Source organism: Kurthia gibsonii, assembly GCF_006539985.1.
GTDB classification, from domain to species: Bacteria; Bacillota; Bacilli; order Bacillales_A; family Planococcaceae; genus Kurthia; species Kurthia gibsonii.
Genome location: NZ_BJOB01000013.1, coordinates 1 through 57,671, shown reverse-complemented (window position 1 = coordinate 57,671; position 57,671 = coordinate 1). Strand labels below are relative to the sequence as shown.

The 57,671-nt window shown below is 36.3% G+C and carries 53 protein-coding genes and 1 pseudogene (1 of these 54 running past the window's edge); 20 read left to right on the top strand and 34 right to left on the bottom strand.

Translation table 11 applies throughout. The features are described from left to right. The 8 genes from KGI01_RS06155 to KGI01_RS06125 form a co-directional block, all read right to left on the bottom strand. Positions 1 to 404 carry the beginning of a glycine C-acetyltransferase gene (locus KGI01_RS06155; RefSeq protein WP_174795796.1) on the bottom strand. The gene continues 799 nt to the left of window position 1, outside the view, so the window shows 404 of its 1,203 coding nt (coding positions 1–404); the start codon lies at positions 402 to 404; the stop codon falls past the left edge of the window. Between the two features lie 160 nt (positions 405 to 564). Then, the gene (locus KGI01_RS06150) at positions 565 to 1,215 is read right to left on the bottom strand and encodes a YczE/YyaS/YitT family protein (protein ID WP_141273959.1); all 651 of its coding nucleotides are present in this window, start codon (positions 1,213 to 1,215) and stop codon (positions 565 to 567) included. A gap of 134 nt (positions 1,216 to 1,349) precedes the next feature. Then, positions 1,350 to 1,832 (bottom strand): Cys-tRNA(Pro) deacylase, encoded by a 483-nt coding sequence (ybaK, locus tag KGI01_RS06145; protein ID WP_141273958.1) that lies wholly within the window; start codon positions 1,830 to 1,832, stop codon positions 1,350 to 1,352. Between the two features lie 12 nt (positions 1,833 to 1,844). After that, a complete protein-coding gene (locus tag KGI01_RS06140; RefSeq protein WP_141273957.1) occupies positions 1,845 to 2,312 on the bottom strand; it encodes a hypothetical protein in 468 nt (155 codons plus the stop codon). A gap of 419 nt (positions 2,313 to 2,731) precedes the next feature. Continuing rightward, positions 2,732 to 4,915: a DNA topoisomerase III gene (locus tag KGI01_RS06135; protein WP_141273956.1), complete on the bottom strand. Its 2,184-nt coding sequence runs from the start codon at positions 4,913 to 4,915 to the stop codon at positions 2,732 to 2,734. Between the two features lie 61 nt (positions 4,916 to 4,976). Then, positions 4,977 to 6,599 (bottom strand): ribosomal protection-like ABC-F family protein, encoded by a 1,623-nt coding sequence (abc-f, locus tag KGI01_RS06130; RefSeq protein ID WP_141273955.1) that lies wholly within the window; start codon positions 6,597 to 6,599, stop codon positions 4,977 to 4,979. A 93-nt stretch (positions 6,600 to 6,692) separates the two neighbouring features. Beyond that, positions 6,693 to 6,830, bottom strand: a complete 138-nt coding sequence (locus KGI01_RS13830; protein ID WP_170214745.1) for an RAxF-45 family protein — start codon at positions 6,828 to 6,830, stop codon at positions 6,693 to 6,695. Positions 6,831 to 7,445: 615 nt separating this feature from the next. After that, positions 7,446 to 8,003 (bottom strand): NADPH-dependent FMN reductase, encoded by a 558-nt coding sequence (locus KGI01_RS06125; RefSeq protein WP_141273954.1) that lies wholly within the window; start codon positions 8,001 to 8,003, stop codon positions 7,446 to 7,448. 214 nt (positions 8,004 to 8,217) lie between these two features. Between KGI01_RS06125 and KGI01_RS06120 the strand changes: the two genes are divergently transcribed. Then, entirely contained in the window at positions 8,218 to 8,403 is a 186-nt protein-coding gene (locus tag KGI01_RS06120; protein ID WP_141273953.1) for an SE1832 family protein, read from the top strand. A gap of 60 nt (positions 8,404 to 8,463) precedes the next feature. Further along, positions 8,464 to 10,020, top strand: coding sequence for an ABC-F family ATP-binding cassette domain-containing protein (locus KGI01_RS06115; protein ID WP_141273952.1), 1,557 nt, complete (start codon positions 8,464 to 8,466; stop codon positions 10,018 to 10,020). A 43-nt stretch (positions 10,021 to 10,063) separates the two neighbouring features. On the opposite strand, the gene KGI01_RS06110 is transcribed toward KGI01_RS06115, so the two are convergent. From KGI01_RS06110 to amaP, 3 genes are read right to left on the bottom strand one after another with little or no spacing between them, the layout of a single operon-like run. Beyond that, complete coding sequence (locus KGI01_RS06110; RefSeq protein ID WP_068456169.1) at positions 10,064 to 10,537, bottom strand: Asp23/Gls24 family envelope stress response protein; 474 nt, start codon at positions 10,535 to 10,537, stop codon at positions 10,064 to 10,066. 17 nt (positions 10,538 to 10,554) lie between these two features. Next, complete coding sequence (locus KGI01_RS06105) at positions 10,555 to 10,767, bottom strand: DUF2273 domain-containing protein (RefSeq protein WP_141273951.1); 213 nt, start codon at positions 10,765 to 10,767, stop codon at positions 10,555 to 10,557. Positions 10,768 to 10,778: 11 nt separating this feature from the next. Then, a complete protein-coding gene (gene amaP / locus KGI01_RS06100; protein WP_141273950.1) occupies positions 10,779 to 11,330 on the bottom strand; it encodes an alkaline shock response membrane anchor protein AmaP in 552 nt (183 codons plus the stop codon). Positions 11,331 to 11,699: 369 nt separating this feature from the next. On the opposite strand from amaP, the gene spx reads away from it, so the two are divergent. Together spx and KGI01_RS06090 are read left to right on the top strand one after the other, a co-directional pair. Continuing rightward, positions 11,700 to 12,104 (top strand): transcriptional regulator Spx, encoded by a 405-nt coding sequence (gene spx, locus KGI01_RS06095; protein WP_141273949.1) that lies wholly within the window; start codon positions 11,700 to 11,702, stop codon positions 12,102 to 12,104. A gap of 31 nt (positions 12,105 to 12,135) precedes the next feature. Then, the gene (locus KGI01_RS06090) at positions 12,136 to 12,564 is read left to right on the top strand and encodes a MarR family winged helix-turn-helix transcriptional regulator (RefSeq protein ID WP_141273961.1); all 429 of its coding nucleotides are present in this window, start codon (positions 12,136 to 12,138) and stop codon (positions 12,562 to 12,564) included. Between the two features lie 198 nt (positions 12,565 to 12,762). Here the strand turns inward: KGI01_RS06090 and KGI01_RS06085 are convergent, their stop codons facing one another. The 3 genes from KGI01_RS06085 to KGI01_RS06075 form a co-directional block, all read right to left on the bottom strand. Continuing rightward, positions 12,763 to 13,311, bottom strand: coding sequence for an RNA polymerase sigma factor (locus KGI01_RS06085; protein ID WP_068456179.1), 549 nt, complete (start codon positions 13,309 to 13,311; stop codon positions 12,763 to 12,765). 326 nt (positions 13,312 to 13,637) lie between these two features. Further along, positions 13,638 to 14,531 (bottom strand): DMT family transporter, encoded by an 894-nt coding sequence (locus KGI01_RS06080; RefSeq protein ID WP_141273948.1) that lies wholly within the window; start codon positions 14,529 to 14,531, stop codon positions 13,638 to 13,640. A 95-nt stretch (positions 14,532 to 14,626) separates the two neighbouring features. Continuing rightward, entirely contained in the window at positions 14,627 to 15,763 is a 1,137-nt protein-coding gene (locus KGI01_RS06075) for a PucR family transcriptional regulator (RefSeq protein ID WP_170214744.1), read from the bottom strand. A gap of 154 nt (positions 15,764 to 15,917) precedes the next feature. Between KGI01_RS06075 and KGI01_RS06070 the strand changes: the two genes are divergently transcribed. Then, the gene (locus KGI01_RS06070) at positions 15,918 to 17,300 is read left to right on the top strand and encodes a dipeptidase (RefSeq protein WP_141273946.1); all 1,383 of its coding nucleotides are present in this window, start codon (positions 15,918 to 15,920) and stop codon (positions 17,298 to 17,300) included. Between the two features lie 49 nt (positions 17,301 to 17,349). Here KGI01_RS06070 and KGI01_RS06065 read toward each other — a convergent pair whose 3' ends face one another. The 3 genes from KGI01_RS06065 to KGI01_RS06055 form a co-directional block, all read right to left on the bottom strand. Continuing rightward, a complete protein-coding gene (locus KGI01_RS06065; RefSeq protein WP_141273945.1) occupies positions 17,350 to 17,751 on the bottom strand; it encodes an AraC family transcriptional regulator in 402 nt (133 codons plus the stop codon). A 178-nt stretch (positions 17,752 to 17,929) separates the two neighbouring features. Beyond that, positions 17,930 to 18,487, bottom strand: coding sequence for a nitroreductase family protein (locus KGI01_RS06060; protein WP_255314747.1), 558 nt, complete (start codon positions 18,485 to 18,487; stop codon positions 17,930 to 17,932). A gap of 147 nt (positions 18,488 to 18,634) precedes the next feature. Next, complete coding sequence (locus KGI01_RS06055; RefSeq protein WP_141273943.1) at positions 18,635 to 20,836, bottom strand: MMPL family transporter; 2,202 nt, start codon at positions 20,834 to 20,836, stop codon at positions 18,635 to 18,637. A 120-nt stretch (positions 20,837 to 20,956) separates the two neighbouring features. On the opposite strand from KGI01_RS06055, the gene KGI01_RS06050 reads away from it, so the two are divergent. Then, the gene (locus KGI01_RS06050; protein ID WP_068456209.1) at positions 20,957 to 21,580 is read left to right on the top strand and encodes a TetR/AcrR family transcriptional regulator; all 624 of its coding nucleotides are present in this window, start codon (positions 20,957 to 20,959) and stop codon (positions 21,578 to 21,580) included. 115 nt (positions 21,581 to 21,695) lie between these two features. Continuing rightward, positions 21,696 to 22,724, top strand: a complete 1,029-nt coding sequence (locus KGI01_RS06045; RefSeq protein ID WP_068456213.1) for a DUF2804 domain-containing protein — start codon at positions 21,696 to 21,698, stop codon at positions 22,722 to 22,724. A 48-nt stretch (positions 22,725 to 22,772) separates the two neighbouring features. On the opposite strand, the gene KGI01_RS06040 is transcribed toward KGI01_RS06045, so the two are convergent. After that, positions 22,773 to 23,498 (bottom strand): glycerophosphodiester phosphodiesterase family protein, encoded by a 726-nt coding sequence (locus tag KGI01_RS06040; RefSeq protein WP_068456216.1) that lies wholly within the window; start codon positions 23,496 to 23,498, stop codon positions 22,773 to 22,775. Between the two features lie 204 nt (positions 23,499 to 23,702). On the opposite strand from KGI01_RS06040, the gene helD reads away from it, so the two are divergent. After that, positions 23,703 to 25,925 carry an RNA polymerase recycling motor HelD gene (helD, locus tag KGI01_RS06035; protein ID WP_141273942.1) on the top strand — a complete coding sequence of 741 codons (2,223 nt, stop codon included), beginning with the start codon at positions 23,703 to 23,705 and terminating at the stop codon, positions 25,923 to 25,925. 60 nt (positions 25,926 to 25,985) lie between these two features. Here helD and KGI01_RS06030 read toward each other — a convergent pair whose 3' ends face one another. From KGI01_RS06030 to KGI01_RS06010, 5 genes are all read right to left on the bottom strand, one after another. After that, a complete protein-coding gene (locus tag KGI01_RS06030) occupies positions 25,986 to 26,591 on the bottom strand; it encodes a GDSL-type esterase/lipase family protein (protein ID WP_068456222.1) in 606 nt (201 codons plus the stop codon). Between the two features lie 20 nt (positions 26,592 to 26,611). After that, positions 26,612 to 27,475 (bottom strand): GNAT family N-acetyltransferase, encoded by an 864-nt coding sequence (locus KGI01_RS06025; RefSeq protein WP_087680897.1) that lies wholly within the window; start codon positions 27,473 to 27,475, stop codon positions 26,612 to 26,614. Between the two features lie 115 nt (positions 27,476 to 27,590). Then, positions 27,591 to 29,408, bottom strand: coding sequence for an ABC transporter ATP-binding protein (locus KGI01_RS06020; RefSeq protein WP_174795794.1), 1,818 nt, complete (start codon positions 29,406 to 29,408; stop codon positions 27,591 to 27,593). Continuing rightward, positions 29,401 to 31,116: an ABC transporter ATP-binding protein gene (locus KGI01_RS06015; protein ID WP_141273940.1), complete on the bottom strand. Its 1,716-nt coding sequence runs from the start codon at positions 31,114 to 31,116 to the stop codon at positions 29,401 to 29,403. The genes KGI01_RS06020 and KGI01_RS06015 overlap by 8 nt, the downstream gene beginning before the upstream one ends. Before the next feature lie 173 nt (positions 31,117 to 31,289). After that, on the bottom strand, positions 31,290 to 32,216 hold the full coding sequence (locus KGI01_RS06010) for a DMT family transporter (protein ID WP_141273939.1): 927 nt from the start codon (positions 32,214 to 32,216) through the stop codon (positions 31,290 to 31,292). Positions 32,217 to 32,420: 204 nt separating this feature from the next. Between KGI01_RS06010 and KGI01_RS06005 the strand changes: the two genes are divergently transcribed. The 3 genes from KGI01_RS06005 (at position 32,421) to bioB (ending at position 36,228) form a co-directional block, all read left to right on the top strand. Then, entirely contained in the window at positions 32,421 to 34,451 is a 2,031-nt protein-coding gene (locus tag KGI01_RS06005) for a bifunctional diguanylate cyclase/phosphodiesterase (RefSeq protein ID WP_141273938.1), read from the top strand. A 161-nt stretch (positions 34,452 to 34,612) separates the two neighbouring features. Further along, positions 34,613 to 35,218 carry a biotin transporter BioY gene (locus KGI01_RS06000; protein WP_068456239.1) on the top strand — a complete coding sequence of 202 codons (606 nt, stop codon included), beginning with the start codon at positions 34,613 to 34,615 and terminating at the stop codon, positions 35,216 to 35,218. Beyond that, positions 35,212 to 36,228: a biotin synthase BioB gene (bioB, locus tag KGI01_RS05995; protein ID WP_174795795.1), complete on the top strand. Its 1,017-nt coding sequence runs from the start codon at positions 35,212 to 35,214 to the stop codon at positions 36,226 to 36,228. Before KGI01_RS06000 ends, bioB begins: the two co-directional genes overlap by 7 nt. A gap of 208 nt (positions 36,229 to 36,436) precedes the next feature. Here the strand turns inward: bioB and KGI01_RS05990 are convergent, their stop codons facing one another. Beyond that, positions 36,437 to 36,889: a threonine/serine exporter family protein gene (locus KGI01_RS05990; protein WP_068456244.1), complete on the bottom strand. Its 453-nt coding sequence runs from the start codon at positions 36,887 to 36,889 to the stop codon at positions 36,437 to 36,439. A 13-nt stretch (positions 36,890 to 36,902) separates the two neighbouring features. Then, the gene (locus tag KGI01_RS05985) at positions 36,903 to 37,655 is read right to left on the bottom strand and encodes a threonine/serine exporter family protein (RefSeq protein WP_068456248.1); all 753 of its coding nucleotides are present in this window, start codon (positions 37,653 to 37,655) and stop codon (positions 36,903 to 36,905) included. A gap of 129 nt (positions 37,656 to 37,784) precedes the next feature. Between KGI01_RS05985 and KGI01_RS05980 the strand changes: the two genes are divergently transcribed. Further along, positions 37,785 to 39,155, top strand: coding sequence for a polysaccharide deacetylase family protein (locus KGI01_RS05980; RefSeq protein WP_068456251.1), 1,371 nt, complete (start codon positions 37,785 to 37,787; stop codon positions 39,153 to 39,155). Positions 39,156 to 39,255: 100 nt separating this feature from the next. Here the strand turns inward: KGI01_RS05980 and KGI01_RS05975 are convergent. From KGI01_RS05975 to KGI01_RS05965, 3 genes and pseudogenes are all read right to left on the bottom strand, one after another. Then, positions 39,256 to 40,452: pseudogene (locus KGI01_RS05975) on the bottom strand (acyl-CoA dehydrogenase family protein). An 11-nt stretch (positions 40,453 to 40,463) separates the two neighbouring features. Further along, positions 40,464 to 41,639, bottom strand: coding sequence for a saccharopine dehydrogenase family protein (locus KGI01_RS05970; protein ID WP_068456257.1), 1,176 nt, complete (start codon positions 41,637 to 41,639; stop codon positions 40,464 to 40,466). Positions 41,640 to 41,651: 12 nt separating this feature from the next. Further along, positions 41,652 to 43,118: an aldehyde dehydrogenase family protein gene (locus tag KGI01_RS05965; protein WP_141273936.1), complete on the bottom strand. Its 1,467-nt coding sequence runs from the start codon at positions 43,116 to 43,118 to the stop codon at positions 41,652 to 41,654. 177 nt (positions 43,119 to 43,295) lie between these two features. Here KGI01_RS05965 and KGI01_RS05960 point away from each other — a divergent pair, with 177 nt between their 5' ends. Continuing rightward, positions 43,296 to 44,267, top strand: coding sequence for a hypothetical protein (locus KGI01_RS05960; RefSeq protein ID WP_141273935.1), 972 nt, complete (start codon positions 43,296 to 43,298; stop codon positions 44,265 to 44,267). A gap of 46 nt (positions 44,268 to 44,313) precedes the next feature. Here KGI01_RS05960 and KGI01_RS05955 read toward each other — a convergent pair whose 3' ends face one another. From KGI01_RS05955 to KGI01_RS05940, 4 genes are all read right to left on the bottom strand, one after another. Next, positions 44,314 to 44,757, bottom strand: coding sequence for a hypothetical protein (locus tag KGI01_RS05955; RefSeq protein WP_141273934.1), 444 nt, complete (start codon positions 44,755 to 44,757; stop codon positions 44,314 to 44,316). Positions 44,758 to 44,769: 12 nt separating this feature from the next. Beyond that, on the bottom strand, positions 44,770 to 45,732 hold the full coding sequence (locus KGI01_RS05950) for a 2-hydroxyacid dehydrogenase (protein WP_141273933.1): 963 nt from the start codon (positions 45,730 to 45,732) through the stop codon (positions 44,770 to 44,772). 162 nt (positions 45,733 to 45,894) lie between these two features. Beyond that, complete coding sequence (locus KGI01_RS05945) at positions 45,895 to 46,935, bottom strand: ribonucleotide-diphosphate reductase subunit beta (protein ID WP_087680910.1); 1,041 nt, start codon at positions 46,933 to 46,935, stop codon at positions 45,895 to 45,897. A gap of 28 nt (positions 46,936 to 46,963) precedes the next feature. Continuing rightward, entirely contained in the window at positions 46,964 to 49,192 is a 2,229-nt protein-coding gene (locus tag KGI01_RS05940; RefSeq protein ID WP_141273932.1) for a ribonucleoside-diphosphate reductase subunit alpha, read from the bottom strand. 946 nt (positions 49,193 to 50,138) lie between these two features. Here KGI01_RS05940 and KGI01_RS05935 point away from each other — a divergent pair. Then, a complete protein-coding gene (locus tag KGI01_RS05935) occupies positions 50,139 to 50,327 on the top strand; it encodes a hypothetical protein (protein ID WP_068456277.1) in 189 nt (62 codons plus the stop codon). A 199-nt stretch (positions 50,328 to 50,526) separates the two neighbouring features. Here the strand turns inward: KGI01_RS05935 and KGI01_RS05930 are convergent, their stop codons facing one another. Next, positions 50,527 to 51,348: an undecaprenyl-diphosphate phosphatase gene (locus KGI01_RS05930; protein WP_141273931.1), complete on the bottom strand. Its 822-nt coding sequence runs from the start codon at positions 51,346 to 51,348 to the stop codon at positions 50,527 to 50,529. A gap of 83 nt (positions 51,349 to 51,431) precedes the next feature. After that, on the bottom strand, positions 51,432 to 52,517 hold the full coding sequence (locus KGI01_RS05925; protein WP_141273930.1) for a metallophosphoesterase: 1,086 nt from the start codon (positions 52,515 to 52,517) through the stop codon (positions 51,432 to 51,434). A gap of 178 nt (positions 52,518 to 52,695) precedes the next feature. On the opposite strand from KGI01_RS05925, the gene KGI01_RS05920 reads away from it, so the two are divergent. The 6 genes from KGI01_RS05920 to KGI01_RS05895 all read left to right on the top strand — a co-directional run bounded on the left by KGI01_RS05920 (position 52,696) and on the right by KGI01_RS05895 (position 57,566). After that, positions 52,696 to 53,046, top strand: a complete 351-nt coding sequence (locus tag KGI01_RS05920; protein WP_141273929.1) for a lmo0954 family membrane protein — start codon at positions 52,696 to 52,698, stop codon at positions 53,044 to 53,046. 25 nt (positions 53,047 to 53,071) lie between these two features. Then, positions 53,072 to 53,698, top strand: a complete 627-nt coding sequence (locus KGI01_RS05915; RefSeq protein WP_141273928.1) for a PspA/IM30 family protein — start codon at positions 53,072 to 53,074, stop codon at positions 53,696 to 53,698. Positions 53,699 to 53,816: 118 nt separating this feature from the next. Further along, positions 53,817 to 54,515: a cell wall-active antibiotics response protein LiaF gene (gene liaF / locus KGI01_RS05910; protein ID WP_141273927.1), complete on the top strand. Its 699-nt coding sequence runs from the start codon at positions 53,817 to 53,819 to the stop codon at positions 54,513 to 54,515. After that, a complete protein-coding gene (locus tag KGI01_RS05905; RefSeq protein WP_141273926.1) occupies positions 54,512 to 55,543 on the top strand; it encodes a sensor histidine kinase in 1,032 nt (343 codons plus the stop codon). Before liaF ends, KGI01_RS05905 begins: the two co-directional genes overlap by 4 nt. Further along, positions 55,540 to 56,175 carry a response regulator transcription factor gene (locus KGI01_RS05900; RefSeq protein WP_068456295.1) on the top strand — a complete coding sequence of 212 codons (636 nt, stop codon included), beginning with the start codon at positions 55,540 to 55,542 and terminating at the stop codon, positions 56,173 to 56,175. Before KGI01_RS05905 ends, KGI01_RS05900 begins: the two co-directional genes overlap by 4 nt. Before the next feature lie 92 nt (positions 56,176 to 56,267). Next, on the top strand, positions 56,268 to 57,566 hold the full coding sequence (locus KGI01_RS05895; RefSeq protein WP_141273925.1) for a helix-turn-helix domain-containing protein: 1,299 nt from the start codon (positions 56,268 to 56,270) through the stop codon (positions 57,564 to 57,566). Positions 57,567 to 57,671 lie beyond the last annotated feature (105 nt).

The following is a 57,671-nucleotide window of genomic DNA, read 5'->3' as shown; positions in this document are numbered from 1 at the left end:
TGGTCTGAAAGAATCGCATCATTTTTATCCATAACAGCTGAAATTGCCGCCATATTACAGTTAAAGCCAGATTGATATGAAATAGCAGCTTCCGTCCCTTTGAACTCAGCTAATTTCTCTTCTAACTTCACGTGCAAATCCAGTGTACCATTAATTGTACGCACAGCCCCTGCGCCAACACCGTATTTGTCGATTGCTTTTTTGGCTACTTCTTTTAATGTATCGTTCGTTGCTAAACCTAAATAGTTATTTGATGATAAATTAATCAGTTGTTGTCCTCTGATTGTAATGATTGGACCATTTGGACCTTCTACTGAGTCGATTTCATTATATAAACCTTGTGTACGAAGTTGTTGTAAATTCTCATCTACAAATGCATTTAAAACTTTAGACAATTGAATCATCCCCTCTATTGATGTTACTGTCATTGTACCATAAGTCGTTTCATATTGTGCATTGGAAAAGAACGCAAACCGTTGATTTAGAAGGATTTAGAAGTGTTTCAAACATACTGTACAACTCAAAAATACATTTGTTTGTATGCAATAAAAAACAGAATGTGATTTACACATTTTGCTTCACTTCTTCTACAATGACTGTCGTTTTTTCTTTTGTCAGATATTGATACAAGCGCTCTGTATATTTGAAAGAAATTTGAATAACAGGACCGAGTACAAATACCATAATGACTGTTCCAAGACCAATTGGACCGCCAATTAAATAACCTGTCACTGCCACTAAAAATTCCAGCGCTGTTCTTGCGACAGTAATACTTAATTTTAGGTGTTCTACCGCAATGAGCATGAGGCTATCACGAGGACCAGCGCCTAAGTTCGCAGTAATATAAATCGCATCACCAATTCCTAAAATAATGACACCCGATACGAAACAGATCAGTTGACCAACTGCCGTATTTACATCTGGAATAATTGCATTGAAAAAGTCGATGAATAAGCCTGTTAATGCCATATTCATGATTGTACCAATCTTCGGTAACTCTTTTAATACGACTGCACTAAGAATAATAATGAGTAACCCTAAAAGAATTGACCATGTACCAATTGTTAAGCCGAGACTTTGATATAATCCGACATGTAAAACATCCCATGAACCGATACCATAACTCTGTCCTTTAATCGTTAGCGCGACACCACAAGCTAAAATGGCAAGTCCACCGATAAAAAATATCCAGCGTAATGTGTAATGATTTTTCATTGTTGCCTCCGTCTATCAGCACAAAATAAAAAAGAACCCGTCTGTTCAGGTTCTTTTTCACATATGCTGGAATTTAAAATAATTGCATATTTCCGAGTTCAGACAAATTTTATTGTAACAAACAATTTAAGTTGTTAACAAGTGATTGTACCAAACTTTGCTTGAACAACTCGTGCTAATAACTGTGGTTGAATGCAAATTTGCATGCCTCGTTTCCCTGCACTTACGAAGATTTCCGATTGTGCTGTTGCAGCTTCATCAATCACTGTTGGATATAGCTTTTTCATGCCGATTGGTGAACAACCACCACGAATATATCCTGTATGTGCCAGTAGTTCTTTAACAGGTAAAAGATCGATTTTTTTCTCACCAACGAATTTCGCTGCTGCCTTTAAATCAAGCTCTTCTGCTACAGGAATCACAAACACATAAAGTTGCTTTTTCGCTGTTGTCGCAACTAATGTTTTAAAGACTTTTTCAACAGGCTCGCCAATTTCTTGTGCTGCTGTAACACCATCTAAATGTTCTTCATGTACATCATACTCTTTTAATGTGTACGGAATTTTTTGTTGATCCAACAAACGAACTGCATTCGTCTTTTGAACTTTCTTCGCCATTTCGCCACTTCCTTATGCGGTACAATAGATCATCGGCTCCAATACTTTGAAGCCACCGCGTGCCATCGACATTTGGAACTGATACGTCGCAAGTGCTTTTTCGGTTAAACGCTCTTTCGTCATCTGTCTTGCATCTTTTAATTGAACAGGTAACGTTTTTGGTAATCCTGTTTCAGGAAGAAGGTGAACCGTAACATCATCTTGCAACATCATCTCTGTTGGTGATTGTGTCGTACCTTGATTTTCTTCTATTGTCGCACGTTGTTGAAGATGCTGTAAAGATTCTTGTAAATTCGAATGATTCTCTTTTTCCTTTTTACCTGTCAATAAATTCACCAACTCTTCCAAACTCGAGTTTGTCGTTGGTGAGAAATATTTAGCTTGTTTTTTATACGCATCATCCACATTTTTCAATGTCACTAATTTTTTGCGCGCTTCAAACTCTGTAAAACGATTACTTAATAAGGATGCTAATCTCATAATCCTTCCTCCTCTCCACATGATATTGTTATATTTAGTGTATCATGTATCCAATTCAGTCAAAACCAACTAAATACACATCTTAAAATTCGGATTTCGGCACTTCTTTGTGACTAAAAAACTTATCACATAAACGCTGAAATAACTAGAATCACTATTCAAAATACTACTTTTTTGACACACTTTCCCTCGAACTATTTACCCTTTATTTCGGTAAATATCTACCTATATTTAGAAAATAACTCTTATAATCAGAATATTCATACGAAAGAATCAAAAGATGTAAAAGAGTATGTTTCTTATAAAGGTCTTTCGATATGGAAATTTTTCAAAAAGATGATAAAAGTAAGTCAAAAAGGATAGACTAGAACAAAATCACACTTGTTCTAGTCTATTGGTTCATATCATATCATTTCACTTTATTCTTCTTTATTCCCAAATAACTTCGCAAGAGCGTCTGCCATCGCTGTGTTTTCAGGTTCTTCTTTTTGTTGTGTTTTCATATATTTTTGAACGTCACGTTTTGAAACTTTTTGATTACCTGATTGTTTTTTACGCTTTTCAAAAGCCGAGAGTTTTTCACGATGCCCACATTTACATGCGAAAATACGTCCTTCTCCTTCGCCACGTAATTCTAATTTTTTATGGCATACTGGACAGCGCGCATTCGTAATTGTGGATACTTTTTTCTTGTTGCCACATGTACGATCTGAACATACGAGCATTTTGCCGCGTTTACCATTTACTTCAAGCATCGGCTTGCCACATTCGCTACATACTTTCCCAGAAATATTATCATGTTTGAATTTCTGATCACTTTTCTTAATATCTGAAATTGATTTTTGTGTAAAATCAATCATTTGACGCATGAAGTCGGCTTTTTTCGCCTGTCCTTTTGCAATCTTTGTCAATTGTGTCTCCCATTCAGCTGTTAGAGCTGGTGACTTTAAATCTGCTGGTGCTAAATCTAATAGTTGGCGACCTTTAGACGTTGTATATAAATCATTACCTTTTTTCTCAATCACAAATGACTTGAATAGCTTTTCAATAATATCTGCGCGTGTCGCAACTGTACCGATACCGCCTGTTTCTTTTAATGTTTTAACTAATTCTTTCGACTCGTCACCCATAAATTGTGATGGATTTTCCATTGCCGCAAGTAGTGTTCCTTCATTAAAACGAGCTGGTGGTTTTGTTTGACCTTCTGTTAAGGCGATGCCACGTAGACTGACTTGCTCACCTTTTTTAAATACAGGCAGTGTACGCTCATTCGACTGCTCGTCTTCTTGTAAATAAACAGCTTTCCAACCTTCATCGCGTACTGTATTTCCCTTTGCAGTGAATGTTTCATTTCCTACTTTTAATGTCACAACCGTTTGGTCATACTCATACGCACCGTAAAATACAGCTAAAAATCGTTTAACGATTAAATCATACAATTTATATTCTTTATCTGATAATGCACGTAAATTTACGACTTCTTCTGTTGGGATAATCGCATGGTGATCCGATACAAGCGCATCATTGACAACACCTTTTTGAGCTTGCGGTGTTCCCTTACTTAAAATTTTATTAGCAGCTGCACGATAATCTCCAACAGCCGATGCTTTAATACGGTCTGTGAATGTACTCTTCATATCCGATGTTAAATGTTTTGAATCCGTACGTGGGTACGTCACAATTTTATGGCGTTCATATAGATTTTGCAGCGTAGAAAGTGTTTCTTTCGCTGACCAACCATAGCGTTTATGCGCCTCTTTTTGTAGTTCTGTTAAATCGAATAGATGTGGTGCTGGCGTACGTTTTGGTGTTGTTTTCACGTCTATAACTTCACCTGTTTTCACCGAATCGAGTGATTTTAATAACTGTTCCATCTTCTCTTTTTGGAACGATTGTGTTTGATTCGTTCCTTTTTCGTGCCATGTGAAGGTCACTGTATTCGTTAAAGCTTGCAAACCGTAATACGTCTTCGGTTTGAAGTTTTTAATTTGTTGTTCACGATTCGCAATCATCGCAAGCGTCGGTGTTTGGACACGACCTGTCGATAACTGCGCATTATATTTAACCGTTAATGCACGCGTCGCATTGATACCAACCACCCAATCCGCCTCAGCACGTGCAACTGCTGCTTCATATAAATGGTCATATTTGCGACCATCTTTTAAATTATTGAATCCTTCACGGATCGCTTGATCTGTTACAGAAGAAATCCATAAACGTTTGATTGGTTTACGAGACTTCGCTTTCGCTAAAATCCAACGTGCTACAAGTTCCCCCTCACGCCCAGCATCTGTCGCGATAATGACTTCATTCACATCTTGACGATTCAATAATGTTTTGACCGCATTGAATTGTTTCGTCGTTTGACGAATTGGTACTAACTTGAATGGTTCTGGAATAATCGGTAAATCTTCCATCTTCCATTCTTTATATTTCACATCATATTGTTCTGGATCTGCATGTGTGACTAAATGACCTAACGCCCACGTCACGACATATTTGTCGCCTTCCAAAGATCCGTTACCTTTTTTTGTACATTTTAGAACGCGCGCAATATCGCGTGCAACGGATGGTTTTTCAGCAATAACTAATGATTTTGACATAATTCCGCTCCTCTCAATCTCCTTCTATTATAAGGGATAGATGAACAGACATACAAATACGCTATTGTGACAACTCCATCATCATCGCCTGCTTCTCTTTTGCAAAAGCATAATCTCCCTCATGAACAATCGCGCGCTGTTTTTCAATCCATACAATACGGTCAAATAACTTTTGTAAGAAATAACGGTCATGGCTAATCGCAATAATCGTTCCTTCAAACTGTTCTAAGTTTTCTTCTAACACTTCACGCGATTCAATATCTAAATGATTCGTCGGTTCATCTAAAATAAGCAGATTAATTTCTTGCTGCATGAGCTGTGCGAGTTTTAATCGCATACGCTCGCCACCACTCATATTTTTAAACTTTTTAAAGACATCTGCACCGTAAAATAAGAATTGTGCTAGAATATGGCGTGCTTCAGGCTCTGTCATCATCAACTCTGAACGAAAGACATCAATTAAACGGGCTTCTGGGTCTGCTTCAATTAAATGTTGTGCTAAATAACCGATTTTCACAGAACTCCCTAATTCTACAATGCCTTCATCTGGCTGTTCCTCACCTAATAACATCTTCAATAATGTCGACTTACCCGCTCCATTTTCGCCAATAATCGCAAGCGTATCTTGCCAATACACATCAAATGTTACATCTTTGAATAATAAACGATCATAACTCTTTGCCACATCATAAAATTGTGCGACTTCTTTTCCGCTGCGCTCTGAAGCTGTTAGTTGTAACTTCATTTTCTTTTGAACACGTGGTTTTTTCACTTTCTCCATGCGCTCTAACATACGCTCCATGACTTTTGCTTTTCGGTATAAATCAGGGTTCGGTGGACTTGCCTCATTCGCCCATTGGCGTAATCGACGAATCGCATCTCGAATCTTTTTAATTTTCTTTTGTTGTTCTTGATATTGTGAGAACTCGCGTGCATATTTATCTTCTTTTGCTTGTAAGAAAGCATCGTAATTTCCATGCGATACCCAAGCTTGTCCGTCCTCAATTTCAATAACTTTCGTTACGACATGATTCATAAACTGACGATCATGTGATACAACAATGACCGTTCCTTTAAACTGCTGTAAATATTTTTCGAGCCACTCAATTGCATGTAAATCGAGGTGGTTCGTTGGTTCATCTAGTAGTAAAATATCAGGCTCTTGTAAGAGAATTTTGCACAGTGTGACCTTCGTTTTTTCGCCACCACTCAGTTGTTCAAAATTTTCTTCTACAAGATGGGCAATACCTAGACCTGTTGATACGTACGAAATTTTCGAATCTAAAATATAGCCATCATTCGCTTCGAATTGTTCTTGTAGCGTGCCGTATTTTTTTAACAGTGACTCCAAATCATCACTTGTCGCCATCTGTTGTTCCAGCTGCTTCATGTTCTTTTGAATGTGATTCAGCTTGTCGAATGCTTCATACATCACATCATATACCGTCATATCAGGATAATTCGGAATCTGATGAAGAAAACCAACATGGCTTCCCTTCGCCTTAATAATTCTTCCCGTATCTACCGCTTCTTCTTCCGCCATAATTTTTAATAATGTCGTCTTACCACAACCATTATTTCCAACAATTGCGACATGTTCGCCTGCGTGAATATCGACTGTTAACTCTTGAAATAGTGGATGCCCACCAAAATTTTTCGTGATTTTTTCTGCTTTAATATACATTGTTGTTTCCTCCATTTAAGTAGCTGAGAAAACAAAAAGGACTACTCATTAACGAGCAGTCCCCTACAAATTCTTCTGTGAAGGAATGGTTAATCAGCTACGGTTCATATTTTCGATTGACTTAAAAATAGACAGACCTGTCCCGTTAGCTTGTAAATCGAAAGTCATGACACGTGTTAAATACATCGCTGTATCAAGTTGTACACCTGTCGCCGTTACTGATTTTTTCATTTCCTTCACCTCCGTTCAAGTTAGTTAATGACTATTATAGCAAATTATCAGTTTTTTCGCAAAAAACATTGATATTCATCCTCGATATATTTCTAAAAAGATTTCATTATATGGGACGTGATTTATTCATTTATTTTAAATAATAGTTTTAAATCAGCGATAATTTCAGATAATGAAATATCAGGAACAAGGCTTGAGATATCTTTATCTTCTTGTTCTATTTTTATTAAAAATTCATTAATGTGTCCTTTAATTACTTCATTCTATAGCTCATGGATAGGGGTCTAGGAATTTTTAAAGGTTCTTCAGGTAAAATCTCTGGCTTTTTTCCAGTTACAACCTCAATATAATTAAATAAATCGTTCATATAATCAACTCCAAAAATTGATTTAATAATATTCAATAGCTTTTTAATTTAAATGACGCACCTCTCCTCTCCATCATAAAAGATGAAAACGAGATTGTTATGGTGAACAGACCATCTATCCTTTATTACAAAAACATGCCCACTGGATTAGTTGGTCAGATTAATTTCTGAAATTCATATACCAAAATAAATAAAAGCAAACGATATTGGATTTTTAAATAAACTCCAAAGTCGTTTGCTTTTTATGTTTAATCTAGTGGTTCTTTCGGTAAGTTTGCGCTTAACTCGCAATATTTTACGAAGACGCGTGCTAATTCTTGTAAGCGTTCATGCACATTTTCGTCGATAATGTTATTTTGGTCGTCAAAGTGACTTGTATGTGTGTACACATAGTTTGGTGTCACTAATGCGCGGAAATAATCTAAAATTGGTTTGAATTGATTTTCTACTACTAAATGATGTTGATGTGTTCCACCGTTTGCAACAATTGATACGGGTTTATAGCGTAATGCTTTCGGATTTAAAAAGTCGAGCGCATTTTTTAAGACGCCTGGAATCGAACCTTGGAAAATAGGTGTTGCAAAAATATAGCCATCTGCAGATTCTAATTTGCGGACTAGCTCTTGCATCCCCGTATTATATTGATCGAATGGACGACCATCTACAATTTGATGTTCATAATCTGAAAAACGTACAAGCTCTAAATCAAGCGTACCATCGAACTGCTCAATGTATCCTTGAATTTCTTCTAAAATCGCGCCTGTTTTTCGACCTAAAACTGTTCCATCTACTAATAAAATCTTCATCTCACGTGACCTCCATTTATCTACTTCTACAAACTCATTGTAACAAACACCCTACCCTTTCAATAGCAACTCTACTTCATTTTTAGACAAATCAGTCTTTCGACGGAAAGCGAAATTTGCTTTCTTTCTAGGAGTGACTTCCTATGTTACAATATTCTCTATGAGTATTAAAATGAAATGCTAATGCATTTTTCAATAAAGGAGCGTATATATAATGGCGACAAAAGCAGAAATTGAGTATCAAATTCTTGAGCTGAAAAGCGACTATATCCGTCAACAAGGTGATATCGAAAAATTAGAGGCAACTGGCTATCCACAAAAGATTGAACAGGCTGAACAGCGTCTAAAAGATATGGAAACACAACTTGCCCAATTGAACACAGAATTAGCGAAATTTTAATCATCTGGCAAAAGGTTATTTTAAAAACCTTTTATTTTTAAGCAGGAGGAAACTATTTTTATGGCAATTTTAACAGTCGAAAAGCTCGGTCATTCTTTCGGAGACCGTATACTTTTCAAAGATGTGTCGTTTCGTATTGTAGAAGGAGAACACGTAGGGCTTGTAGGTGCAAACGGTGTTGGTAAATCAACAATGATGAGTATTTTAACAGGTCAACTCATCCATGATGAAGGTCGCGTAGAGTGGTTACCAAACACACATTACGGTTATTTAGACCAGCACGCTGTATTAACACCAGGTCGTTCAATGCGTGAAACATTAAGCGATGCGTTCCTTCCACTTTATAAAAAAGAAGAACAATTAAATGAAATTACAGGTAAAATGGCGGAAGCGTCACCTGAACAATTAGAAGAATTACTTGAAGAAATGGCTGAAATTCAAGATGCGCTTGATGCAGGTGATTTCTATACACTCGATATGAAAATTGATGAAGTGGCGCGTGGTCTTGGACTAGATGCAATTGGTTTAGATCGTGATGTAACCGCTCTTTCAGGTGGTCAACGTACGAAGCTTTTACTAGCGAAATTATTACTTGAAAAGCCAAAAGTATTGTTACTAGATGAGCCGACTAACTATTTAGATGAAGAACATATCACATGGTTGAAAAACTATTTAAAAGATTACCCTCACGCATTCCTTCTCATCTCGCATGATGTAGAGTTTATGAATGATGTAGTCGGTGTTATCTTCCATTTAGAGTTCTCAAAACTATCTCGCTATACAGCAACATATGAGAAGTTTTTAGAGTTAGCTGAAATTAATAAGCGACAACATATTGATGCGTATGAAAAGCAACAAGAGTTTATTAAAAAACAAGAGACATTCATCCAAAAGAATAAGGCGCGTTTCTCGACAACGGGTCGTGCGAAATCACGTCAAAAACAATTGGATCGTATGGAGCGAATTGACCGTCCTGAAACAGCGGCGAAACCACAATTTAGTTTTAAAGAATCACGTAGTTCAAGTCGCTATGTAGTAGAAGCAAAAGATTTATTAATTGGTTATGATAAACCACTTCTTCCACCGCTTACTTTCGAAATTGAACGCGGTGAAAAGATTGCATTAGTTGGAATGAACGGTGTTGGTAAATCAACACTTCTAAAAACCATGCTTGGTAAAATCCCTGCACTTGGTGGCGATGTACAACGTGGTGACTTCTTATTCCCTTCTTACTTCGAACAAGAAGTAAAAGGCGGTAATGAAACACCAATCGATGTCATTTGGAATGCGTTCCCTTCATTAGAACAGGCGACTGTGCGTGCATTACTAGCGAAAACAGGTTTAAAGAATGAACATATTTCACGTCCAATGGCTCATTTATCAGGTGGCGAACAAGCAAAAGTACGTCTATGTCGCCTAATGATGGATGAATCGAACTGGATGCTATTCGATGAGCCGACTAACCACTTAGACGTGGATGCAAAAGAAGAATTAAAACGTGCAATGAAAGAATATAAAGGCACAATCGTTCTTGTCAGCCACGAACCTGAATTCTACGAAGGTCTTGTAACAAAAGTTTGGGACGTTGCAGAATGGTTCTCTAAAGGACAACAATAATACAAAAAAGAATCACGCCGGTTGGCGTGATTCTTTTTTCAATCTATTCTACGCGACTATTTGATGAACTTGTTTTAGCTTTTGATTTATTTGACTCAACAAACTCTTCGCGCGTATAGACATCATCTACATGCATATTAAATTCCACTACATCCAGTCCCGTCATTTGCGAGATATTTGCTTTTACATTTTGATAAGCAGTGCGATAAATTTCTGGCACGCTCAATCCATACTCAACATAGACTGAAACATCAATTGCAACTTGTTTCTCACCAATATCGGCTTGAATACCTGCTGTTAAATTTTCATTGCCTGTTAATGTTTTTTGGAGACCTTGGAATAGATTACCACTCATTCCTAGAATCCCTTTTACATCCGTTGTTGCAAGTGCTGCAATCTTTTTAATCACTTCATCATCATATGTTAAATGACTTTTATGTTGTTCTTCCTGTTCTTTTTTCTCTAATTCTACTTCTTCTGGTGTTTTTTCTGTTGAACGTACATTTTGATTTGACATGAAATCACTCCTGTTTTTTATGATCTTCTATTAAATAGTGCATCAATGTAAGATGCAATATCCAAGTCATGGTCTACCCACTTACCAATGAGATACCCAATAAGTAGAAATACTAAAACCATGACTGCATATCCAAAACCAACTGTTAAAAATAACACACTAAAAATAATTGCTGCAATTAAGCCTACTATACGCCCACGATAGCGTATGAATACTTCTTTATTATTCATGACGCTCCTCCTTATACGACGCGTTGTTTTTTGCTTGTTTTGCCTTCTAAATCAATTACATAAATCTGTACTTCACTTACTTGCACTTCTAACATTCTCTCTAAATCATCTTTCAATCTTTGCTGCATCTCTTTCACTGTTTGTTGTACGGCACTATTTTTAAAAACTGAAAATGTAACAGTAAGTTTAATTTTTTCAGCTTTTGAAAAAATCTCAGCCCCGACTTCAAGTGAACGAATGCCATCAAATTTTTTCGCAATATTATACGCCATGGATTCAATTGACTTTTTAGAGATACTGATTTCACCTAAACTTGTATCAATATTTAAATCTTTTCGTGTACTAGGTGACGACTTAAAACTACTAAAGAATAAAATAAGCGACACCAATGCAAGAAATGATACAAGTGAAATGACTACAATGAAGAAAGAGCCATTCTTTGGGAATTCAAGTACATATGCTACTGAATCATATACTTCTATCAGCATAAGAATGATGCTAAGTGATAGTAAAAATGTTAATAAAGCATAGATACCAAAAATCCATCTCAAACCCATATTCATTTTTTAACCTCCAGCCTATAACCAAGGTATTTAAAATTTATTCTTTAAAGATTGGCTTACACGAATTATTTACCCAGACTACTCTCCATACAAACACTTAAATTATTTTACGAATAGCTCGAATTTATATTTTTCTTGCTTGATTAACGAACTTTCCCGTTACATTCTCGTCATATATTGTAATAGAAGTGAAACAGATTGCATTACACATTAATACAGTTAATGTTTTCGTAAATAAACATTACAATTGTGTAATATTTCTATTTAATACTCTTTTTTTCATCTTTTTGTCACGAAAATGTAATTGACTTATAAATATCTTATTGGTAAGATATAAATATATTAACAAAAGAGAAAGAGGTAATGAACATGACTGTTACAATTTATACACAAACTAGCTGTACATCATCTAAGAAGGCTCTACAATGGTTAGAAGAGAACGCAATTCCATATGTAGAAAAACGCATTACATCAGATCCGTTAACACTTGCTGAGTTCAAACAAGTTCTAAGTATGACAGAAGACGGCACAGATGAAATTATTTCAACGAATTCAAAAGACTATAAAAACTTAAATTGCGATATTAATCAGTTATCAATTCAAGAACTTTATAGTATTATTAAAGACCACCCAAAAATGTTGCGTAGCCCAATTTTAATTGACGATAAGCGCCTACAAGTTGGATATAACGAGATGGATATTCGTCGTTTTATTCCACGTAAAGTACGTGCATATGAATTATTTGAAATGCAACGCTTATCAAATGATTTCTAAATGAATCACGTTGGAGATGAGTTACCCTATGATGAATAATAAAGAAAAAGAGCACAGCATCTCGTCTCTTTTCGAGATTGCTGCAGCTCTTGAAAGAAAATGGGCAAACGAATGGAACAGCCATAATAATATGGGTCTTTCAAAAACCCATATTTTATTACTCGATCTTTTAGAATCGAATGGCCCTGTTCGCCCATCTGATTTAGCTGAAAAGCTACATGTCACGACTGGCGGTGTAACCGTTCTAACTACGAAGCTCATCAACGCAGGTTATATCAAAAAAACAAAGAATGTAGCCGACCGACGCGCTTATCAGATTGAAATTACGGATGAAGGAATCCAGTTGCTCGATAATGCCTATGCGCATATTGAGTTAATGGTTCAGCGTATGTTCGGTATGCTTACAGAAGACGAAGTGGATACACTTCGCAAAATATTCTCTAAACTCTTACTTGGTTAATTGAACACAGTCATGTTCAAAAGCCATCTTTTACATGCCTTCCACATTTTCAGATGTGGGTTTTTACATGTTTAAGATGGCTTTTTTTATATGTAGTAGAGGAATCGTATATCTGTTTATATACGATTCCAATCTATATGAACTCACAATGACGATTGTGAGATTAGGGGGACAACTTTCATAGATTACTTGTATTAATTATGCTGGCAAGATAGCTGTAGCTGTTGTATCATCTTGTAACATCATTTCTTTTAGGCGCTGTTTTGCACGGAAAAGACGTGATTTTACTGTACCGATTGATACTTTCATTAATTCTGCAATCTCAACTAATGAGTATTGTTTTACATAGAAGTAAAGTAGTGTATTGCGGTAAATACCGTCTAGTTGATTGATTTTTGCTTGTACTAATTGCGCTACATCTTCTTGCTCAATTAATTCTTCTGTTGTTGGTTCATTGTTGGGAACCAAATCTAAAACAGGTACGTCTAATGTATCAGGTTGGTTCATCATGTATTTGCTACGACGTACATTTTTGCGATAGCGGTCGCGGAATGTATTCATGCAAATTGTTGTTAACCATGCTTTTAAGTGGTCGACTTGTGCAACGTATGATTCATAGCGGACAACTTTCACCCATACTTCTTGCATTAAGTCTTCTGCTTCTGCTTTATTACGTGTTAATTTTAAACATAAATGATATATGTAGCGATTATATTCTTCATAAACTTCTTCAAGTTGAATTGTCATTTTTAAAACCTCCGAATATTACTTGCTTTGTTATACTCTTATTATCTGCGAAAACAACCTTACGCTCTATCGGTTTTGCTTTCACTTTCATTACAAACGTGTAAGGTTTTTGTGCAATTTATGTAAGAATACATATTTATATAAATAATAGAAGATGCCTTATGATAGTGAAAATCATACGGTGTCTTCTATATTCATTACTTATATTCGACAATGTCATACTTTAACTTTACGTACAAAAGTTATTTACGATGCATTGTACCATGCAAAGTCTAATGTTTTACAATAAAAAAGAAATCCCGTCTTACGAGATTCCTCTTTCTCATTTAATCTGGCTTTAATAATTTTGGCTGTCTTTTTCCAAATGTCGGTTTGACTTCCGAGAAAATAATGGCAGCTAAAATAAGCACAGCGCCGATTACCATACGTCCTGTTAATACTTCATGCAAAAATACGACCGAGAAAACCATACCAAAGAATGATTCCATCGATAAAATGATGGCTCCCTGTGTTGCAGATGTATATTTGAAAGCGATGTTTTGGAATAAGTACGCCACGATTGTAGAGAATACGGCGAGATAAACAATTGAGAATAGACCGCCTGTTCCAACACTTTCAATACTTGTTGGGACATCACCTCTTACTAGCACGAATAAAGCACTAATTACTGCTGCTGAAATAAATTGAATAATCGTTAATAAAATAGCATCTTCATTTTGAACAAATTTATTCGTATAAAAAATATCAAACGCGAAAGCAACCGCACATAATAGCGTTAAAATATCGCCAATATTCATTGTGAATGAACTTTGCAATGAGAGTAGCGCAATCCCGATTAATGCTGTAACTGCCCCAATCACTTCGAAACGATCAACTTTACGCTTGTACACTGCATAGGCAATTAACGGAACAACTAATACGTTCACAGCTGTTAAAAAAGCATTTTTAGATGGTGTTGTATATTCAAGACCCACTGTTTGTAACACGAAACCTGTATAAAGAATAGCGCCTAAAATCGCGCCCTTCCAAATGACACGTTTCGTTATTTTTTTAAATTTATAACCAAATAAAATAATTAGTAGAATAGCGGCTAATATGAATCGCCCAGCCATTAATTGATAGGCGTTGAGGTAATCCAAACCGATATCTGTGACAACAAATCCACTGCCCCAAACAACTGCTGTTACCATCAACATAAGTACACCTATATGTTGTTTCATTCGTTCTCCTCCTTTTAGCTTTTGTAAGCATATCATGTAAAGAGAACAAAATGTTTCATGTATTTTCTAAAAAAATTAAATTATTTTTGTATTTTTTACAAATCTAAATGTTTTTTTAACAGATATAACTTAATTGCAACAGATAATTGCTCAAAAAACTGCATGTCATTTACTTCTGGCGATAAAATCGTCTTCATCTTTGTAATACGATAACGAATCGTATTCGGGTGGCAATAGTGTAACTCCGCAACAGCTTTAATATTCCCTTCTTGTAAAACATATGAGATGGCTGTTTCTAAAAAGTGATCCCACTCCTCTAACGGTTCAATCCATTCATCTATATATCTTTTAACGAAAGAAGGTTGTTTTTTCATTAATTCAATTAATAATTTCTCTGTTTTCAATGTATCGTATGAAAAAATTGCTTGGTTATAAAGATTCGCAAAAATATTAGCGTAACACGCTTCTTGTAATGCTTTTGCTAAATTTTGCTCTGTTTCATGAACATTACTCATACCAATTTGGATTGGTGCTAATTCCTTTTTACAAATTTGTAAGATCTCCATCATCCTTTCATGAAAAGGCGCTGATGAACTATGATTCGTCATGACCATAATCATTTGCTGTTTATAACGGGTAATTAATCCTGTACGTAAAAAAGGTTCTAAACGAAATAAATTATATGAAGCAATGTGCGGACTTGAAATACTCACTACATATGCATATGTCTCAAAAGGTCGGTTCAATTGGCGCATAAGTGTAGATTGTGTTTCGCGGTCTAAATCATCTTCAATTAAACGAGCAACCGTTGTCTCTAAAAATTCGACTTGTGAAGCACGTGTACGATAATTCATCGCCTGAAAAATAATATCTTCAAAAAACTCATCACCGCCGAATTTTAAAACAGGAATCTCTTTTTCCACTGCTAATTCTAAAACTTCAGATGGTAAATCTTTATAAATCACTGGCTTATAAGCGAATGCACTAATATGTAGGTCCGCAAATCGTTCTACCATATCCATCAGTAGTTCCGGTTCATGTTGTGCAAATAGCAAACTTGTCAACACAAGACTATCCTCTGTGAACATCTTTTCACGCGTTCCTTCAAAGCCCTTAATAAACTCAAAGTCTAAAATTTCAACGTTCTTCATCTTTTTGTGTAGAAAATCTTCCCCTGCTACAACCTCAAAATCCTTTGTAATCGGTAATTCTAAAAAATTCTGAACGGTCATGACCATTTCTTCCACCTCCAACTAACTTTCCTTTTTTTATTGTACTTTTTAACTTAAACAGTATTCCAATTATATCTATGAACGTTCAAAATATTCCGCCTATCGAAACATATGTTATACTAGAGCTAATTACGTTAGAAATGAGGGATTTTAAATGGATCAATTACAACAAGTCGATCAATATTTTACAAATCATCGTGAAAAGCATTTAGAAGAAATGAAAGAATTTTTAGCCATTCCAAGTATTAGTTCACTTTCTGAGCATAAGCCAGATATGCAAACAGCTGCTGATTATTTAGCAAACTTGCTTGAAAAAGCAGGTATGGAAAATGTTCAAGTACAACCAACACCAGGACATCCTGTTGTAACTGCTGAATGGTTACACGCTGAAGGTCGTCCAACTGTTCTTGTTTACGGTCACTATGACGTACAACCTGTTGACCCAATTGAGCTATGGGATACAGAACCATTTAAGCCTGAAATTCGTGACAACAAGATATATGCACGTGGTTCAAGTGATGATAAAGGTCAAGTATTCATGCATGTCAAAGTACTTGAAGCTTTATTACAAACAGAAGAAAAATTACCTGTTAATGTGAAAGTCATCTTCGAAGGTGAAGAAGAAATCGGTAGCGTTCATTTAGACCAATTCATCGCTGACCATAAAGAAGAATTAGCAACAGATGTTGTATTAATTTCAGATACAGCACTATACGGTCCTGGTAAACCAGCTGTATGTTATGCACTTCGTGGTTTAGCAGGTATCGAAATTACAGTAAAAGGTTCAAAACGCGACTTACACTCTGGTGTTTACGGTGGCGGTGTACAAAACCCAATCCATGCATTAGCTGATTTATTATCTTCATTCCATGATGAACATGGTACGATTTCTGTAGAAGGTTTCTACGATTCTGTGCGCCCATTAACAGATGAAGAACGCGCAACTTATGCAGAACTAGACTTCTCTGAAGAAGATATTAAAGAAGAAACAGGCGTAAAAGAATTATTCGGTGAAGAAGGCTTCTCCTATTTAGAACAAACTTCTGCCCGTCCAACACTTGAAGTAAACGGTGTATTCGGTGGCTTCTCAGGTGAAGGAATTAAGACCGTTCTTCCTGCTCAAGCTGGCGCAAAAATTACATGCCGTCTTGTACCAGACCAAGATCCAGACGAAATCGTTCGCCTTCTTCGTAAACATATTGAAGCGAACAAGCCTGCTGGTGTAGAGGTTGAAGTGGCTGAATTCGATAAAGGTAAACCGTTCATCACACCGATGGATCACCCACTCATTCAAGCAGCTGGTCGTTCATACGAAACACAATATGACGCAAAAACAGCTTATGTACGTGAAGGTGGTTCGATTCCAATCGTCTCAACATTTGATGAAATTTTAGGCGCACCTGTTGTCATGATGGGCTTCGCACTATCAACAGAAAACATTCACGCACCTAACGAACACTTCCACTTAGAAAACTTTGATAAAGGTCTACGTGTCGTAAGTGATTACTTCCACGAAATCAAAGATTACAAAAAATAAATAAAAAAAGAAACAGCTCGATTATAACGAGGCTGTTTCTTTTTTATCATTATAGACATGTATCAATCGCAATATGAATCGTAATCGTACCATCTGCTTCATATTTTTCAAAGTCGTATGTATAGGCGCGATTGATAATACCTTCTTCTTCTTCTTGCCAAATCTTTTGCCATGTTTTAAATACACCCATCGGATCATGATGATCCACTACATAGCTTTTATAGGCTGTATTGACATCAATATTCAAGTCACCAATTTGACTTTCGCGATATACACCTACTGTATAATCACCTTTATAATTATTCTCATATTGACTATATACACCATAAAGAACAGTGCCATCTAGCTTGTAAGGTGTGGCCTCGTTCCATAATTGGTCGAACTTCATCGCCATGTCCGGATCATGGAAATTATTCGTACGAATCTCACAAATTGACTTCAATTGAATCATCCTTCTCATCTCCTTATTTTCATAATATAAGAACAAGCGTTCTTTTACAAGAGGAAAACGAGCATATAGATATAAAAAAAGGAAGCTATTTCCTCCATAGACGTTGTATCTTCCTACTTATACATTCGGAAAATATTCGTTCTACTTTAGAAATAACTTCAAATTCACAAGATTTTTATTAAAAGAATGTCACAAATTCCTCAATAGATTTTTTTGGTTTTTCAGCAGGGATTGTATCAAAGTAACCAAATTGCAACATCGCAATCGGTCTTTCACCTGCTTCTAAACCTAGTGCTTTCAAGAACTCCGGTTTCTCTAACCAACCTGGTGTTTTCCAGCAACAACCAATTCCTTCATCCCACGCAAGCAATTGAATGTTTTGAATAAAGCTACTTGCTGCCGCAAAATCCTCTAGGCGTTCTTTTTGACGCAAATCTTCTGGCATGATGACAAAAGCGACAGCACCTGGTGTTGTAAACTTCACCATCTTTTTCGCTAGTTCTTCTACAGATAGTTCTTCCCAGTTCGGTACAACAACATCACGAATAACCGTATTTAATCGTTGTAATCCATCTTCTGTAGCTAATACAATACGCCACGGTTGACGGTTACCATGGTTTGGAGCCCATTTAGCATCATCAAAAATGGTTAATAGTGCTTCTTTTGAAACAGGTTTACCATTGAATAATTTAATTGAACGACGATTACGAATAACTTCTTTAACAGTAAGAATAATGTCCAACTCCTTCACTTTCATGTAATTTAACTGTATCATATGCTGAAAAAAATAAGAAGTTGCATATGATAACCATTATGTAAAATCGTTGTAAATTAGAAAAGCAGCTAGGTTCAAATATAATATTTCCCCTAGCTACCCTACTATTTATTGTTTCTTAAATAACTTTCCTGGCCAGTAAGCGTAACGTCCCATAACTGTTGTTAGGGCTGGTACAAGTAATGGACGGATAATGAATGTATCCATTAGAATACCGATAGCTGTTACAATACCAAACTGTACAAGTACTTGAATTGGTAATGTACCTAATACTGCGAACGTACCAGCTAAGATTAAACCTGCTGATGTAATAACGCTTCCTGTATGAATAACACCTTCTTGGATTGCCAATTTATGCGGCTTACCATTTTTACGATTCTTCCAAATCTCTGAAATCATGAAGATGTTATAGTCCTCACCAAGTGCTACTAAGAATACGAATGCATATAATGGAATTGAACCAGAGATTGCATCGAAACCTAAAACATAGTGTAGAACAATCCAACCTGCACCAAGCGCTGCAACGAACGATAATACAACGGTTCCGACAAGGTAGATTGTTGCTGTAATCGAACGAAGATATACAAGTAATAGTAATGCGATTAACGCAATCATCGTTGGTAGAATCACAGATTCATCTCGAGAGATTGTTTCTTTCTCATCATATTGTGAAGCTGTTTCGCCGCCTACCCATACTTTACCGTCTTCTACTTTTGCATCTTTCAAGAAACCTTCTGTTGCTTTTGTAATCTTCGGTACAGTTTCTAGAGCTTCTGCTGAGTAAGGATTATCTTTTAAACTTACTTCGTATAATTGAATGTTTTTATCTTTTTCACTTTGTTGTGGTGCTGCTACTTCACTCACGTAACTTAATTTTCCAAGATTCTCTTTTAAGTTAACATCTTTGCCTTTTGTATCGACAACGACTTTCATCGGTGCAAGTTCACCAGCTGAGAAGTTATCTTCAATTAGTTTAAAACCTTCACGTGAATTTGTCTCATCTGGGAATGATGATAGTAAATCGAACGTATAGTTAACCTTTGGTGTGAATGCTGCAAGACCACCTAAGAATACAACTGTGATAATAATGATTGCCCATGGTTTACCTGTAACAAGATGCGCAACCTTCTTACCGATACGGTGCTGTGGTGCATGTTGCTTTGGTGCTTTGCCTTTTTTCGCTGCTACTTCCTGCGCCATTTTCTCTGTACGCGGAATGAATGGGAAGAATGCCACACGACCAATGATTACTAAGATGGCTGGTAGTACAACTAGTGCTGTAATTCCCATGATTAGAACGCCAAAACTAAATGGTACAGCGAATCGATGGAATGAACCATAGTGTGCTAAACCTAATGTTGCAAGACCGATTACAACTGTTAAAGCACTCATCATAATCGCGCCGCCCGATTCCTTCATCGAAATCTTCATCGCTTCAAAACGATTTTCTACTTTTAATAATACTTCACGATATTTTGAAATCAGGAATAAACAGTAATCGGTTCCTGCCCCGAATAATAGAACGGTCATGATGGACACTGCTTGATCGTCCTTATCAATCCATCCCTGCTCCGCCATCAGTCCAAGTAATGGTGAAATCACACCATATGCTAGACCTACTGCAATTAATGGAATAATCGCTAATAATGGTGAACGATAAATTAAAATTAATAATACTAATACAAGTAATACAGTTGCTGCTAATAATTTAAAGTCTGCATTTTTGAATAGACCTGTTGCGTCAATCGCAATTCCAACAGGACCTGAGTAACGAAGGTTTAGTTCGTCTTTATTGTCATAACTACCTGTTGTTTTAACATCTAAATCTTTTACTTGCTTTTTAATGTCATCTAAACCAACTTGTAATTGCTCCGTTGTTGATTTTTGATCAAAGAATACAGGTGTAACAAGTGTAGACCCATTCTCTGAAGCTGATTTCATTAAAGCTTGTGGTGGTAATTTACCAAATGGAGGAATTGTTGCCTGATGAGGTACAGGGTTGCTCTCCAAATCTTTATATAATTTTTGAATTTTTGCGTAATCCTCTTGATTTAAACCACCCTCGCGGTGCCAAACAAGTAATAATGGAATACCTGAATCATTTGGAAATTGTTCTTTAATAACTTTTTCCGCTTCTTTTGAAGCTGCGTTTGAAGGTAAATTTTCTGCGTTGTTGCTTTCTACGCTATTAATTTGGGGAAGTGTAAATGATAATACCGCTACGAGTAGAACCCAAAAAGCTAATGTAATCCAGCGTCCTTTTTTACCTGCTACTAACGCGCCCCATTGTTCTAATGGATGCTTTCGCATATTTTCTCACTCCTTTTTTATTCTCTCTCATTATATATACTCGAGAGTTAATTAATCAAATAAAATTTTAAAATATGATATAATAACCTCTAAATTCTATTAGAAAGTGAGGGCTTCACTATGTCAGTTTCACCTAAAAATTTAGGTCGCCCTAAGCAAGAAGATCGTGTAATCCCTACAAAAACGCATATTTTAAATACGGCAATCCAACTTTTTTTACAATATAGTTATAAAAATACATCAATGGATGAAGTAGCACTCAAATGTAATATTACAAAAGCGACAGTTTACTATTATTTCAAAACAAAAGCTGAATTATTTACAGCTTCTGTTGAATCTTTAATGACGACGGTACGTCAAAGTTCAGTAAAGATTCTATCTCAACATATACCCTTTCAAGAGCGACTTGAACAACTAATTATTGTTTTTACACGCGCAACTGTCGATATCGATATTCACACATTTATTCGCGAAGCATCATCTAGCCTATCAGAAGACCAATTAAAAAGAATTCAAGCCTCTGAAGATGCCATGCATGACGCAATTGAAGCTTGTTTTGCAAAAGAAGTAGAAAATGGTGTTCTCCCGAATAAGAGTACGAAATTTATGGCACATTTATTTTTATCACTTCTTAATTTAAGTAAGTTTACCGATTCAAATGGGCAAGGTTTTTTCAACACTCTTGAAGAAACTGCACATGAAATTACAACATTTTTCTGGAATGGCGTTCATAGTAGCAAATAATTGAAAAAAATTCCTTTATTTTTTTCACGAAATCATTTTTTTTAATTAATTTTTGATACAATACAAGTAACAGCTAAATTGTACGGAATAATTTTTTAGGAAAGGATGTTATGAAGTGGTTCAGCATGCAGAGAATGAAATTTTAGACACAATTAAATTATGTGACGCAAAAGGAAATTTAAATCCTGCTGCGATTGGTTATGCACGAAAACCTTTAATTCAAAGTAATTTAAAGGGCCACTTCATGCGTAAGAAAAAGTGGAATTATTGGTGTGTGTATGGGGATGATTTAATGTTCTCAGCAGCTATTAGTCATCTTGATTATGCAACCGTTTGCTTTGTTTATGTATTAGATTATGAAACGCAACGTTTTTTCGAAAAAACAATTACGATGTCACCACTCGGTAAAAAACCAAAGATGTCTGAACACGTACTCGATACAACGATTTGCAATCATAGTGAAATGAAAATTCAGTTTCTCTATGATGGCTATCAAGAAACACAAGTAACCGTTACAATTCCTGATTTTGATGGTGAGCTACTGCATGCTGATTTGACCATTCACCATTTAGAGGAAGATGAATCACTCAATGTTGTCATTCCTTGGAATCGCCAAACATTCCAATTCACCGCAAAACATCATACATTACCAACAGAAGGTTATGTGAAAATTGGTGATCGTCGCTATGCGTTCGATCGTCGCGATTCTTATGCTGTACTCGACTACGGTCGCGGTGTATGGCCGAGAGAATCGACTTGGAACTGGGCGATGGCATCACAGCGCTGTCGTAATCATCGTGTTGGGCTAAACTTTGGTGGACAATGGACAGATGGCACAGGTATGACAGAGAATGCTTTTTTCTTTGACGGAAAAATGACTAAAATACATGAAGATGTCATTTTCAAATATGATGAGCAAGACTTGATGAAGCCGTGGACGATTCAAACCAAGTTTTCAAATGACGTACGCTTAACGTTCAAACCGTTTTTTGAACGTGTTGCAAAATCCGATGCAAAACTTGTCCAATCAACTGTCCACCAACTATTCGGATACTTTGAAGGCTTCGTTAAGTTTGAAAACGGACAAATTCTTCCGATTCGACAAATGCTCGGTGCTTCAGAAGTGCATAAAGCGAAATGGTAATATATATGAAGAGCCACACTGAATTTTAAAAACAGTGTGACTCTTTTATTATGATTTATTTTTCCGATGCTTTAATAACACATCTGGGACATCTGTAAATACAGCCTCCACCCCTAATTTCTCCATTGCATCGTAGTCTTCTATTTTATTCACTGTATATACGCGGAATATACTTCCCTTTTGAATATCTTCACGAATTACACCTCTTTTAGCCGCATTCAATGAAATGTGTAAATGCTTCGTGCCAATTTTTTCACCATATTCATGTAGGTTCACTAAAATTTTTTCAAATAGCGCAGCTGTTGTATTATTCGGTGCCACACGCAATAATTTTTCGACCATCACATGGTCAAATGATGAATAGATGACACGATCTGTCATATCTAAGTAATCGACTTGTTCCATAATCGCTTGTTCAATTTCAGGATAATCCACCACATCTGTTTTAATCTCAATATTTAAGAGATGATGTGTATCTTTGAATACACGTAATACTTCTCCAAGTGTCGGAATTTGTATCCCTTTAAATTTTTTATCTTTCCAACTACCAAAATCAAGCTCACGAAGCTCTGAAAATGTATAGTCTTTCAAATGTCCTTTACCATTCGATGTACGATGAATTTTTTCATCATGATGAACAACAAGTACACCATCTTTTGTACGCTGTACGTCAAATTCGATTCCTTCTACCGGAAGTTTTGATGCTGCTTCAAAAGCAGGTAATGTATTTTCAGGATAGTCACCTGAGAAACCTCGATGGGCAAAAATTTTCATGTCTTTTCTCTCCTATCTTCCATTACATCATGAAAGGTATTCCTCGTTTTTGCAAATCTTTTTTAAAAAACGTATGATAGTATTTGTCACTCTACCAAAGAAAGCCGTTTTTGTCCTTTTATTAAAGGGATTGAAGCAGTATGAAGGGCCGTGTCAAGCATTCCATTACGTTTCAAAAACGATATTTCGATGGGAGGATTTTTTATGTCTGAACAACATCCTGATTTTCAACAGGAAGCACAACATCTCACCTATGTGAAAAACTTTATGGAAAAATTACTGCATGAATCAGAAGAAGATTTAGCTAATGCACAAGAAATCATTCGAAACTCCATTGCAGACCTCGACTACTTAGATTCCAGCTTAGGATACTTAAATATTTTAACGAATACTCGCTTTTTTGATATGGCGAGTAATCAACAAGAAGGGCTCGAAGCAATTAAATCGAAGCCTTATTTTGCGCGTATTCACTTTGAAAAAGAAGGCGAGCCCGATGAAAAACTCTATATCGGGAAAACCTCACTATTCGATAAAGAAACGCAAGAACCCGTCATTGTCGATTGGCGCTCACCAGTCGCAAATGTTTATTATGATGGGCGTTTAGGCGACTTAACGTATATGGTGAATGATGTCGAAAACAAAGGTCACCTCTATTCTAAACGCCAATATAAAATTGAAGATGGTGAATTACTTGATGTACGAGACATTGACTTAACGACGAATGATGCGCTACTACAAGATGCACTTGCTGGGAAAGCTGACGTTCGATTAACTGAAATTGTTTCAACCATTCAAGCTGAACAAAATGAAATTATTCGTGCGCATTTAAAACAACCGATTATCGTACAAGGAGCGGCTGGATCTGGGAAGACGACGATTGCCCTTCACAGAATCTCCTACTTCCTTTACACAATGGGTGAACATTTCGAAGCAGAAAAATTAATGATTTTAGCACCGAATAAACTTTTTATCGATTATATCTCGGATGTACTTCCAGAACTTGGTGTCGGCGCAATTTGTCAAACAACATATGAAGAATATGTACAAAAAGCAATTGGACTCTCTTTAAAACTAACTGCTCCGAATGAATTACTTGAATCTCTTATCGAACAAAAAGCAAAAGATGATGTACTCTGGATTACCAAGTTAAAAGGTTCACTCGAATATCGTGATTTAATGGACGGATTAATTGCTGAAATGAATGCGCAATATGAACAACACTTTACAGATGTCTTTCTTGAAAAATACCGTCTACTACGTGGTACAAAATTATTAAAACTATTCCGTACGGAGTATGCTTACTTGCCAATTGAAAAACGAATTCAAAAGATTAAAGCTGTTGTACAACGTACCGTACAGATGAAAAAGAAGAAGATTTTGTACGATTTGAATCGTAAATACGATGATATTTTAGGACGTGCGCTAAACATCATTGACCCAGTAAAGCGAAAAGCAGAAGTAACGCGCTGGATTGATGAACGTGATATGCGTATCCCCGCAATTGAAAAAGAAGCAAAAACACTTGTTACACGTTACATGAAGCCTTTCTCAAAACAAAATATTAAAAAAATCTATCGCCAACTTTTAACTGATGACATACTTCTAGCTAAATTAACACCCAATTGGTCAGAAGAAGAACGTCATACATTTTTAACATTCCATCAAAAAGAGCGTTATGCGACAGAAGATTTAGCAGCACTTTATTACTTGCATGCGAAAATTAAAGGAATTTCAGATGAATGGAAAATGCGCGCTATCTTCATTGATGAAGTACAAGATTATAGTCTTTTCCAATTAGCAGCTTTAAGAGATGGACTCGATACAGATTTATTCACGATGGTTGGTGATTTAGCGCAAGGGATTCATAGTTACCGTTCGCTCACAAATTGGGGACCTGTCCGTGAACTATTCCCTCGTGCCTCTTATAAGACACTTCAAAAAAGCTATCGTACAACAATTGAAATTATGGACGTTGCGAATACAATTCTTCAAGGAATGAAGGAAGATTTACCACTTGTCGAACCGGTTGTACGTCATGGACTTATTCCTGAATTCCATGAAATGCATGGAATTGATCCACAGTTGATTCATACAATAAATGAACAAATTCGCGCCAATGGACATCGCTCAATCGCATGTATTTGTAAATCGACAAAAGAAGCAAAAATACTAACACAGAAGTTACAACAAGCTGAGGTTCCTGCATTACTATTAGATGAAACATCGGAAATTGACCAAGATGCTATACTTGTCGTACCAAGTCATCTCGCAAAAGGACTTGAATTCGATGCAGTAATTCTCGTAGCGAGTGAAGAACCTTTTGAAGATACACCACTAGAACGTAAATTACTCTATGTTGCGTTAACACGTGCCATGCACGAATTACATCTTGTAGCACCGACGAAACAATATTTTTTATTGGATTAAATTAAAAGAAGGAATCGCGCTATTTGTGGCACGATTCCTTTTACTTTTAGTAATCTATTTTTACAACTTATCCATCATTTTTCGCCAAAGTGATTTTTCTGCTTCACGTTCACGTTTTCTCAGCTCATCTGCAATTAAGTCACTGAGTTGATCATAGAGTTTTTCACCGAAGTGTAAGCCATCGTCACTTTTTCCAACGAGTAATTTTTCATAATCCGGTTGTGTATAAACATGTTCAAAAAAATCAATACATGTACATTGATACTGTGCGGCTACGCGTTGTACCGCATCTGCATATTCGTGAATGCGTGCATTCGTACGATATTTTTGTTTATGCTCGTCTACAGGAGGTGGCGTAATCAAAATGACTTTTTTAGGACCGATTTTTTTCACAAAAAATGCGAGATTTTCTTCATAAATGGATAAAGGGATTTGTTTCGTTTCAGAACAATCATTCGACCCAAAAAGAATCGTTACGACATCTGGATGCTCTTCCAAAACTTCTGACTTTAAATGCTCTCGCGCAGACACCGTCGTATTCCCAGGAAGTCCGATATTCACATATATATGCCCTTTTACCTTTTCCGATAACATCATCGTCAACATTGGCTTAGGATAACCTTCTTTTCGAGCAGTTAAACTATCGCCAAAACAAACTATTTTCATATGTCACCCTTCTTTGCTGCTTATTTCACAATGTAATAATCGACTTGTTCCACTACTTCAAAACCAGCTTGTTTATAAAAAGTAAGTGCTTCGATATTTTCAGTTTCTACTTCTAATCTAACACTTTCAAGTTGTTGTCTATATGCTTCATTCTTTACCCACTTCACTAAATTTGAAGCGATGCCCTGACGACGTTTGGAAGCTAGTGTTGTAAAAGATGTAATCCATAATTGTCGTTCCAACACTGCTGTTGTAACCATCGCAACGACTTCATCTTGTTGTGTTGCCACAAAAACGTGACTACTCGATTCCTCATCCATGAGCGCAATAAATTCTTCTGTTTCTTCAGGTAAGTCACCAAAACCATCTGACATCATTTGTTGAACAACTTGCAAATCATCTGGTTGATACGGACGTACATTGAATTCCACGTCATTTTCTTGTTGCGCGGTAGTCATCATTTGAAGCTTTGATGAACTATATACATATCCTTGTTGTTCAAGAACTTGTTTCATCTCTTGACGCTGATCGACAACTGCCATTTCACCTGTCGCTTGTCTTTCTTCTAGTCCATGTTTTAATCCATCAATTAATACTTCTTCTAAACCAATTGAACGATATAAAGGTTCAATGACCATCGACCATTCGTATGCATGTAAACCAAATGCATCAAAAGCGCTCAATGCTGCTACTAAGCGGTCATGGTCCTCGTCATAGATAAAAACAAAAAAACCACGTGTATCCCACTCATTCCAATCTTGTTCATGCATCCATTCCAAATAATTCACACCATCAGTTAGCGCTGCATCTTCACATAATTGAGTTAGCTCTTGTTGTGTCAATGTATCGAGTGGATACGTTGCCTTCATCGCAAATACATTCATTTTATCACCGTTACCTTATAGAATATCTCCTATTGTAAGTCCTATTCGCCTTTCGTTCAACTTTCAAGAAAATGGAAAAGGAGAATCGGATAATTTTCGATTCTCCTCATATCTTTTATTCAATTGCTTTCCCTTGTTGCAACATACCGTAATAAATTCCCTGCTTCTCGATTAACTCTTTCGGCGTACCTTGTTCGACTAATTGTCCTTGTTCCATAACAAAAATTCGATCTGCATTTTTCACTGTATTGAGACGATGCGCAATAACAACGCTTGTACGGCCCTTCATTAAATGATTTAATGCACGTTGAATATGCAGTTCCGTTACGGTATCAATACTTGAAGTTGCCTCATCTAATAACAGAATCGCAGGGTCTGCAATAAGCGCTCGCGCAATGGATAATAACTGCTTCTGCCCCTGACTTAAATCACTCGCTTCAGGTTTTAACACATGATGATAACCATCTTCTAATTGTTCGATAAAAGCATGGGCATTCGCCTGTTTACATGCTTCAATGATTTCTTCATCTGTGGCATTTAATCGACCATAACGAATATTTTCTAAAATAGATGCTTCAAACAGGAACGGATCTTGAAGAACAAATGCCATCTGATTGCGTAAATCTTCTCGTGAAATCTGTTCAATCGGTTGGTTATCGATTCGAATTTGTCCTGAAGTTGTTTCATAAAAGCGAGCCATTAATTGCATAATGGTTGTCTTCCCTGCTCCTGTCGCACCGACGAGCGCCACTGTTTCACCTGAGTGAATATTAAAGTTCACATTTTGTAAAATGTACGGTTCTTTTTGTGGATCATATTTAAAATCAACGTGATCAAACGTAATATTCCCCGCCAGTCTTTTCGTTAAAGACTTCGTTCCTTCTTCTACTTCCTCTGGCTCATCCAATATCTCAAAAATACGTTCTGCACCTGCGATGGCAGATAACACGTTATTAAATTGATTCGCTAATTCATTGAGTGGACGTGTAAATTGACGAGCATACTCAACGAAAATCACGACAATCCCAATTGTGACATGCCCTTTGTAAGCTAAGTAACCGCCAAATCCTGCAACAATCGCAAAGCTGACATTATTTAAGAAGTTCATCACTTTCGGAATACCACCTGAGTAGACATTCGCCCAGTAACCTGTGCGACGTAAACGTTGACCATTCTCCTCGAATTGGCGAATCATGCGTTCTTCTTGCGAATAAGCTTTAACAACATATTGTCCTGAGATTGTTTCTTCTACCATACCGTTCAATGCACCAAGTGTCGCTTGTTGCTTTTTAAATAATGGACCTGTGCGACGTGTAATCCACTTCGTCGCTAAAAACATCATCGGAATAATAATCATCGTCACAATGGTTAAAAGTGGGCTCAAAATCATCATAAAGGTGAATGTTCCTGTTAAAATGAGTGCACTTGAAAATACTTCAATGAATGTACTATTTAATGTAGAACTCACATTATCTAAATCATTCGTCATACGACTCATTAAATCACCATGTTGTTTACGGTCAAAGAATGAAATCGGCAGGCGCTGATACTTTTCAAACAATTGTGTACGTAATCGGTAAACAGTTTGTTGGGCAATGCCAATCATCCAGTAGTTTTGTAAAAATAACGTAATTGACACCATAATATAAATTCCCGCCAATAGTATGAGTGTTGGACCAATACCAATTAAATTCTTCGGTAAAATTTGTTCATCAATCATACGACCAATTAATAAAGGTCCTAGCAACATTCCGACAGAGCTTAAGAAGACCATCGCTAATACAACAAGTAGTAGAATACGCTGTTCGTCTACAAGCTGCCAAATACGACCAATCGTCCCTTTCATATTCGATGTCTTCGCTCGTTTTTTCTTTTGATGTGACTGAATATCTTCTTTTGTTAAAATCGGTTTATATTGAAATGCTTTAAACATTCGTATTCACCTCCTGCTGTGAAGCGACAATCTCTCGGTAAAGTGCACTATTTTCAAGAAGCTCCTCATGCGTTCCTTGTGCAACTACCTCACCTTGATCCATTAATAAAATACATGTGGCACTTTTCGCTGTTGCGATCTTTTGTGTCACTACAAAACGTGTTGCGTCTTCATATTCATTTAATGCCTGCCATAACTTCGCTTCAGTCGTTAAATCGAGCGCACTCATACTATCATCGAAAATAAAGAGTTCTGGTTGACGAATCAAGGCACGCGCAATCGCAATACGTTGTTTCTGCCCGCCCGATAAATTCACACCTTTTTGTCCTACGCGTGTTTCATAACCATCTGGAAAACGCATAATGGTCTCGTGGATTTGTGCAATCTTACATACATGCTCTACTTCTTCTAGCGTCGCATGTTCATTCCCCCATGTAATATTTTCAAAAATCGTTCCTGTAAATAATAGAGAACGTTGTGGTACATAACCGATTTTTTGACGTAAATCATGCGGATCATAACTTTTCACGTCTTTTCCTTCTACAAATATCGTACCTTCCGTTGCATCATACAGACGAGGTAATAATTGGAGTAACGAGGACTTACCTGAACCTGTAGCACCCATAACTGCAATCGTATCACCACGATTCGCTGCGAACGATACATCATGTAAAATAAACTTTCCTTCTTCATCATACTTAAATGTAATATGACGTGCTTCGACATAATATGGACTATGTTCTTTATTTTCTTGAACGGTTTGCACTTCATCCATCGATAAAATTTCATTCATGCGATTGGCTGAAGCAGAAGCGCGAGAGAAGAACGTAATAATCATCGCAAACATGCTAAAGTTTCCTGTGATGCGCATCGTGTAGTTGAAGATTGCGACTAAATCACCGACAGGCATGCGATCTGCTTGAATCTCTTTTGCACCAAGCCATAAAATAACGAGTAAAGCACCATTCATGACAATTAATAAAACAGGTTGGATACGTTCCATTAAACGAAGTGCCTTCATCGTATCTGTTTTTAATGCGACTGCTAATTGATTAAATTTAGTCGATTCATAGACACCGCGCATATACGCTTTGATTAAACGTGTCGCTTGTAAGTTTTCTTGAATATTACGATTCACTTGGTCGACACGTCTTTGAACTTTCCCAAAGTTTTTCGCACCTTTTCGCACCATGAACCATAAGAAAATAAGTAAAAATGGAATCCCTATCACTAAAAAAATTGCCAACTTAGCATTCACTAAAAAGGCCATAACTAGACTCCCAATCACAACAAGAGGCGCACGCATCATAAACCGTAATGACATGAAGAAAATATTTTGTACTTGCGTCACGTCATTCGTAATACGTGTAATCATGCTCGATGTAGGAACCTTTAAAAAGCTATGCATTGAATAAGATTGTACTTTTTTAAATAGCGCAACTCGTAAGTCATACGCAAAACTTTGTGCTGCATGTCCTGAGAAGAAACCATTTGAAATCCCTGCTATAAAAGCAAGTACACCGAGTCCAAGCATGATACTTCCCCATAAAATAACCGTATGTAAATTCCCTGCGACTACACCCTCATCGATAATTTTTGCCATGATGAGTGGTTGTACTAATTCAACTGCTAACTCGACTAACATCAGCATGAAGGCCACTAAGGCTGCCCATTTATAAGGGCCTATATAAGAAAAAACTTTTCGCATAAGACACCTTCCCGACTTCATTGATTTGTTTATTATGACATATTCCCACTTCATTTCTCTAGATAAATGTTTCGCCTTCAAAAATAGCTATAATCATGATTTAAAAATTACTTTAAACTAAACGATTTATGTCTTTATATACAAAAAGAAGGAATGGTTCACCCACTCCCTCTCTATTCTTCCTTCATCTTCACCGATTGTCGATTTCCTTCAATTGATAACCAGACAACACATAAAATCATAAGAATAATTCCGATGATTTGAACGCCCGCAAGTACACTTCCCAACCAAATAACCGATATAAACATTGCAGTTAATGGTTCGAAACTCGATAAGATACTCGTTTCAACAGGTGAAATATATTTCATACTACTTAAAAATAGGATAAAAGCGATTGTACCAAAGAAAATAATCGCTAATAACATAAAATTGGTGCTACTCTCCACGAGTAGCGCATATTGATTAAATTCCCAAAAACCTTTTGAGAAGCCAAGAAGCAAACCACCTATTAACATGCTCCATCCAATGACAACGAGTACACCCCATTCATTCATGACAGAAGTGGGGTATAGTGTATAAAAAGCAAATGTCAAACCTACACCTAATCCCCAAAGAAGCGCTACAGGACTTACTAATAGGTTTGATATAGAACCATTTGTTAGCAATAGGAACAAGCCGATTAATGTCCCTAAGATACCGAATATTTGATATCTCGGTGGAAACATCTTTTGTGAGAATGACACATATAGCACAACAAAAATAGGTGCTAAAAATTGCAATAATGTTGCTAAAACTGCATTACTTGCATGAATCGCAGCAACAAACGTATATTGTACGCCGAGCATCCCAAACACACTAAAAATCACAAGTTTAATCCACCAATAAGGTTGTTTCCAAATAGCATATATATCTCTTTTAGTCACGATTAAAAAGAATAATATGAGAAAACCTGCCAATAAAAGGCGTATTGTTAGCATAAATGATACACTCATATGGCTAGACGATAATACCCATTCCATCATAGGTCCTGTCGCTCCCCAAAGCATTGAACCAATTATAATCATGATGATTCCTTTTAATCTCTTAGTCGTATGATTCATTTGTAGGCCCCCTTCTTTACATCTTTTTGCTTATTTTTTTCGATTTTTTTGTATTTTTATCCCTTTGAATAATATTTTCTTAAACGCAAATCAAAATTAGGTAAAATAAATTATTTTTATTTCATCATCTGTTACTAATGACTTATATACTTTTTTTCTCTATAATAGGAACTATACCGTAAATTCAAGGAGTCGTTGCATAAAATGAAAGAAAGTGAAATCTTATTACCATCTTCACAAGAATTAATTAACCAGTTACCCCAGCCTTTTCTCCTTGTCAATAAAGACGGAGAAATAATTCTATGGAACCATACAGCGGAGAAATATTTAGGTTACGATACAGATGCCATACTTGGTTATCCAGTACCTTTCGCTGAACAAAGTCAACTCGCTACAAACGAACTAATCTTTGAACAACTAATTGAGGAGCCAGAAGTACGTGATATGGGCTACCTTGCATATATAACGAAAGATCAGACGCGCATCCTATGTAAAACATTCTTTACCGTTTGGACAATTCAAGACCAACCTTGTTTAGTCATTAGTTTGACACCTTCCGATCGTAACACTTCTGATACGAATTTTGAAGAACAGTTATCTTATTTACGCTCTGGTTTAGAAGATTCGTTCATGATGTTGTCGGTTGACGAAAATGGTTTAATTGAAGCAGCCAATTCGAACTTTTTAAAATATAGTAAATGGACGCCAAAGCGTATTATCGGAAAGACATTATGGCAAATGTTCCCACAAACAGATGAAGGCTCAAAACAGGCGGATAAAATTTGGTCAACATTGAAAAATAATCGCACATGGCATGGCGAGGTTGAACAAATCACAAAAGATGGACAACCTTATTGGGTAGAATTATCCGCTATTCCAATTGCTAAAAATAAAGAGAATCGACCTTCTTATCTATTTTTAGAAAATGATATTACCGATAAAAAGATGTTACAAAATCGTTTAGAACAAATCGCCTACATCGATCAAGAGACTGGACTGATGAACCGTTACCGTCTAGAACAAATCGTCAACGAGATGATTGAAGAAGGTCATCACTTCACGTTCGTCTTTTTAAGTATCGACAAGTTCTATTCACTAAAAGAAATATATGATGAGCAAACAGAAGCTGTACTCGTAACAGAGTTCACAAATCGCATGAAAATGTATTTCCAAGATAGTACGATGGCCCGTATTAGTGTCAACGAGTTTGTTGTATTAACGCCACTTGGTGAATGGTTTATCCAAGGGTTCTTATCTTACTTAACACAACACCCGATTTACTTGGATCATACTTCAACTCCTTTAACTGTAAGTGGTGGTATTACAAAATTCCCTGAAGACCAAAGTACATTTAGTAACTTATTCAAAGCTTCCAACTCAGTAATCCAAAAGGTACAAGCTGAGGGCGGAAATCTTATTATGAGCTTATCTAAGGCTGACCATGAATCTTTAAGTACCCGTTCAATTATTGAAAAACGATTATTGATTGCACTAAATCAAAAAGATTTACGCGTGCTTTATCAACCACAACAAGATTTAACAACAGATGAAATCACAACTGTTGAAGCGCTCGTACGTTGGGAAGACTCTGAAATTGGGATTGTACCGCCAGATATTTTAATTCCGATTGCAGAAGAAACTGGTTTAATTAATCAAATCGGCAGCTTCATGCTTGAAAAAGCTTGTGAACAAGCTGTTGAATGGGCGAATGCAGGGACACCAATTCGCATTAGTATTAACACATCGATTCGTGAATTCCGCGATAAAAATATGGTTGATACGATTTTAAAAGTATTAGAACGTACACAATGTCCACCACATTTACTGCAAATTGAGATTACAGAAAAATTTGCGCTTGAAGCAGAAGCAGAAGAATCGATTGTTAGCCAAATGCGTAAATTACAAGCTAAAGGGATTAAATTCTCATTAGATGATTTTGGAACAGGTTATGCTTCATTCCGTTATATGCAACTATTACCTTTAGAAGAGTTTAAAATTGACCGCTCGTTTATCGCACCGATTGTCTACCAAGAGAAAACGCGTGCTTTAGTTCAAGGTATGATTCAATTTGGACGTTCTTTACACATGCGCGTTGTTGCAGAAGGTGTTGAATCAGAAGAACAAGTTTCAATTTTACGAGAAGCTGGCTGCGATGCAATTCAAGGTTATCAATTAAGTCGCCCTAAAGTTCCGCAAGATATCGAAACTTTATTCACTCATAACGAATTATTATAAAATAGCCACCTCAACTTTTCTTCGCAGATTAGTTGAGGTCTTTTTCATAATTTGAGTAAACTTAAAATAAAAATAAGTTGACACAAATTATAAAAAAGTATTAAATTGGATATTGAACAACTTACATGTTCAATTTTTACTCATTTGAGGGGGATTTAGAAATGACAACAAGTCAAACAACGATGACAAAGTCGAAAACAAAATTACGCGTTGTAGATTTAGTCTATTGTGCTATGTTTGCTACATTGATGATGATTGGGGCGAACATCACATCATTTGCACCGTTCATGGTCGTTGGTGGTGTTCCAATTACACTCCAAACATTTTTCGCAATTTTAGCTGGATTAATTTTAGGAAGTAAGCGAGGAGCTATTGCTGTTACAGTCTACATGCTAATCGGTTTAGCCGGCGCACCCGTATTCGCACGATTCAGCGGTGGTTTTAGCCAAGTATTAAGTCCAACATTCGGTTTCATCGTGTCATTCATTTTTGCAGCTTATGTTGCAGGAAAAATGATTGAAATGAAAAATACGAAAATGATGTATGTTGCTGCAGCACTTGTAGCTATGGTCATCAACTATGTATTCGGAACAAATTGGATGTACTTCGCTTATAAACTATGGGCAGCAGCTCCTGAGAACTTTACATATCAAATTGCTTGGTTGTGGATGATGCCTCCGCTTCCAAAAGATATCATTCTATCTGTACTATCTGGCTTCTTTGCCTATCGCATGCAATTCGTCTTGAAAGGAGTTCGTAAATCATGAATTATGAACAATTAGCTACACAGATCATTGAGGAAAACTATTTATTATCAGATGAAGAAGCTCTAGCTATTTTAGAAACACCACAACAAGACTTACTTAAGTTATTGCAGGCGAGTTATCAAATTCGCTATCACTACTACGGTAATAAAGTGAAATTAAATATGATTATTAATACGAAATCTGGTCTGTGCCCAGAAAACTGTGGCTATTGCTCACAGTCTATTATTTCAAAAGCACCGATTGAAAAGTATGCCATGATGAAACAAGAAGAAATTGTAGAGGGTGCGAGACGAGCAAGCGTTGTTCAAGCTGGTACGTATTGTATCGTAGCAAGTGGTCGTGGTCCTGCGAATCGTGAATTGGATATTGTAGTAGATGCTGTAAAAGAAATTAAAGCTGAAAACCCAAATATGACGGTTTGTGCATGTCTTGGTATTCTAAAACCAGAGCAAGCAGAACGATTAAAAGAAGCCGGTGTCGATCGTTACAATCACAACTTAAATACATCAGAAAATCATCATGAACATATTACAACATCTCACACATATGAAGATCGTGTGGGGACTGTTGAAAAAGTAAAAAATGCGGGTATTTCCCCTTGTTCAGGTGTTATTATTGGCATGAAAGAGTCTAAAGAAGATGTCGTACAGATGGCGAAAAGCTTACGTATATTAGATGCTGATTCAATTCCAGTAAACTTTTTAAACGCAGTAGACGGTACACCTTTAGAGGGAACAAAAGAAGTCACACCACTTTATGCTCTACGCGTCCTTGCACTTTTCCGTATGATTAATCCAACGAAAGAAATTCGTGTTTCTGGTGGGCGTGAAGTAAATTTAAGAAGTTTACAACCATTTAGCCTTTACGCAGCAAACTCAATTTTTATCGGGGATTATTTAACAACGAGTGGACAAGAGGAATCATCCGACTTGCAAATGCTTGAAGATTTAGGTTTTGAAGTTGATTTAGAACCACTATCAAAAGAGCCTATGACTACTTCATGTAGTTAAAACAAAAGACGAGGATGAGACAAAACATTTCATTTTCCTTTTAGAGTTCGCAACAAAAAACCGGAATCGTGCTGTGGCGCGATTCCGGTTTTTCTTATGCTCATATAAGATGATATTTTCATACTTATGTCTCATCCTCTTTTCTTTTTAATAAACACATACTCAATAGAAGAAAAAAGGGTACGTATAAAAATAGTCACTATGCGTTTTATTTCGTAGGTATTTTTCGACGTCGTAGTGCTGTAAAAATTAATTGCATAAATACCTCCGCAAAAACTAATCCCATCACAATCGCACCTGTTATTAAACTCGTCTTCACTGCAAATTCAATACTCTGTGTATAATCTTTTTCCACTACATGACGCATTGTATTATAAGCCATCCCACCAGGTACAAGTGGGATAATTCCTGCTACACTGAAAATTAACATTGGGGTTTTAAAACGTTTTGCATAAATGTGTGCTACAATGGCAATAACAAATGCTCCTGCAAATGATGCAGGTACAATATCTACACCATGATTGGTGAAGACTAAATAGATCCCCCAGCCAATGGCCCCAACAAGACCGCAGTGAAACAGTGTATTTTTTGGTGCATTAAAAATAATTGCGAATGTTGCAGTTGCAATAAAGCTCAGTATGATATGAATCACATATTCCAATCGATTTGCCTCCTTAAAATGTTAATAGTACAAGTGCTACACCAGCACCAATTGCTGTAGCTGTTAAAAAGGCTTCGACACCTTTTGCTACACCTGATACGAAGTGTCCAGCCATTAAATCACGTACTGCATTTGCAATTGGTACACCTGGTACAAGTGGCATAACAGACCCTATAATAATTTTATCGAGTTGCGATCCATATCCGAACTCCACAGCATAGAAAGCAATAACACCTACAAAAAGAGCACCTGTGAACTCTGCAAAAAATTTAACTTTGGTTAAGGAGTGAATCGCCATAAATACGATAAAACCTGCACCGCCAGCAATGAAGGCAATCGGCATATCCGACCATATACCTCTAAATAAGATTAAAAAGCATGCACTAGCAATGGCTGCCGCAAGAATTTGGACCCAGGTAGGAAAAAAGAAATTTGTCTTTTCAATTCGCTGTAATTCTTCATAAGCTTTTTCAATTGAATAATTTCGTGCAGTTAAATTTCGCGAAACATTATTAACTTGTGCAATTTTTTCTAAATCAGTTGTTCTACTAGGAATTTGAGCAATCCTTGTAGGTCGTTCATGTCCTGCAGAAAAAATGATTCCTGTAGGTGTCACAAAACTTTGTGCATCTGGATAACCTTGTGATTGTGCCATGCGCAACATTGTATCCTCTGCACGATAAGTTTCCGCACCACATTGAACTAGCAAACGTCCTGCAAGTAAAAAGCAGTTAATTGCTAATTCTTCCTCTTTATTATGAGGCATATTTTCAAACGTCCTCTCTATTAAATATATTTTTCTATAAGTTATAAAATTTACTTACTTTATATGACCATACACCGTAAAATAATGGTAATATTAACCTAATACTATGAAAAGGAGTATACAAAAAAAATGAAATCTTCACCATTCAAAAACAGATTATTAATTGACTCACTACTTGTTTGTATACTATTATCTCTTATTATTTTCGCTGTAGTATACATGCTAAACTTGAAAAGTCCTTCTGAAAAGGGTTTAGCCGCTTCAACTGAAAACACCTCTACAGCTGAAACAGACAACCCATTTATTAAAACGGTGACGGTCACAAATGAAACAGAACAAGGTAGCTATACAATTCAGTACCCAAAAACAGGATCTTCTGAACTGAATACAGCTATCAGTGATGCCGTTAAAGAGATGAAAACAGACTTTTTCAAAGGGAAATACGCAAAAGATGCACAGATGCATGTGACGTACATGACATTGAAACATAAGGATCTTTATTCATTTGTTTTAACTCAAAGTTTACAAGAGGATAAACAGAAAAAAGATCAAAAATTCATTACGTTTACAGTGGATCAGCCAGCGAATGAGTTAATTGATATTAAGGAAGTTATACCTTCTGGTGAGCAGTTAACACATATTATGAATTTATCACAAAAAGAACTGGCAAAACATAAAGAAGTACAAAATTTCAATAAAAGTCAACAAAAAGACTTAGCAATCAACCAAGAAGCTAGTCATTTTGAAAACTTTGCACTCGATGATCAAAATTTATACTTCTATTTAAATCCCGATAGTTTTACATCTTCATTTAACCAGCCAATAACAATTACTTTACCACTTCAGAATATTAATTCTTCTTTAGCAAAAGAATTCCAAATACCTGTTAAGAAAATTATTCAAAAGAAAAAGAAACCTATTCCGAAAAAAGCGGTTGCTCTTACATTTGATGATGGGCCAAATACGACATCTACAAAGAGTATTTTAGCTACTTTAAAACGCGAAAAGGTTAAAGCAACATTCTTCATGGTAGGTACACAAGCACGCGCAAATCCTAAAATGGTGAAACAAATTGCAGATGAAGGACATGAGCTTGGTAATCACTCCTTAACACATGCAAATCTAGTATTACTATCGAATGCAAACGTAAAAAAAGAAATTGAAACAACCAATCAGGCCATTAAAAAAGCAACAGGTAAAAATCCAACAGTATTCCGTCCACCTTATGGCTCTTACAATGCGAATGTTTCAAAAATCGCAAAAATGCCAGTTGTTTTATGGAATGTCGATACACTTGATTGGAAACATCATAATCCACAACAAACATTAGCGAATGTGAAAAGTCAAAAATCACAATATACAACTGTTTTAATGCATGACATTCATGCAAGTTCAGCTCAAGCATTGCCACAAGTAATTCGTTACTTAAAACAACAAGGTTATACATTTGTAACAGCTTCTGAAATGCTAAGCATTGAAAAAAGAGTTTATAAAAAGTAATAACTGAAAGAGAGAAGTCAGGTCATTCAACCGACTTCTCTCTTTTTTATTTGTTTACAAATTAAAAAAGGACTACACAATCGTGCAATCCTTTTCTACATTATTCTTTAGTACCTGCCCACTTCGGTAACATATGTGATAATGGATGGTCTTCACGATAACCAAGTACATAGTCTGCCTGCATGAGTGTATGAATTTCGCGTGTTCCTTCATAAATAACAGGCGCTTTTGAATTACGTAAATAGCGTGCAACAGGATATTCATCTGAATAACCATATGCGCCATGAATCTGAACTGCATCATCTGCCGCACAATTCGCAAAGTCACATGCTTGCCACTTCGCAAGAGACGTTTCACGCGTGTTACGTACACCGCTATTTTTCATCTCGCCTACACGATATACAAGTAAACGACTCATTTGATAGCCTGCTTCCATACGTGCAATCATCTGTTTAACTAATTGATGCTCACCAATCTTTTGTCCAAATGTTTCACGTTCATGGCAATAACTTACGCTCGCTTCAATACACGCATCAATTAACCCGACTGCTCCGGCTGCTACTGTAAAACGTCCATTATCAAGTGCTGTCATCGCAATTTTAAAACCTTCTCCTTCTTGGCCAAGAAGATTCTCTTTTGGGATAAGAACATCATCAAAGAATAATTCTCCTGTATTACCCGCACGAATCCCATACTTTCCTTTAATAGCTTTTGAAGAAAAACCAGCCATCCCGCGCTCTACAATAAATGCTGAAATTCCTTTATGTTTTAACGCTGGATTCGTATAGGCAAATACAATAAAGTGATCAGCAATATCACAAAGTGAAATCCATGTTTTTTGACCATTTAAGCGATACACATCTCCTTCTAATGTTGCATGTGATTGCATGCTCGCTACATCTGATCCTGCACCCGGTTCTGTTAAACCAAATGCACCAATCTTTTCACCTTTTGCTTGAGGAACTAAATACTTTTGTTTTTGTTCTTCTGTTCCCCACTGTAATAAAGTCATGCTATTCAATCCTACGTGAACAGATACAGCCGTCCGAAAAGCTGTATCCCCTCTCTCCAGTTCTTCACAGGCAATCGCCAATGCATTATAATCCATGCCACTTCCACCGTATGCTTCGGGTATGCATATACCGAGTAAACCTAGGTCAGCTAGCTTTTTCCAAATAGCTGGATCAAACCCACCTGTCGCATCTCACTCCGCAATATAAGGCATAATCTCTGCATCTACAAATTGACGTACTGTCTGGCGTAACATATTTTGTTCATCCGAGAATTGAAAATTCATGACGATCTCCCCTATCCTTTAATAATATTTGTCGACATGAGCATGGTTTCTGTGATTGTTACGCCATGATGATTCATCTCCGTCATATACTTTTCTCCTGGTACTGCTAATTCTGGTGGAATGACACCGCGTTCTGTAATCGTGCCATCGCCAATCAGTTTTGCGACTACTGAAATCGTGTTAGCAGTCGTTCGTGCCATCGCTGTTTCTCCACTATTCTTATCACGGTAGGTTACCATATCGTATTCAAATGATACACGTTCCTCATTCGCCTCTCCATGCACTTCCACACGAAGTAATACAACATCCTCTTGGTCGCCTAAACTTAATTTATTCTCTAAATATTGTTTCATCACTTCACGCATATCTACGGTAATACCATTGTCTACTTCCACTTCATTACCTTTTTGTGTAAGTCCTAAATCAACAAGTAATTTAAAGCGTTCGGCATGTCCTGCGTAACGAATCGTTTTATATTCTAATGTGTGTAATTTAGAAAATGTTCGCGCAAGTGTTGAAAGACCGCCACTCGTATGGAACGCCTCTAAACCAATAAAGCCTGGGAAATAGAGATTTTCTACTTCAGATAAAGAAGGTAATTCGCGAATCATCCCATCTCGTACAATCAAAGAGGGTTTTGTATAATGATCGAATACACCGTCTAAAGAATACACTACGCTATAATCAAGTGGCGGCTTTGGAGAAGCTGGGATACCACCTACATAAATTTTAATTGCATTCACACGATCTAGTTTAGAAGCACCATATCCAGCTAAAATATTTGTCATACCAGGTGCTAAACCTAAATCTGGAATAATCGTCACACCTTTTTTCTTCGCTTCCTCGTCTAGTTTTAAAACTTCATCTGTTATACCGCCAATATGACCACCTAAATCAACTAAATGAACGCCAAGTTCAATCGCTAACTTTGCAACGCGTACATTAAATTTATAAAATAATGCGTTCACCACAACATCTGCTTTTCCCATCACTTCACATAACTGTTCGTCATCATAAGCATCAACTGTTAAAAGTTCAATTTTATCGCTATTTAATTGTTCTACAAACGTACGGACCTTTTCGATATCAATATCAGTTAAATAAACTTTATCTACATTCGAACTATTCACTAGATCACGTGCGACTTCTTTTCCCATTAAACCTGCGCCTAGAATTGTCACTTTCATTTGAATGCCCCCTTAATTGTCGATTTGAGCACGTTGAAGTGTGCCACTATAATCCACATAAATACTTTTCCATTCCGTATAAACATCTAGGGATTGGATGCCAGAATCACGATGTCCGTTACCTGTTCCTTTTGTTCCACCAAAGGGTAAATGAATTTCTGCTCCAGTTGTTCCTGCATTCACATAAACAATACCTGTATCTAAATCGCGTTGTGCCTGAAATACTTTTGTTACATCTTGTGTGAAGATTGAACTAGATAAACCGTATTTCACTGAATTATTCACTTCAATCGCCTCTTCTAAATTTTGAACTGCAATCATTGAAATGACTGGACCAAAAATTTCTTCTTGTGCGAGACGTGATTGCGGCTTTACATCTGTAAATAAAGTAGGTTCGTAAAAATGACCTGATTCAAAATCAGCTATGCGACCTCCTTTCAATAAAGTTGCACCTTCTTGTAATCCTAATTGAATATAACTATGAATTTTATGAAGGGCTGATTTATGAATAACTGGACCAATCTGTACACCTTCATCTAATCCATTACCAAGCTTTAATGACTCCATTGCAGTGATTAACCGGTCAGCTAATTCTTCTTTTATAGCTTCATGTACGATGACACGACTACAAGCTGTACACCGCTGACCAGAAGTTCCAAATCCGCTCCAAATAATGCCTTCTACAGCTAAATCTAAATCGGCATCTTCCATCACGATAATGGCATTTTTGCCACCCAATTCGAGTGAGACCTTTTTTAAGTGTTTACCACCAAGTTCCGCAATCTTTTGCCCTGTCTCAGTAGAACCCGTAAATGAAATAACATGTACATCTGGGTGTTCTACTAGTAGAGACCCTACATCACTACCTCCTCCAAATACAATATTGATGACGCCATCTGGTAATTCCACCTCTTCGATAATTTTTGCTAACTCATATGCCATAAGTGGTGTTTCGGTCGATGGCTTCCAAACAACGGTATTACCTGCAACAATCGCTGGGAATGACTTCCACGTCGCAATCGCAATTGGAAAATTCCATGGTGTAATGAGACCCACTACACCGATTGGCGCACGTACGCTCATTGCAAATTTGTTTGGTAATTCAGAAGGCGTCGTTTGACCAAATAACCGTCTTCCTTCACCTGCCATATAAAATGCCATATCGATGGCTTCTTGTACTTCACCACGTGCTTCTTCAATTACTTTTCCCATCTCCATCGTTAAAATTCTAGCTAGTCGCTCCTTTTCATCTCGCAACCGTTCACCAATTGCATATAAATAGTCGGCTCTTTTGGGTGCTGGTACTTTTGCCCATTCTTTTTGTGCATGTTTTGCATGTTGAATCGCTTCATGAACTAATTCTTTTGAAGCCATCGGTACGTTCGTTATTACTTCTCCATTGGCAGGGTTTGAAACTGGAATAAAATGCATTGATTCTTCTTTTCTCCAGTGACCGTTTATATAGTGTTTAATATCCAACGAAACACCTCCATCTCCTATTTTTGCCACTAAACAATAAATTCTACAAAAATCAAAAATACACTCCTTTAAGAAGTTTTTTTCTACAATACATTTTTCCTTTATCAAAATATACTAAACATTTTTAAATCGGGTAATTAGATAAAAGAATCGTATAACTAGAAAGGAGATACACTATTGAAACGGCATATAAAATTCGGTTTGCCTCTCTTACTGAACCTCATGCTCATAGTCATCATTTTTAGTTTAATCAATCATCCCACACAAAAAGCTATTCAAACACTCCAAGATACTGACACACCCCCTATTAAAAAAATTCATCAAAGACAAGTTGATACAAAACTTGGTGACAAAATCATTAAAAAACTCGAAAAAAAACATGGTGACTTACTCTATGAAGAGATTGATAGTTTGACTGCACCTTTCTCTCCAAAAGAAGTAGATATTTTAACGTATGAAATTAAAGACGAACAAATTCATATGATAAAGTCTTCAAAAAAAAGAGCGCATCAAAATATTATTGAGAATAAACAAAAACAGCATGAGCTTTGGAAACGTTTTGCAAATTTAATTCCATCAGAAAATCGAAAAATGGTCGCTTATTTTAAAATTTTCACAGATGGTGAAGACAATACCCTCGGTTATGTGCAGCAAATGGATTATCCAGACAAATGGACACTGGCTCTTGATTATCGTGATGTTAAAAATTTAAATGGACTTTACGCAACAATCCTTCACGAATATGGTCATCTATTTTCGCTTAATTCTTTTGAATACTCGCATGATAATGTGTGTAAAACCTATGATCCCGGCGAAGGTTGTTTAAAACAAGATGCCTACCTCTATCATTTCTATCAGCAATTTTGGCAATATGATGTCATGCAACATTGGAAGCAATTAAAAAATATCGAAACCGATCCTACCGTTCAAACCCACTTCTACACACTTCACGCTGATGAATTCGTTACAGAATATGCGACAAGTCATCCTACTGAAGATTTTGCAGAATCTTTTATGTATTTTATTCTTTCCACTAAACCCTCTGGGTATACTCGTGCAGATGAAAAAGTATTGTTCTTCTATCAGTATTCTGAGTTAGCGCAACTAAGAAACGAAATTTTAATGAACCTAGAAAAATATTATCCATAGAAAAAGGTCCATCCATCTTATTGATGAATCGACCTTTTTTTATGGGCTAATCCCATGCATTAAATATGACTTCACCTAACCGTTCAGGCTTCCAAAATGCGACTTGCTCGCGTTCTACTTCCGATAGTTGCTTCAAGTAATGTTCTTCAATCATTTGTTCTAAATCTTCTACTGTAATACATTGATAGTGCTGTTCAAATAGACGAAACTCCTCTGGTAAATCACAAAATACAAAATGTCCGTCTTCTGCAATAACTGTTGTTGTAAATAAAGGATAATAAGCATTCATCACAACTTGAATGGGTTCATTATAAAAAACAAATTTGGCACACATATAATTGGCTGGATATGTTGCTTCTTGAATGTTTAATAATTTAATCGCTGGATGCATCGAAACTTCATAACAAATCGAACGGAACTTTTTTAAGTCCATCATTTGAAATGATGCACTTCCATCAAAGAATCCTGTAATACCTGGTGGTAACTTCATTATTGACTCCCCCTAAACAACACGGTGTCGAATCGGATTCCCTTCTAAATAATCATGCATGGATTCAATATTCATCTCCATCATTTCCTTACGAGTACTTAGTGTTGCACTACCGATATGCGGAAGTGCAACGAAATTTTTCAATGTAAGGAGTGGATGTGATGTTGGTACAGGTTCTTGAACAAATACATCTGTTCCTGCTGCCCAGATTTCGCCATTCTTTAATGCATCATATAGTGCATCTTCTTGAACGATTCCACCTCGTGCTACATTAATTAGAATCGACGTATTTTTCATTAACTGTAGTTCACGTTTACCGATTAGTCCCTTTGTTTCAGGTGTCATCGGTGTTAAAACAACTACATAATCAGACTCTTGTAGTAAAGCATCTAATTCACGATAGCTAAACCCATAGGCTTCTTCCGCTTGTGGTTTACGACGACGGTTATGATAAAGCACTTCCATATTAAAGCCTTTTGCACGTTGCGCTAAGGCTTCACCAATGCGTCCCATCCCAACAATACCGAGCGTAGCACCATGAACATCGCGACCTGCTAGATGATTTACACCCCAATACGTCCAATCACCGTTTCGTACCTCATCCGCTGCTTCGATTATTCTTCTAGCTGTGATTAACATTAGTGTAAATGCTAAATCTGCTGTTGTCTCCGTTAAAACACCTGGTGTATTTGTCACAACAATCCCCAATTCCTTTGCAGCTTCAACATCGATGTTGTTATAACCTACAGCTAAGTTACAAATTAATTTTAAATTTTTAGCTGTTTGTAATAACTCGCGTGAAACTCGATTATCCATAATTGTCCATAGAATATCAGCCTCTTGAATAATTTCTTCTAGTTTTTCGTGTGGCATATTGACTTCAACAGTAGGCCACTCACGTACATCTGCCCATGATTTTAATGGCTCAACGATCTCTTCTGGTAATTTACATGTAATCCAAAGAATTGGCTTCAATCTCAAAAGCCCTTTATTTCTTTCTTTTTTAAAATTGTATCACAATTCAGATACCTTCCCAAATTTTTAAGTATTTCCCATATTTTATATTGATATAATATAGGATTTATTTCACAAAAAAAGACCTCAGCACATGAAAATGCTGAGGTTTTTACTTAAATCTTATAAATCATCGAAACCGTTGTCTTGTACATTTACTTTCACGTATTGGCGTGATTTTTGTTCGAAGAAGTCTGTTTTACCTAAATCAACATCTTCATACGCTTTAATCCATTTTAATGGGTTTTTGCGGTAGCCTTCAAATGGACGATCATAACCAAGTTGGTTACAACGAACATTCGCATAGAAGTAGATGTAGTCTTCTACATCTTCTACGTCTAAACCATCGATTTTCGTACCAATTACTTCATTCGCCCATTCGATTTCAAGAGCTGCTGCTTCGCGGAAGATGTTTTGTACACGTTCTGCGCGTTCAGGTGTATCGTATTCTGGATACTCTGTTAGTAACTCCTTATAAATTTTAACGAATAAGTCTACGTGTAATTGCTCGTCACGATTAATGTAGTTAATCATTGTACTTGTCGCAACCATCTTTTGATTACGTGCTAAGTGGTAGAAGAAACTAAATCCTGAGTAGAAGAATAAACCTTCTAAAATAACATCGTACACGATTGAATCTAACATATTATCAATTGTTGGATTCTCTGCGAAGTTTTTATAACCCTTTAATACGAAGTCATTACGCTTCTCAAGAACTGGCTCTGTACGCCAGAAATCAAAGATACGATCTTGCTCATCTTTTGATACAAGACTTGATAAGATGTACGAATACGAGTGATTATGGATTACTTCTTGTTGCGCTAAAATAATCATTAACGCATTCAAACTAGAATCTGTTAAGTAGTCGGCTACTTTACCAGCATAGTCTGTTTGAATACTATCAAGTAGCGCTAATAAACCAATAATCTTTTTGAATGTATTTTTCTCTTCATCTGTTAAATCTAAAAATTGCTTTACGTCTGTACCCATATTAATTTCAAATGGTGTCCAGAAGTTACCAAGCATTTTTTTATATTTTGGGTATGCCCAGCTAAAACGCACGTCATCCCAGTTTAAAATGTTGGAAGATCGACCGTTCACGATTGCTGTAGAACGGTTCGGAGCTTCCTTATCCATTAGTGCTCTTCGTTTAATCTCAGTCATTCAAACCTTCCTCCCTATTTTCGTTACATTAGCTTGCGCATGACTCACATTCAAGTAATTCTACAGAAGTAGAACGTACATAGTAGGTTGTTTTGATGCCGCTATTCCAAGCATTTAAGTGTAATGCTAATAAATCTTTTGCTTTTACTGTGTTTTGAACATAAAGGTTTAGTGAAATACCTTGGTCAATGTGGCGCGCACGCGCAGCATTTTGTTTAATCGTCCAGTTTTGGTCGATGAAGTATGCTGATTTGTAGTACCAAGTTGTTTTTTCATCTAAATCTGGAACCGTTACAGGAATCTTATAATCCTTCTTCTCTTCAGAGTAGGATTTTTGGAAAATCGGATCGATACTTGCTGTTGAACCTGCAATGATTGATGTTGATGAGTTTGGTGCAACTGCCATCACATAACCATTACGCATACCGAATTCACCGATATTTGCACGTAATTCGTTCCATTGTTCGCTATCATAACCATGCTTATCGAAGTAAGCACCTGTTGCCCAGTCAGAACCTTCAAATAAAGGATATGAACCTTTTTCTTTTGCTAATTCATGTGATGCTTTAATTGTTAGGTAAGCAATTTGCTCATATAGTGAATCCGCATATTCAACTGATTCATCTGACTCCCAAGCGATACCTTTTTTCGCTAATAGGTGATGCCAACCGAATGTTCCTAAACCGATACCGCGGTAGCGAGAGTTTGTACGCTCTGCTTGTGCTACAGGGATTGTATTTAACTCAATTACGTTATCTAGCATACGTACTTGGATTGGAATCAGACGTTCTAAAACATCCTCTGGTACAGCACGACCTAAGTTGATTGAAGATAAGTTACATACAACGAAATCTCCAGGTTTACGACGTGTCACAATCACATCATCTTCTAATGTTACAGATTCAAATGTTGTTGCACTCATGTTTTGCATGATTTCTGTACATAAGTTAGACGAGTAAATCATACCTTCGTGGTTGTTTGCATTTTGACGGTTTACTTCATCACGATAGAACATGAATGGTACACCTGTCTCTAGTTGTGAACGCATAATACGTTTCATAATATCAATTGCTTGCACTGTATCACGTGAAAGAATTGGGTTGTTTACACATTGTAAGTATTTTTCGCGGAATGAACCTTCGCCACGTTTTTCATCGTATGAATCTTCTAAATCAAAGCCCATTACTGTACGTACTTCATGTGGATCGAATAAGTGCCATTCTTCACGCGCTTCTACAGCTTCCATGAAGATATCTGGTAAACATACGCCAGTGAAAATATCATGTGCACGCATACGCTCGTCACCATTGTTTAATTTTAAATCTAAGAATGGGAAGATATCTTTATGCCATACATCTAAGTAAACAGCGATTGCACCTTGACGTTGACCTAATTGATCAACTGATACTGCTGTGTTGTTTAATTGTTTGATCCAAGGAATTACACCTGATGATGCCCCTTTGAATCCACGAATTGATGACCCACGGCTACGCACTTTACCCATGTAAATACCAATACCGCCACCAAATTTAGAAAGTGTTGCAACATCTGTGTTTGAATCGTAGATACCTTGTAGCGAATCGTCTACTGTATCAATGAAACAAGAAGATAGTTGACCATGTGTTTTACCCGCATTTGATAATGTAGGTGTTGCAGTTGTCATGTATAGGTTACTCATAGCCCAGTAAGCTTCTTCAATCTTCTTCAAACGGTCTACTTTCTCATCTTGCATTAATGTCATCGCAATAACTAGCCAACGCTCTTGTGGAAGTTCTAAAGGTGTTTTATCGAAATCACGTGCAACATAACGATCTAATAACGTTTTTAAACCAATGTATGTGAATAATTCATCTTTTTCTGGATTAAGTAAGTTTGCAATTGCTTGGCGCTCTTCTGCTGTGTATTTTTCGATTAGGAACGAATGATATAAACCACGCTCTACTAATTTTTCGATTTGTGCTGGGAATGCTTGATAAACTTCATCAATATTCACAACACCACGTTTGTCTGCTGCTTCTTTATACGTTTCTGCTAATAGGAGACGTGCAGCTACAAATGTCCAAAATGACTCGTCTTCATCCAACATACCTAAAGCATCTAAGCTTAACGCTTTTGTCCATTCTGCATCATCTGCATCTGGATGTTTTGACATGAAACGCTCATGCTTGCGTAGTAGTGGACTAATTTCTTCACGACCATATTGTTCTTCTAATTTTTTTAATAAAGCTTCTCTACCTTGTGTCATCATTTGTACCATAAGACCACGACTCCTTTTATTTTTTGACTATTTTCCCATTGAACTCCTCAAAACAGCTGCAAATAAAATAACAGTAAACGACATATCCAGCAGAATATGATTCACTGTTCCATTTTGACATGCATCCATTCTTCATCTGAAAAATCGTCATGTTGTGTTGATTACATGTATGATTAAAATTCTTTTTATCCTGTAATTTACGAAGTTAAACAAAAAAAAATAATATAAATGAGCGATTATTAGTGAATATGTGCCCAAAACGTTGTCAACACAATATATTGTGTTGCCTCAACTTTTTTTTCAAATATCTTGTGTTTTCTTCTTTATCTAATCTAACATAATCGAAAAGGTTGATTCAAGATTAAAGTCCAAATTGAAGAAAATAATAGCAAAAGGCCTACAAAAATTCGTCCCCTCAAAAGAAACAAATTCTTTAGACGGATTTTCTTTTTTTTTCATATCGCTTTTTTGATATGTCGAAAATTCACTATAAAAAACACTTGCATTTTGAACTATTTTTTAAAAAAAATAATCTTTTTTTATTTCAACTATATTTTCAATTGTTTAAAGCGTTTTATTGTAAAAAACCACTTTATTTATTATTTACACTATTTTTTATATGAAATAAATTTATTTCAAAAAAATAAATTTGATTCATAGACCAACTTTTTTATTATAGAGTATTTAAGCGTGCTAAACTAGTCTATACATTTAGGAATCGATGAAATTTCATTTTTGTTACGGATTCGACAATGAAAAGTTACTTGACTTTTCTTCTTCTCATATCTTTATCATTCCTTATAAAATATGCATTTTACGTCTTTTTTATCTTTTTAATAAAGCTTCGATAATCGTGAACATTTTTCGATAAATTGGTTCATTCAATTGCACATGATGAAAAGCTGTACTATTATTAATCCTATATAACTAATTGAGGTGAAAAAGAATGCCATCGTTTTACGGAATACAATTTGTTGCGATTATGATTTTTTTAATCACATTCGTCACATCTTTGATTGTTGGAAAATTATACGTTGTTTTAATTGGTTCATTGATCGCCTTCACACTCATTATTTTATCTTTCGTGCAAAGAAAAAAAGTACTTGAAGCGAAAAAAGCCTCTGAACAAGGCTAATCTTTATTTATAATAAGGCTTGGATACTTTTTGTATTCAAGCCCTTTTTATGTATAAAACAAGCTAGGACAAAATATTTCACTTCTCTTTTTTAGCGTTCGCAATAAAAAAAAACTGGAACCACGAAACAGCGCGATTCCAATTTTTCTTATGCTCATATGAGATTGTATTTTTACACTTATGTCCTAGCTCACTTCTCCTAAAAGAAAATAATCCAAGCTAATACTGCTGCTAATACAATACGATAGATTGCAAATGGCATTAACTTGATGCGTGAGATTAGCTTTAAGAAGAATTTAATCGATAGCAATGCAAAGATGAAGGCACTAATAAAACCGACTGCATAAAAGCCCATATCAGCTGGATTAATTTCGTTCCAGTGCTTGATAAGTGATAGACCACTTGCACCCGCCATGATTGGTACAGCCATAATAAACGTAAAATCAGCTGCTACACGATAATCTAGCCCTAGAAGTACACCACCTGATATAGTAGCGCCTGAACGTGAAAATCCTGGCCATAATGATAGACATTGGACCAACCCTACTTGGAAAGCTTGTTTATACGTTAAATCATCAAGCGACATGACACGCGGTTTCTTCCATGCAAAACGGTCAGCAATCATCATAAAGATGGCTCCAATGAATAAGCCGATAATAACCGTCTTAATACTAAATAGATGCGCATCTATGTAATCCTCAACAAGCACACCTAGAACACCCGCAGGAATAATCCCTACAATGACATGTAATAAGTTAAAACGATGGTGTTTCGTTTGTCCTTCAATATGATAAAGACCAATCAAACTTAGTAGTCTCTTCCACATGACGACAACAACAGCAAGTATGGACCCTAATTGAATCACAATTTTGAATGTATTCGCTGAAGAACTACCTAAAAAATCTTTTGTCTTGAGCCACATATCGTCGACAATAATCATATGCCCTGTAGATGATACGGGCGCAAACTCCGTTAGACCTTCTACAAGGCCTAGTATAATGGCTTTTAAAATTTCACTCACATGCGTATGCTCCTTTTACAGCAAAGTTTGGTATCCTTTGCACTATTACCCAAATGATAACACAGACATACCCTTTATTTTTTTTACGACTTTGTAAATTTTATATCGATTCTCCATAATTCTGCTCGACTATTTGTACGGATAGGCGGTCCCCAAAAGCCAAATCCAGATGTAGTAATTGCGTGCAACTGCTCAACCTTTTTATAGCCATAATCTAACGGAAATGATAAACGCGTAAGTAATTGATTAGGCCACATTTGACCGCGATGTGTATGTCCAGAAACTTGTAAGTCCGCCCCTAGCTTTGCCGGTGTTTCAATGTCTTTTGGTGTGTGTTCCATAATGAACCATGGGAGTGGTGAATCCATTTTCAACGATTCAAGTGGTTTACGATTTTTATTCGTTACATCTTCTCGTCCTGTTAAAACACAGACATCTTGTATTACAATCGTCTCGTCTAGTAACATTTTCACTTGTGATTCTTCCATTAACTGAACGGTTTTTTCAATTTGATTACCATAATACTCATGGTTTCCTAAAATACCGTACACTCCATGTGTTGCTTCTAATTTCTTCATCTCTTCCATCATATTATTCTTTTCATACCAATACGGTAAATCATCTACTAAATCTCCTGCTAAAAAAACAAGGTCCGGTTCTTCTGCATTTGATAAACGAACAAATTTTTTCAATTGACGTTTTGGCATCACAAGACCTAAATGAAAATCACTTCCTAAAACAATACGAAGTGTTTGATCTGCTAATAAGTCATTCTTAATGATAATTTCTTTAATACGTGTAACAGGCGTATAAGCATAATAACTACCAAATAAGAAAATAAGAATGAATAGCTGACATACAAAAAATTCAATAAGATCTCTCGAGCTATTTGGTGCTAACCAAATAATGAGATTCGTAATTGGGAAAAGCAATATACCATATTGAAAAAATGCTAACCAATAATAGCCAATAATTGTGAAAATATCTAACTTATGTGATAGTCGTCCAATTAACATACTAAATCCAATCACATACCAAATTACATAGAACGGTATTTTCCATGTAACTCCAAACCAATCATGTAAGAATGTATAAACATTCCAACCTAAATAAAACACGACAGCACTATATAGTAGAAAAGCTAAAATAGATACACTATATTTTTTCATGTTGTTCCTCCTCAGTGTCTATATTTTGCCATAATTAAACAGCGAAATACAATTCCTATCTATAAGTCGCATAGGTTCTCGGTCTCTAGTCCTAGTCGAAAATCCTTTTGAGGACGGTTAAAAAGCTTTAAAAACCCACGTATCATAAAGGTATCAACAGAAGGGAGGCGCTTTTCACATGAGAAAAGTATGGCTAACACTTTTAGGAATCGTAATCGGTTTTACAGTGGTGAGTTTATTCGGACCACTAACAGGTTTATTAATATCTGCTGCTGTTTTATACGCAGGTATTCACTTCTATTTGAAGGCTCGCTCAACATTTGCAAAAGTTGTCTGGGTAATCGTTGGAATCATCGGTTTAACATCAGGTATCTCAAATATTCCTGGTTTAGTGGCACTTGTTGCAGTAGCAGGCGGTTACTTCATCTACAAGAAGTGGAATCAAAAAGAAGCTCAACCTGTATTTACACAAAAATCAGATGATCCATTCACAAACTTTGAAAAACAGTGGAACGAATTACAAAAATAAGAATGACAAAAGGAGGTAGTGAACAATGGGTTTACTACAACGTTTAAAATATTCAATCGAGGCAGACTTACATCAATTTTTCGATAAAAAAGAGGAAAAAAATCCAATCGCGATGTTAAATCAATATATTCGCGAAGCTGAAAAGCAAACGGAACAAACAGGTAAATATTTAGAAAGACAAGGTCAACTAAAAGAGAAGCTTGAGAAAGAACGTATTCAAGCCATTGAAATGTTCGAAAAACGTCAAGCACAACTCGAATTAGCACAAGCAAGTGGCGAAGTTGACTTAATTGAATTCGCTGAACAAGAAAAAAATGCCTACGCAAACCGTATCGCAGCACTTGATCAAAGTATCGAACAAGCAACAAATGAATTATTCGGCTTAGAGCGTAAATTCGAAGAAATGAAACACAAAATCAAAGATATGCGTGTACGTCAATTACAACTAATGGGCAAAGAAAATGTTGTACGTGCACATCATCAAATGGACCGCGTATTAGATCCTGAATCAACCGGACAACAAAATCAACGCCTTGAAAAATTCGAAACGATGGAACAATATATCGAACGTTTAGGTCAAAAAATTGAACAAGAGCACGAAGTTACTTCAATGGAACAACGTTTACAAGCACTTGAAAAGAAACAAGCTTAAAAATCATTGTAGCTTATTGTACAATTAAGAAAATAGACTGTCCTTCCTGTATAATAAATGATGTGAAGGACAGTTCTTTTGTATTAAAAAAGAACGACGAGAAACGGAGGTAGCAACGATGAAACACATTCAAACAAATACGATGACAACTTTACTATTTGCTGCACTACTTTGCATCGTTGCTGAGGGAATACTTTTTGGAAGTGACATGATGATTTTTGCACTGATTGGTATTGGAATCATTTATGTATCCATGAAAAAACAACGAAAACTATTCTTTTGGTTTGGTTTGGGTTTACTCATTCTTTCCATTCTCTCCATGTGGAGTTTGCGCATTCTATTGTTTGTAACTGTTATTTATATACTCTTTAAAATGCGTGAAGATACACCCGCTACTGTTCATGTGAATACTTCTTCTACAGAAGAACGTCCGCGTGAACGAAAAAAGAAAAACAATTTCTTCCAATTTGATGACACACTTAACACCTCTTATGTTTGGGAAGATGTCCACGTTCAAAACGTCGTTGGACAAATTACGATTGATACAACCAATACCATCTTACCGAAGGGGGCTTCTCTTATCTCAATTCGTCAAGGGATTGGTAAAATAACCGTCGTCGTTCCTTATGAAATACCTGTACGTATTTACTACAATGCTTTAATGGGCGAGGCAACTATCATGCAACATAAATACCCACGCCTCTGGAACGAATCACTCGCTGTCAAAGATGGTTATCGTGAACATGAACTTCCTGAACGTGAATTAATTATCGCTGCTTCTTCTTTCTCAGGCGATTTGGAGGTGCTTAGAAAATGACAAAAGTAATTTTAAGAACGCTTTTTTTAGCGACCATCTCCTTCGCCTTACTCGCGATGATTTTATATATGTTGTGGGGCGAAAATTCGACACAATGGGAAATGCTCTATGAAAAAAATTATGCAAGCTTACCCTATGGCGCTTGGATGTTGATTTTCTTCGGTGGATTTAGTCTATTAATTGCCATGTGGTCAAATTCTCTAACCATTCAAAAAGAAAATCAACTAACCAAACAATTGAATCTTATTTTAGAAGGTCAATTTCAAACAACGAAAAAGCGTCCTGTCTCTAAAAAGAATTTCAAAAAGTTGCAGGCGATTGATGATTTAGTCCAAACACAAAAGAAAAGCTTGCAACGTCTAACGAATGATCATGCAAATATTCAAGAAAAAGAAGTACAAGAGCGTCTTATTCAGGAACGCCAACGTCTCGCACGTGAATTACATGATTCCGTATCACAACAATTATTCGCAGCGTCTATGCTTCTCTCGGCTACGAATGAAACAATTGGTGAAACACTGCCTGAGGCAAATCAAAAACAACTTCAACAAACTGAAAAAATTATTCAACAAGCACAACTAGAGATGCGCGCATTACTGCTTCATTTGCGACCAATTGCACTGAAAAATAAATCACTAGCACAAGGTTTACAAGATTTACTCGATGAGCTACGTCAAAAAGTTTACTTTAACATTCAAGAGAGACTAGAAGAAGTATCGCTCCCAAAAGGTGCTGAAGATCATGTCTTTAGAATTGCACAGGAAACTTTATCAAATACATTGCGCCATGCAAAAGCAACTGAAGTCCAACTACTTCTAGTAGAACGCAATGATCTTGTCATATTCCGCCTTCAAGATAATGGTGTTGGTTTTTCTATTCAAGATGATAATCATGCTGGCTCTTATGGTTTACGCAACGTAGAAGAGCGCGCTGTTGAAATTGGTGGAACATGTAAAGTCGTATCCATTCCAGAGCAAGGAACAATTATCGAAGTACAAATCCCTGTAGAACAGGAGGAAACAAAGTGATTCGTATATTATTAGCAGATGACCATGAGATGGTGCGAATCGGTGTCTCTGCATACTTACAGGCACAACCCGATATGGAAGTCGTAGCTGAAGCTGAAAATGGTCAACAAGCCGTTGAGCGCAGTTTAGAATATCGCCCTGATATTATTTTAATGGACATGGTTATGCCGATTATGACAGGTGCAGAAGCAACAGCAGAAATTATAAAACAATGGCCTGAAGCGAAAATTATGATTGTGACGAGTTTTTTAGAAGATGATAAAGTATATCCTGCGCTAGAGGCGGGTGCGATTAGCTACCTATTAAAAACGACGAATGCGAAGCAAATTGCCGATGCAATTCGTAAAACTTACAGCGGAACATCAGTTTTAGAGCCTGAAGTCACAAACAAAATGATGCAACGCATGCGCTCAAATCAAGATCGTGCCCTACACGAAGATTTAACAGAACGCGAACAAGAAGTATTACTATTAATGGCAAAAGGGATGACCAACCAGCAAATTGCGGACACATTATTCATTGCCTTAAAGACAGTGAAAACACATGTTAGTAATATTCTTTCCAAGTTAGATGTTCAAGACCGTACACAAGCAGTCGTTTATGCCTTTTCACATAATCTTGTACCAAAATAAACAAATGTCGAACAATTCCTCACAATTGTTCGACGTTTTTCATTTATTTTATACTATAATAAATATAAGAATTTTATTTTAGAAAGGTCATCATGCTAAATTATAGTCAAATTATTAAAAATGAACGTATTAAACAGAACATGACGCAACAAGCTTTGGCAAAAGGGATTTGCTCTACTTCTTATTTAAGCAAAATTGAAAAAGAACATGTTATTCCACGCGATCACATTCGTGAAGCACTCTTAAAAAAACTAAATCTAAATACGCATTATTTAAAAATGTCACAAGAAGAAGAATTCCTTCGTGAACTACATCGTGCATTTCAATATGCTATCCATTTAAACAGCGCTGAACACGCACAAATCGTTTGGAACCACTTTAATGAATTCAATATTGAGTTTTCAACACGTGAAAATTTTTATCAATGTAATTTATATTTACAACGCATCGCCATTATTGCGAAACAACCCATTCTCGATTTAGATGAAATTTCAGCAGCATTTGCCTCTGTTTTAAATAATTTAAATCCTGAACAACTTTTTATTTTCTATGTAAATTCATGCCATTATTGCTTAGAGAATCGATTATATAAAGATGCAATGAAGTTTATGAGTAAAGCTGAAAAAGTCATCCAGGATTATGAACATGAGATTCCAGAGTGGCTCATTGGTAACTTTCATTTTATTTCAAGTCAATTAACGTACACGATTCATCACTATTCAGCTGCCTTCTCTCATGCACATCTCGCTCTCACGATTTTTGAAAAACTAAATTTACAAACACCTATTATTAATTGTTATATCCAAATTGGCATTTGTAATAATCGGAGTGGCTTATTTGAATATGCAAAAAAAGCACTTCAAACAGCTTATCACCTTGCTGTTCAATTAGAAAAAAAAGAATTATACGGCACCATTCTTCAACAATTAGGTCAGCACGCTGCTCTGACAGGTGAATCAAAAGAAGCCATTCAATATTATCGTGAAAGTTTGGAACATACAGTTTCGGTAGAACCAAAATTAGCCGCAATTCACCATATGATTAAAGAGTATTCTAAACTAAATCAACCGACATTCATTCAATATTGGTGTAAAAAAGGCATTCAACTCGTATCAGAACATCTAAACACACCTTTTTACAGAACATTCTATTTCCAGTTTAGGTTCTATCAAATGTTGCATCATATCGAATCACTAAAGCCCGATGTCATTGAAGAAGCAATTACATACTTTGAAGAATGTGAGGAATTAATTCTCGTCCAAAAATACGCCATCGCCTTTGGTCATGTCTTTTATGAACAACAGTCTTTTGAAGACGCTGCTAAACTCTATAAAAAAGCCAATGAAGTTTCTCTCACGATTCAAAGAAGAAACTATTGGCAAGATCTATAATGAAAAGGCCAGTATGACATAACAGTATTTTAAATAGAGAAAATCCCTTATGATTTTGGATCATAGGGGATTCTTAATTTATACCAATCTTCGCTTCGAAAAATG

Excerpts from the sequence above, each read along its gene's own strand:
- KGI01_RS06150 (WP_141273959.1), bottom strand. The coding sequence starts at position 1,215 with ATGAAAAATCATTACACATTACGCTGGATATTTTTTATCGGTGGACTT.
- ybaK (WP_141273958.1), bottom strand. The coding sequence starts at position 1,832 with ATGGCGAAGAAAGTTCAAAAGACGAATGCAGTTCGTTTGTTGGATCAA.
- KGI01_RS06140 (WP_141273957.1), bottom strand. The coding sequence starts at position 2,312 with ATGAGATTAGCATCCTTATTAAGTAATCGTTTTACAGAGTTTGAAGCG.
- KGI01_RS06135 (WP_141273956.1), bottom strand. The coding sequence starts at position 4,915 with ATGTCAAAATCATTAGTTATTGCTGAAAAACCATCCGTTGCACGCGAT.
- abc-f (WP_141273955.1), bottom strand. The coding sequence starts at position 6,599 with ATGTATATTAAAGCAGAAAAAATCACGAAAAATTTTGGTGGGCATCCA.
- KGI01_RS13830 (WP_170214745.1), bottom strand. The coding sequence starts at position 6,830 with ATGAAAAAATCAGTAACGGCGACAGGTGTACAACTTGATACAGCGATG.
- KGI01_RS06125 (WP_141273954.1), bottom strand. The coding sequence starts at position 8,003 with ATGAAGATTTTATTAGTAGATGGAACAGTTTTAGGTCGAAAAACAGGC.
- KGI01_RS06120 (WP_141273953.1), top strand. The coding sequence starts at position 8,218 with ATGGCGACAAAAGCAGAAATTGAGTATCAAATTCTTGAGCTGAAAAGC.
- KGI01_RS06115 (WP_141273952.1), top strand. The coding sequence starts at position 8,464 with ATGGCAATTTTAACAGTCGAAAAGCTCGGTCATTCTTTCGGAGACCGT.
- KGI01_RS06110 (WP_068456169.1), bottom strand. The coding sequence starts at position 10,537 with ATGTCAAATCAAAATGTACGTTCAACAGAAAAAACACCAGAAGAAGTA.
- KGI01_RS06105 (WP_141273951.1), bottom strand. The coding sequence starts at position 10,767 with ATGAATAATAAAGAAGTATTCATACGCTATCGTGGGCGTATAGTAGGC.
- amaP (WP_141273950.1), bottom strand. The coding sequence starts at position 11,330 with ATGAATATGGGTTTGAGATGGATTTTTGGTATCTATGCTTTATTAACA.
- spx (WP_141273949.1), top strand. The coding sequence starts at position 11,700 with ATGACTGTTACAATTTATACACAAACTAGCTGTACATCATCTAAGAAG.
- KGI01_RS06090 (WP_141273961.1), top strand. The coding sequence starts at position 12,136 with ATGAATAATAAAGAAAAAGAGCACAGCATCTCGTCTCTTTTCGAGATT.
- KGI01_RS06085 (WP_068456179.1), bottom strand. The coding sequence starts at position 13,311 with ATGACAATTCAACTTGAAGAAGTTTATGAAGAATATAATCGCTACATA.
- KGI01_RS06080 (WP_141273948.1), bottom strand. The coding sequence starts at position 14,531 with ATGAAACAACATATAGGTGTACTTATGTTGATGGTAACAGCAGTTGTT.
- KGI01_RS06075 (WP_170214744.1), bottom strand. The coding sequence starts at position 15,763 with ATGACCGTTCAGAATTTTTTAGAATTACCGATTACAAAGGATTTTGAG.
- KGI01_RS06070 (WP_141273946.1), top strand. The coding sequence starts at position 15,918 with ATGGATCAATTACAACAAGTCGATCAATATTTTACAAATCATCGTGAA.
- KGI01_RS06065 (WP_141273945.1), bottom strand. The coding sequence starts at position 17,751 with ATGATTCAATTGAAGTCAATTTGTGAGATTCGTACGAATAATTTCCAT.
- KGI01_RS06055 (WP_141273943.1), bottom strand. The coding sequence starts at position 20,836 with ATGCGAAAGCATCCATTAGAACAATGGGGCGCGTTAGTAGCAGGTAAA.
- KGI01_RS06050 (WP_068456209.1), top strand. The coding sequence starts at position 20,957 with ATGTCAGTTTCACCTAAAAATTTAGGTCGCCCTAAGCAAGAAGATCGT.
- KGI01_RS06040 (WP_068456216.1), bottom strand. The coding sequence starts at position 23,498 with ATGAAAATTTTTGCCCATCGAGGTTTCTCAGGTGACTATCCTGAAAAT.
- helD (WP_141273942.1), top strand. The coding sequence starts at position 23,703 with ATGTCTGAACAACATCCTGATTTTCAACAGGAAGCACAACATCTCACC.
- KGI01_RS06030 (WP_068456222.1), bottom strand. The coding sequence starts at position 26,591 with ATGAAAATAGTTTGTTTTGGCGATAGTTTAACTGCTCGAAAAGAAGGT.
- KGI01_RS06025 (WP_087680897.1), bottom strand. The coding sequence starts at position 27,475 with ATGAATGTATTTGCGATGAAGGCAACGTATCCACTCGATACATTGACA.
- KGI01_RS06020 (WP_174795794.1), bottom strand. The coding sequence starts at position 29,408 with ATGTTTAAAGCATTTCAATATAAACCGATTTTAACAAAAGAAGATATT.
- KGI01_RS06015 (WP_141273940.1), bottom strand. The coding sequence starts at position 31,116 with ATGCGAAAAGTTTTTTCTTATATAGGCCCTTATAAATGGGCAGCCTTA.
- KGI01_RS06010 (WP_141273939.1), bottom strand. The coding sequence starts at position 32,216 with ATGAATCATACGACTAAGAGATTAAAAGGAATCATCATGATTATAATT.
- KGI01_RS06005 (WP_141273938.1), top strand. The coding sequence starts at position 32,421 with ATGAAAGAAAGTGAAATCTTATTACCATCTTCACAAGAATTAATTAAC.
- KGI01_RS06000 (WP_068456239.1), top strand. The coding sequence starts at position 34,613 with ATGACAACAAGTCAAACAACGATGACAAAGTCGAAAACAAAATTACGC.
- KGI01_RS05985 (WP_068456248.1), bottom strand. The coding sequence starts at position 37,655 with ATGCCTCATAATAAAGAGGAAGAATTAGCAATTAACTGCTTTTTACTT.
- KGI01_RS05980 (WP_068456251.1), top strand. The coding sequence starts at position 37,785 with ATGAAATCTTCACCATTCAAAAACAGATTATTAATTGACTCACTACTT.
- KGI01_RS05970 (WP_068456257.1), bottom strand. The coding sequence starts at position 41,639 with ATGAAAGTGACAATTCTAGGCGCAGGTTTAATGGGAAAAGAAGTCGCA.
- KGI01_RS05955 (WP_141273934.1), bottom strand. The coding sequence starts at position 44,757 with ATGAAGTTACCACCAGGTATTACAGGATTCTTTGATGGAAGTGCATCA.
- KGI01_RS05945 (WP_087680910.1), bottom strand. The coding sequence starts at position 46,935 with ATGACTGAGATTAAACGAAGAGCACTAATGGATAAGGAAGCTCCGAAC.
- KGI01_RS05940 (WP_141273932.1), bottom strand. The coding sequence starts at position 49,192 with ATGGTACAAATGATGACACAAGGTAGAGAAGCTTTATTAAAAAAATTA.
- KGI01_RS05935 (WP_068456277.1), top strand. The coding sequence starts at position 50,139 with ATGCCATCGTTTTACGGAATACAATTTGTTGCGATTATGATTTTTTTA.
- KGI01_RS05925 (WP_141273930.1), bottom strand. The coding sequence starts at position 52,517 with ATGAAAAAATATAGTGTATCTATTTTAGCTTTTCTACTATATAGTGCT.
- KGI01_RS05920 (WP_141273929.1), top strand. The coding sequence starts at position 52,696 with ATGAGAAAAGTATGGCTAACACTTTTAGGAATCGTAATCGGTTTTACA.
- KGI01_RS05915 (WP_141273928.1), top strand. The coding sequence starts at position 53,072 with ATGGGTTTACTACAACGTTTAAAATATTCAATCGAGGCAGACTTACAT.
- liaF (WP_141273927.1), top strand. The coding sequence starts at position 53,817 with ATGAAACACATTCAAACAAATACGATGACAACTTTACTATTTGCTGCA.
- KGI01_RS05905 (WP_141273926.1), top strand. The coding sequence starts at position 54,512 with ATGACAAAAGTAATTTTAAGAACGCTTTTTTTAGCGACCATCTCCTTC.
- KGI01_RS05895 (WP_141273925.1), top strand. The coding sequence starts at position 56,268 with ATGCTAAATTATAGTCAAATTATTAAAAATGAACGTATTAAACAGAAC.